This is a genomic window from Paenibacillus sp. N22P23 (assembly GCF_059383735.1).
The window spans coordinates 1-57,671 of record NZ_JBXENT010000015.1; the positions used below are offsets into that span (position 1 = coordinate 1).

56 protein-coding genes and 1 riboswitch (1 of these 57 running past the window's edge) are annotated in these 57,671 nt (G+C 51.2%); of the genes, 1 reads left to right on the top strand and 55 read right to left on the bottom strand.

Translation table 11 applies throughout. The annotated features are described in order from the left end of the window. Positions 1 to 372 precede the first annotated feature (372 nt). From lysS to pth, 49 genes are all read right to left on the bottom strand, one after another. Positions 373 to 1,881 carry a lysine--tRNA ligase gene (gene lysS, locus AC506A_RS29350; RefSeq protein WP_495464562.1) on the bottom strand — a complete coding sequence of 503 codons (1,509 nt, stop codon included), beginning with the start codon at positions 1,879 to 1,881 and terminating at the stop codon, positions 373 to 375. A gap of 137 nt (positions 1,882 to 2,018) precedes the next feature. Continuing rightward, positions 2,019 to 2,495, bottom strand: a complete 477-nt coding sequence (gene greA, locus AC506A_RS29355; protein WP_091225471.1) for a transcription elongation factor GreA — start codon at positions 2,493 to 2,495, stop codon at positions 2,019 to 2,021. Between the two features lie 253 nt (positions 2,496 to 2,748). Next, on the bottom strand, positions 2,749 to 3,786 hold the full coding sequence (gene dusB / locus AC506A_RS29360) for a tRNA dihydrouridine synthase DusB (protein ID WP_495464563.1): 1,038 nt from the start codon (positions 3,784 to 3,786) through the stop codon (positions 2,749 to 2,751). 55 nt (positions 3,787 to 3,841) lie between these two features. Then, the gene (locus AC506A_RS29365; RefSeq protein WP_495464564.1) at positions 3,842 to 4,051 is read right to left on the bottom strand and encodes a helix-turn-helix domain-containing protein; all 210 of its coding nucleotides are present in this window, start codon (positions 4,049 to 4,051) and stop codon (positions 3,842 to 3,844) included. After that, complete coding sequence (gene folK, locus AC506A_RS29370; RefSeq protein ID WP_495464565.1) at positions 4,003 to 4,584, bottom strand: 2-amino-4-hydroxy-6-hydroxymethyldihydropteridine diphosphokinase; 582 nt, start codon at positions 4,582 to 4,584, stop codon at positions 4,003 to 4,005. The genes AC506A_RS29365 and folK overlap by 49 nt, the downstream gene beginning before the upstream one ends. Beyond that, complete coding sequence (gene folB / locus AC506A_RS29375) at positions 4,556 to 4,948, bottom strand: dihydroneopterin aldolase (RefSeq protein ID WP_495464566.1); 393 nt, start codon at positions 4,946 to 4,948, stop codon at positions 4,556 to 4,558. The genes folK and folB overlap by 29 nt, the downstream gene beginning before the upstream one ends. A 43-nt stretch (positions 4,949 to 4,991) precedes the next feature. Further along, entirely contained in the window at positions 4,992 to 5,864 is an 873-nt protein-coding gene (folP, locus tag AC506A_RS29380; RefSeq protein WP_495464567.1) for a dihydropteroate synthase, read from the bottom strand. Then, on the bottom strand, positions 5,861 to 6,736 hold the full coding sequence (gene pabC / locus AC506A_RS29385) for an aminodeoxychorismate lyase (protein ID WP_495464568.1): 876 nt from the start codon (positions 6,734 to 6,736) through the stop codon (positions 5,861 to 5,863). The genes folP and pabC overlap by 4 nt, the downstream gene beginning before the upstream one ends. Continuing rightward, entirely contained in the window at positions 6,733 to 7,314 is a 582-nt protein-coding gene (pabA, locus tag AC506A_RS29390; RefSeq protein WP_495464569.1) for an aminodeoxychorismate/anthranilate synthase component II, read from the bottom strand. The genes pabC and pabA overlap by 4 nt, the downstream gene beginning before the upstream one ends. After that, positions 7,311 to 8,900, bottom strand: coding sequence for an anthranilate synthase component I family protein (locus AC506A_RS29395; protein ID WP_495464570.1), 1,590 nt, complete (start codon positions 8,898 to 8,900; stop codon positions 7,311 to 7,313). Before AC506A_RS29395 ends, pabA begins: the two co-directional genes overlap by 4 nt. Positions 8,901 to 9,040: 140 nt before the next feature. Continuing rightward, positions 9,041 to 10,117 carry a Ger(x)C family spore germination protein gene (locus AC506A_RS29400; RefSeq protein ID WP_495464571.1) on the bottom strand — a complete coding sequence of 359 codons (1,077 nt, stop codon included), beginning with the start codon at positions 10,115 to 10,117 and terminating at the stop codon, positions 9,041 to 9,043. Between the two features lie 5 nt (positions 10,118 to 10,122). Then, positions 10,123 to 11,235 (bottom strand): GerAB/ArcD/ProY family transporter, encoded by a 1,113-nt coding sequence (locus AC506A_RS29405; RefSeq protein WP_495464572.1) that lies wholly within the window; start codon positions 11,233 to 11,235, stop codon positions 10,123 to 10,125. Positions 11,236 to 11,242: 7 nt separating this feature from the next. Then, entirely contained in the window at positions 11,243 to 12,568 is a 1,326-nt protein-coding gene (locus tag AC506A_RS29410) for a spore germination protein (RefSeq protein ID WP_495464573.1), read from the bottom strand. Between the two features lie 118 nt (positions 12,569 to 12,686). Then, positions 12,687 to 13,625, bottom strand: a complete 939-nt coding sequence (gene cysK / locus AC506A_RS29415; RefSeq protein ID WP_495464574.1) for a cysteine synthase A — start codon at positions 13,623 to 13,625, stop codon at positions 12,687 to 12,689. Positions 13,626 to 13,749: 124 nt separating this feature from the next. Then, positions 13,750 to 14,703, bottom strand: coding sequence for a peptidylprolyl isomerase (locus tag AC506A_RS29420; RefSeq protein WP_495464575.1), 954 nt, complete (start codon positions 14,701 to 14,703; stop codon positions 13,750 to 13,752). Between the two features lie 16 nt (positions 14,704 to 14,719). Further along, a complete protein-coding gene (gene hslO / locus AC506A_RS29425; protein ID WP_495464576.1) occupies positions 14,720 to 15,619 on the bottom strand; it encodes an Hsp33 family molecular chaperone HslO in 900 nt (299 codons plus the stop codon). 17 nt (positions 15,620 to 15,636) lie between these two features. Then, positions 15,637 to 16,404, bottom strand: coding sequence for a type III pantothenate kinase (locus AC506A_RS29430; protein WP_495464577.1), 768 nt, complete (start codon positions 16,402 to 16,404; stop codon positions 15,637 to 15,639). Further along, positions 16,401 to 17,252 (bottom strand): carboxylating nicotinate-nucleotide diphosphorylase, encoded by an 852-nt coding sequence (gene nadC, locus AC506A_RS29435; RefSeq protein ID WP_495464624.1) that lies wholly within the window; start codon positions 17,250 to 17,252, stop codon positions 16,401 to 16,403. The genes AC506A_RS29430 and nadC overlap by 4 nt, the downstream gene beginning before the upstream one ends. A 40-nt stretch (positions 17,253 to 17,292) precedes the next feature. Continuing rightward, positions 17,293 to 18,909, bottom strand: coding sequence for an L-aspartate oxidase (gene nadB / locus AC506A_RS29440; RefSeq protein WP_495464578.1), 1,617 nt, complete (start codon positions 18,907 to 18,909; stop codon positions 17,293 to 17,295). A gap of 41 nt (positions 18,910 to 18,950) precedes the next feature. Continuing rightward, positions 18,951 to 19,889 (bottom strand): quinolinate synthase NadA, encoded by a 939-nt coding sequence (gene nadA, locus AC506A_RS29445; protein WP_495464579.1) that lies wholly within the window; start codon positions 19,887 to 19,889, stop codon positions 18,951 to 18,953. Positions 19,890 to 20,267: 378 nt separating this feature from the next. Next, the gene (ftsH, locus tag AC506A_RS29450; RefSeq protein ID WP_495464580.1) at positions 20,268 to 22,283 is read right to left on the bottom strand and encodes an ATP-dependent zinc metalloprotease FtsH; all 2,016 of its coding nucleotides are present in this window, start codon (positions 22,281 to 22,283) and stop codon (positions 20,268 to 20,270) included. Between the two features lie 105 nt (positions 22,284 to 22,388). After that, positions 22,389 to 22,928 (bottom strand): hypoxanthine phosphoribosyltransferase, encoded by a 540-nt coding sequence (hpt, locus tag AC506A_RS29455; protein ID WP_210664337.1) that lies wholly within the window; start codon positions 22,926 to 22,928, stop codon positions 22,389 to 22,391. A gap of 52 nt (positions 22,929 to 22,980) precedes the next feature. Continuing rightward, positions 22,981 to 24,429 (bottom strand): tRNA lysidine(34) synthetase TilS, encoded by a 1,449-nt coding sequence (gene tilS, locus AC506A_RS29460; protein ID WP_495464581.1) that lies wholly within the window; start codon positions 24,427 to 24,429, stop codon positions 22,981 to 22,983. Positions 24,430 to 24,463: 34 nt separating this feature from the next. After that, positions 24,464 to 25,402, bottom strand: a complete 939-nt coding sequence (locus AC506A_RS29465) for a protein kinase domain-containing protein (RefSeq protein ID WP_495464582.1) — start codon at positions 25,400 to 25,402, stop codon at positions 24,464 to 24,466. Continuing rightward, the gene (locus AC506A_RS29470) at positions 25,386 to 26,111 is read right to left on the bottom strand and encodes a vWA domain-containing protein (RefSeq protein ID WP_495464583.1); all 726 of its coding nucleotides are present in this window, start codon (positions 26,109 to 26,111) and stop codon (positions 25,386 to 25,388) included. Before AC506A_RS29470 ends, AC506A_RS29465 begins: the two co-directional genes overlap by 17 nt. Before the next feature lie 658 nt (positions 26,112 to 26,769). After that, the gene (spoIIE, locus tag AC506A_RS29475) at positions 26,770 to 29,268 is read right to left on the bottom strand and encodes a stage II sporulation protein E (RefSeq protein ID WP_495464584.1); all 2,499 of its coding nucleotides are present in this window, start codon (positions 29,266 to 29,268) and stop codon (positions 26,770 to 26,772) included. Positions 29,269 to 29,686: 418 nt separating this feature from the next. Beyond that, entirely contained in the window at positions 29,687 to 30,274 is a 588-nt protein-coding gene (locus AC506A_RS29480) for a S1 domain-containing RNA-binding protein (RefSeq protein WP_495464585.1), read from the bottom strand. Positions 30,275 to 30,595: 321 nt separating this feature from the next. Next, positions 30,596 to 30,925, bottom strand: coding sequence for an FtsB family cell division protein (locus AC506A_RS29485; RefSeq protein ID WP_495464586.1), 330 nt, complete (start codon positions 30,923 to 30,925; stop codon positions 30,596 to 30,598). Between the two features lie 23 nt (positions 30,926 to 30,948). Then, complete coding sequence (gene yabQ, locus AC506A_RS29490) at positions 30,949 to 31,590, bottom strand: spore cortex biosynthesis protein YabQ (protein WP_495464587.1); 642 nt, start codon at positions 31,588 to 31,590, stop codon at positions 30,949 to 30,951. Beyond that, on the bottom strand, positions 31,587 to 31,874 hold the full coding sequence (yabP, locus tag AC506A_RS29495) for a sporulation protein YabP (protein ID WP_495464588.1): 288 nt from the start codon (positions 31,872 to 31,874) through the stop codon (positions 31,587 to 31,589). The genes yabQ and yabP overlap by 4 nt, the downstream gene beginning before the upstream one ends. Before the next feature lie 395 nt (positions 31,875 to 32,269). Beyond that, positions 32,270 to 32,554 carry an RNA-binding S4 domain-containing protein gene (locus AC506A_RS29500; protein WP_090985876.1) on the bottom strand — a complete coding sequence of 95 codons (285 nt, stop codon included), beginning with the start codon at positions 32,552 to 32,554 and terminating at the stop codon, positions 32,270 to 32,272. Between the two features lie 2 nt (positions 32,555 to 32,556). Continuing rightward, complete coding sequence (locus tag AC506A_RS29505) at positions 32,557 to 32,829, bottom strand: HU family DNA-binding protein (RefSeq protein WP_090985878.1); 273 nt, start codon at positions 32,827 to 32,829, stop codon at positions 32,557 to 32,559. A 178-nt stretch (positions 32,830 to 33,007) separates the two neighbouring features. Further along, complete coding sequence (yabN, locus tag AC506A_RS29510; RefSeq protein WP_495464589.1) at positions 33,008 to 34,489, bottom strand: bifunctional methyltransferase/pyrophosphohydrolase YabN; 1,482 nt, start codon at positions 34,487 to 34,489, stop codon at positions 33,008 to 33,010. Positions 34,490 to 34,559: 70 nt separating this feature from the next. Continuing rightward, a complete protein-coding gene (locus AC506A_RS29515; protein WP_495464590.1) occupies positions 34,560 to 36,515 on the bottom strand; it encodes an oligosaccharide flippase family protein in 1,956 nt (651 codons plus the stop codon). A gap of 64 nt (positions 36,516 to 36,579) precedes the next feature. After that, positions 36,580 to 37,122 carry a stage V sporulation protein T gene (spoVT, locus tag AC506A_RS29520; protein WP_495464591.1) on the bottom strand — a complete coding sequence of 181 codons (543 nt, stop codon included), beginning with the start codon at positions 37,120 to 37,122 and terminating at the stop codon, positions 36,580 to 36,582. 242 nt (positions 37,123 to 37,364) lie between these two features. Then, complete coding sequence (locus AC506A_RS29525; RefSeq protein WP_495464592.1) at positions 37,365 to 37,520, bottom strand: hypothetical protein; 156 nt, start codon at positions 37,518 to 37,520, stop codon at positions 37,365 to 37,367. A 34-nt stretch (positions 37,521 to 37,554) separates the two neighbouring features. Continuing rightward, the gene (locus AC506A_RS29530; RefSeq protein WP_495464593.1) at positions 37,555 to 38,397 is read right to left on the bottom strand and encodes an ABC transporter ATP-binding protein; all 843 of its coding nucleotides are present in this window, start codon (positions 38,395 to 38,397) and stop codon (positions 37,555 to 37,557) included. A gap of 59 nt (positions 38,398 to 38,456) precedes the next feature. Further along, positions 38,457 to 39,272: an ABC transporter permease gene (locus AC506A_RS29535; protein WP_495464594.1), complete on the bottom strand. Its 816-nt coding sequence runs from the start codon at positions 39,270 to 39,272 to the stop codon at positions 38,457 to 38,459. A 5-nt stretch (positions 39,273 to 39,277) separates the two neighbouring features. After that, on the bottom strand, positions 39,278 to 40,288 hold the full coding sequence (locus AC506A_RS29540; RefSeq protein WP_495464595.1) for an ABC transporter substrate-binding protein: 1,011 nt from the start codon (positions 40,286 to 40,288) through the stop codon (positions 39,278 to 39,280). 52 nt (positions 40,289 to 40,340) lie between these two features. Continuing rightward, a riboswitch (guanidine-I (ykkC/yxkD leader) is annotated at positions 40,341 to 40,465 on the bottom strand. 118 nt (positions 40,466 to 40,583) lie between these two features. Further along, positions 40,584 to 41,279 (bottom strand): urea ABC transporter ATP-binding subunit UrtE, encoded by a 696-nt coding sequence (urtE, locus tag AC506A_RS29545; RefSeq protein ID WP_495464596.1) that lies wholly within the window; start codon positions 41,277 to 41,279, stop codon positions 40,584 to 40,586. Beyond that, positions 41,257 to 42,042, bottom strand: a complete 786-nt coding sequence (urtD, locus tag AC506A_RS29550; protein WP_495464597.1) for an urea ABC transporter ATP-binding protein UrtD — start codon at positions 42,040 to 42,042, stop codon at positions 41,257 to 41,259. The genes urtE and urtD overlap by 23 nt, the downstream gene beginning before the upstream one ends. Further along, positions 42,005 to 43,093, bottom strand: coding sequence for an urea ABC transporter permease subunit UrtC (gene urtC, locus AC506A_RS29555; protein WP_495464598.1), 1,089 nt, complete (start codon positions 43,091 to 43,093; stop codon positions 42,005 to 42,007). The genes urtD and urtC overlap by 38 nt, the downstream gene beginning before the upstream one ends. 35 nt (positions 43,094 to 43,128) lie before the next feature. Next, positions 43,129 to 44,037 carry an urea ABC transporter permease subunit UrtB gene (gene urtB / locus AC506A_RS29560; RefSeq protein WP_495464599.1) on the bottom strand — a complete coding sequence of 303 codons (909 nt, stop codon included), beginning with the start codon at positions 44,035 to 44,037 and terminating at the stop codon, positions 43,129 to 43,131. A gap of 119 nt (positions 44,038 to 44,156) precedes the next feature. After that, positions 44,157 to 45,401, bottom strand: coding sequence for an urea ABC transporter substrate-binding protein (gene urtA, locus AC506A_RS29565; protein ID WP_495464600.1), 1,245 nt, complete (start codon positions 45,399 to 45,401; stop codon positions 44,157 to 44,159). Between the two features lie 665 nt (positions 45,402 to 46,066). Continuing rightward, positions 46,067 to 47,116 (bottom strand): lactonase family protein, encoded by a 1,050-nt coding sequence (locus tag AC506A_RS29570; RefSeq protein WP_495464601.1) that lies wholly within the window; start codon positions 47,114 to 47,116, stop codon positions 46,067 to 46,069. A gap of 74 nt (positions 47,117 to 47,190) precedes the next feature. Next, on the bottom strand, positions 47,191 to 48,297 hold the full coding sequence (locus tag AC506A_RS29575; RefSeq protein ID WP_495464602.1) for a peptidylprolyl isomerase: 1,107 nt from the start codon (positions 48,295 to 48,297) through the stop codon (positions 47,191 to 47,193). Further along, positions 48,284 to 51,811 (bottom strand): transcription-repair coupling factor, encoded by a 3,528-nt coding sequence (mfd, locus tag AC506A_RS29580; protein WP_495464603.1) that lies wholly within the window; start codon positions 51,809 to 51,811, stop codon positions 48,284 to 48,286. Before mfd ends, AC506A_RS29575 begins: the two co-directional genes overlap by 14 nt. A gap of 161 nt (positions 51,812 to 51,972) precedes the next feature. Beyond that, positions 51,973 to 52,203, bottom strand: coding sequence for an anti-sigma-F factor Fin (fin, locus tag AC506A_RS29585; protein ID WP_495464604.1), 231 nt, complete (start codon positions 52,201 to 52,203; stop codon positions 51,973 to 51,975). 55 nt (positions 52,204 to 52,258) lie between these two features. Further along, positions 52,259 to 52,819 (bottom strand): aminoacyl-tRNA hydrolase, encoded by a 561-nt coding sequence (gene pth / locus AC506A_RS29590; RefSeq protein ID WP_495464605.1) that lies wholly within the window; start codon positions 52,817 to 52,819, stop codon positions 52,259 to 52,261. 129 nt (positions 52,820 to 52,948) lie between these two features. Here pth and AC506A_RS29595 point away from each other — a divergent pair, with 129 nt between their 5' ends. Next, positions 52,949 to 53,149 (top strand): hypothetical protein, encoded by a 201-nt coding sequence (locus AC506A_RS29595; protein ID WP_495464606.1) that lies wholly within the window; start codon positions 52,949 to 52,951, stop codon positions 53,147 to 53,149. Positions 53,150 to 53,194: 45 nt separating this feature from the next. Here the strand turns inward: AC506A_RS29595 and AC506A_RS29600 are convergent, their stop codons facing one another. The 6 genes from AC506A_RS29600 to ispE form a co-directional block, all read right to left on the bottom strand. Beyond that, positions 53,195 to 53,845, bottom strand: a complete 651-nt coding sequence (locus AC506A_RS29600) for a 50S ribosomal protein L25 (RefSeq protein WP_495464607.1) — start codon at positions 53,843 to 53,845, stop codon at positions 53,195 to 53,197. 83 nt (positions 53,846 to 53,928) lie between these two features. Then, positions 53,929 to 55,329: a bifunctional UDP-N-acetylglucosamine diphosphorylase/glucosamine-1-phosphate N-acetyltransferase GlmU gene (glmU, locus tag AC506A_RS29605; RefSeq protein WP_495464608.1), complete on the bottom strand. Its 1,401-nt coding sequence runs from the start codon at positions 55,327 to 55,329 to the stop codon at positions 53,929 to 53,931. 216 nt (positions 55,330 to 55,545) lie between these two features. Then, positions 55,546 to 55,833, bottom strand: a complete 288-nt coding sequence (gene spoVG, locus AC506A_RS29610; protein WP_091225515.1) for a septation regulator SpoVG — start codon at positions 55,831 to 55,833, stop codon at positions 55,546 to 55,548. Between the two features lie 129 nt (positions 55,834 to 55,962). Then, on the bottom strand, positions 55,963 to 56,355 hold the full coding sequence (locus AC506A_RS29615) for a RidA family protein (RefSeq protein ID WP_495464609.1): 393 nt from the start codon (positions 56,353 to 56,355) through the stop codon (positions 55,963 to 55,965). A gap of 27 nt (positions 56,356 to 56,382) precedes the next feature. Then, entirely contained in the window at positions 56,383 to 57,222 is an 840-nt protein-coding gene (purR, locus tag AC506A_RS29620; RefSeq protein WP_495464610.1) for a pur operon repressor, read from the bottom strand. A gap of 83 nt (positions 57,223 to 57,305) precedes the next feature. Continuing rightward, positions 57,306 to 57,671, bottom strand: partial view of a 4-(cytidine 5'-diphospho)-2-C-methyl-D-erythritol kinase gene (gene ispE, locus AC506A_RS29625; RefSeq protein ID WP_495464611.1) — the 3' portion only. Its footprint extends 489 nt past the window's final position; the window shows 366 of its 855 coding nt (coding positions 490-855); its start codon lies off the right edge, out of view — the gene reads right to left on this strand; the stop codon is at positions 57,306 to 57,308.

The following is a 57,671-nucleotide window of genomic DNA, read 5'->3' on the forward strand; positions in this document are numbered from 1 at the left end:
ATGTATTAGGCACGCCGCCAGCGTTCGTCCTGAGCCAGGATCAAACTCTCCATAAAAGTGGTCCGAAGACCGTTTATGAATTTGCTTGTTAGCTCATTCAAAAAACTAGCTTGCGAAACGTTAATTTCGCGATTTATGACCATTTGACTGGTCGCTCATTGTTCAGTTTTCAAGGAACAAATACTTCTTGTTTTTGTTGCTCATTCGCCCGTGTCTCAGCGGCGACTTGATTAATATATCATAGCCCACAACATGATTGCAACCCTTTTTTAAATCTTTTTTCATTTTCTTTTTAGAGCGCTGTTTTTCAATATGCAAAGCCATAAAGAAAACCGCCAAGGCTTAGTCCCCCGGCGGCTCCGTATGAATGGATTATTCGCCTGCACGCTCACGCATAAGCGGGAACAACAGTACGTCTCTAATAGATGGTGCATCTGTTAGCAGCATAACGAGACGGTCAATCCCGATACCAAGTCCGCCTGTTGGCGGCATGCCGTATTCAAGCGCACGGATGAAATCCTCATCCATTTCATGCGCCTCGTCATTGCCTTGCTCTTTCTCAACCAGTTGCGACTCGAAGCGTTGACGCTGATCGATTGGATCATTCAGCTCCGTAAAGGCATTCGCATGCTCACGCGCTACGATAAACAGTTCGAAACGATCTGTGAATCGTGGATCGGTAGCGTTCTTCTTGGCAAGCGGTGAGATTGCAACCGGATGACCGGTTACAAACGTCGGCTGAATCAATGTATGCTCGCAGAACTCTTCGAAGAATGCGTTAAGGATATGACCGAAAGTCATATGCGGCTCAACCTTCACATTGTGAGTTTTCGCGTGTGCATGCGCTTCTTCGTCTGTCATTTGCTGGCTGAAGTCGACACCTGTCACTTCTTTGACCAAATCAACCATGGATACACGACGCCAAGCCGGCGTCAGATCCACTTCTGTACCTTGATACATAATCTTCGTAGTACCAAGCACTTCTTGAGCGATATGTGCAATAACCGACTCGGTTAGAGCCATAATATCTTTATAATCGGCATAAGCCTCATACAGCTCGATCATTGTAAATTCAGGGTTATGACGTGTCGAGATGCCTTCGTTCCGATAAACGCGGCCGATTTCGTACACTTTCTCCATGCCGCCGACAATTAGACGCTTCAAATGAAGCTCAATTGCAATACGCATGTAAAGCTGCATGTCGAGTGCATTGTGGTGCGTAATAAACGGACGGGCCGCAGCTCCGCCAGCAATGGAATGCAACGTTGGTGTTTCCACTTCCAGATAGCCTTGCGCATCCAGGTAACGACGCATCGATTGAATAATACGGGAGCGCAAGATAAACGTTTGCTGTACTTCCGGGTTCACGATCAAATCTACATAACGCTGGCGGTAACGCAGCTCAACGTCTTTCAGACCGTGGTATTTCTCCGGTAGCGGCAGAAGCGATTTGGACAACACCGTGATTTCTTTGGCTTTAATAGAGGTTTCGCCTGTGTTTGTTTTGAAGACAACACCACGAACGCCAATAATATCGCCTAGATCCAGAAGATCGAAAGCTTGATATTGCGCTTCCTCCACGGTATCTTTACGTGCGTAAATTTGGATTTTGCCGCTTAAATCTTGAATATGAGCAAAGCTGGCTTTACCCATACCGCGTTTCTGCATGATCCGGCCTGCAACTGTAACCTCTACAGCCTGAGCTCCGAGATCTTCCTTGCTGACTTCTTCATACGTATCAACGATGTTCTTAGCATGATGAGTCCGTTCAAATTTGCCGCCGAAAGGGTCAATACCCAGTCCGCGGAGCTCGTCCAGCTTGTCTCTGCGAATTTGCAGAAGCTCGCTTAATTCTTGTTCTTGCGTTCCTTGCTCCACCACGATTCATCTCCTTGTTGGTCCAGAAAGGCAGGGCGGTACAGCCGCTGCCCTATTCACCTGCCACGCAGAGCAGATTCCTGCTCCACAATGTTGAAAAAAGCTTCCTCAAGGAAGCTTTCTCAAAAGGCATGCCTGGTTTATTTTTTGATATCAACGATTTTATATTGAATGATGCCGGCTGGTACGCTTACTTCCACGATCGTGCCTTTGTTCTTGCCAAGAATAGCTTTGCCAACCGGGCTTTCATTAGAGATTTTATTCTTAAGCGGATCCGACTCTGCCGAACCGACGATCGCATACTCCATCGTATCACCGAATTCCAAATCTTCAACCGTTACAATAGAACCGATGCTCACGGTTTCGATATTGATTTCATCGTTATTGATAATACGGGCATTACGAAGCATTTTCTCAAGTGTGATAACCCGTCCTTCGATAAACGCTTGTTCATTCTTAGCGTCCTCATACTCCGAGTTTTCACTAATATCGCCATAGCCGATAGCCACTTTGATCCGTTCAGCAACTTCACGACGTTTGACGGACTTCAAGTTTTCCAATTCATCTTCCAACTTCTTAAGTCCGTCTTGTGTAAGGATAATCTCTTTATCACTCATGTTACAATTCTCCTGTCGTGTGGCATTTTTTCATACCGTGTATGAATCACTGTTACTTAATATATTACGCATCATGCCCTTGATGACACCGCGCAGGAATGAGAATTACCAGTCCTAAACCAGGCGGACGGTTTGTTATTGGAAGATTATATTTCAACTTCCCCTATATGTCAACGAAAGCCAACCAGCAAATGTAATCGCTTAACTCCACGAAACGCAAAGGCGCTCGCTTGCGAGCTCCTTTGCGCTTTGATTAATGATATACGGCTTCTTCCGCCGAAGTGGAAGGTGTGATCGAGGCTGTTGGCTCTTCGCTCAGCTCGCCCAATGACTCGACATACTGGCCTAAAATCTGCACCATGTTGTCGCGTGTCGTTTCTTCCATGATGACGTCTTTGACGCGTGCCGCCCCTGGAATCCCTTTGAGATACCATGCCAAATGCTTGCGCATCTCGCGAACGGCCGTCGATTCGCCTTTCAACTTAACAAGACGATCCATATGCAAAATAGCGACATCCAGCTTCTCGCGCGGCGTTGGATCCGGGAGCAGCTCTCCCGATGTTAGATAGTGAATCGTACGGTAAAGCATCCACGGATTGCCGAGTGCTCCGCGGCCGATCATGACACCATCACAACCGGTGTGGTCAAGCAGTCTTCGCGCATCCTCTGGAGAGAACACATCGCCATTACCAATTACGGGAATGGATACGGATTGCTTAACATCCTTTATAATATCCCAATTGGCCTTACCGGTATACAATTGCTCCCGCGTACGGCCATGAACACTGACCGCTTTGCCGCCTGCACGCTCTACAGCACGCGCATTCTCAACGGCAAATACATGCTCGCTGTCCCAGCCGATTCGCATCTTGACCGTTACCGGTTTATCGACAGCGTCGACAACAGCCGACACCATTTCATAGATTTTGTTCGGATCGAGCAGCCATCTGGCACCTGCGTCGCATTTTGTGACTTTAGGCACAGGACAACCCATATTGATGTCGATAATATCTGCGTTCGTTTGCTTGTCGACGACTTTGGCAGCCTCCACTAACGATTCACGGTCACCGCCAAAAATTTGCAGGCTAAGCGGCTTCTCTCGCTCATCTACATACAACATTTCCAGCGTGCGTTTATTGCCGTGCAGGATGGCCTTGTCGCTGACCATTTCGGCGCAAACCAAGCCTGTGCCGAATTCTTTGGCTATCAGTCGAAAAGCCGGGTTGCACACACCTGCCATCGGCGCCAGCACGACTTGATTCTTCATCTCGATGTTTCCGATTTTAAGCATGGACGTCCAGACTCCCTTCTGAGTTAAAAATCAATTGTTAAACCAGTGATCAAGCTCATTTATAGTCGGCGGTTAGTTCGCTGTAGCTGATACCGAGTGTTTCCGAAATTCGCTCCAGCAGCTTAGGATCCGGTTTGCGCGTTCCCCGCTCAAGTGATCCCAACACAGCAACAGAAACGCTAAGCTTCGCAGCCAGTTCCTGCTGGGTATAGCCCTTTAACTTTCGGAATGCGCGGACGCGCCCGGCCAATTGATCGTATTCCATAGCGCGATTCCTTCCCCTCTGTCTTGTAGCGCTTGCTTTGCGATTTCTTTCACTTGCTTCTGCAGCGGATGTTCCTCTTCCAGCACATCACTAAGAGGGACCAACACAAACGCACGCTCCATCATCCGTGGATGCGGCAGTGTAAGCTCCTCTTCCGCAAGCGTAACACCTTCATATAAAAGCAAATCCAAATCAATGGTTCGTGGCCCCCAACGGATATCACGCTTTCTTCCAAGCTGCTGTTCCATCGCAAGCATCGCATGCAATAGATCATAGGGTTCAAGCGAGGTCCGTAGTGCGGCGGCCATATTAAGAAAAGCCGGCTGATCGGTATAGCCGACCGGATCGGTTTCGTAAAGTGCCGATGCACGCACAACCGTTATAGCAGGGTGGTTATCGAGCAGTTGAAGTGCGTCCTGGAGCTGCTGCTGGCGATCGCCGACATTTGCGCCAAGTGCAATATAAGCTACTACCCCATCGCCCTGTGCGGTGAGATTCAGATCATTAGTGCCTTGCGGGCCGTTCGGTTCCATTGTCATCCCGCTTTCTGCAAATTTCCACCGTCACGCCTTCGAAAAAGATTTCAAATGGCGGGTTCGGCTTCGTTACGGACACCGTCACTTCATTTACACTAGTATAAGCGTCGAGGACGGCCGATGCAACGTGACCCGCCAGTGCCTCAATGAGTTTAAACGGCGGCCCTTCTACAATAGACTTCACCCGGGCATGAATTTCGGCATAGTTAATCGTATGCTCCAGGTCGTCCGTTCTCGCAGCCTGCGACAAGTCCATCTGAAGCGACAGATCGACATAGAATTGCTGGCCAAGCTTATTTTCCTCTGGAAAAACACCGTGATAACCGAAGAACCGCATCCCTTTAAGGATCATTTTATCCATGATTCATTCCCCATTCTTCGACAAATTTCTTCCAAAATCGACTTCACTTATGCGGATATACAATAGCGTCGCTCATTAATGCGGTCTGCTTATTCTCACGAATGTCGTGTACACGGACGATTTGACAACCTTGCATAATGCCAAGCGCAGTCGTTGCCGCCGTTCCGAACTTGATCTCATTCGAATTTAATTGCAGCGCTTCGCGGATAAACTTCTTACGAGAGGTGCCAAGCAGAACGGGAAAACCTTCTGCCACCAATCGATCAAGCTTGCCCATTAGCGCAAGATTGTCCTCATAGGTCTTGGCAAAACCAATCCCCGGGTCGAGCCATATCGATTCTTCCGTTATGCCGGCATTCCGCGCTATTGTGATGCTTTCGCGTAAATCTGCTACGACGTCTGAGACCAAATCGGAATAGTCTCTTGCCTGCCGATTATGACTGAGAATAACGGGGCAGCGGTGCGCGGCAGCAACTTCGGCCATTCGCGGATCACCTTTAAGTCCCCATATGTCGTTGATGATGTGAGCTCCCGCTTGCAAAGCCTGATCTGCAGTCTCGGCTTTATAGGTATCAATAGAAAGCGCAATGTTCGGCAGCGCTGCTCGAATTGCCCGAATGACGGGGATGACCCGCTTCAGCTCTTCCTCTAAGGGTACCGGTTCGAATCCCGGACGTGTCGATTCCCCACCGATATCGATGATGTCTGCGCCTTCAGCAACCATTTGCTTGGCATGACGAACGGCTGCTTCCACTTCGTTATAGCGTCCACCGTCAGAGAAGGAGTCCGGTGTCATATTCAAAATGCCCATGATGAGCGTACGTGTTCCAAGCGTAAGTTGCACATCACCGGGAAGTACGTAGCTCCGCTCAAAGGGCCATTGTTTCACTTTATCTTCTGTTATGCATGCTTTCATGACTTGGTATCCTCCCGATAGGCAGCCAGCAGCTTTTGTGTAATCGAGCCGATTCCGCCGTTTCCGATCTCAGTGCGGAAGCCTTCTTCATCCCTTAAGACAGATACAGGTACAAGCTCTTGAATCGAGTTGGTTACCCATACCTCTTCCGCCTCCAGCAGCTCCGTCCAGGTGTAAAATCCTTCTTCGGCAGCTATTCCGGCTTCCCCAGCCAGCTCGATTACGCGCTGACGGGTAATGCCAGGCAGTATGCCTGTCTCAATGGCAGGCGTGAATACCTTACCAGCGCGGGCGAAGAAAAGATTGCTGACGATGCCTTCGGATAGCCAGCCTTCTCGTGTCAGCATGAGCCCTTCCGCTCCCGGCGCAGCACCGGCAGTCGCCGCCAATTCCCGCTTTGCAATAATATTATTCATATAATGGAGCGATTTCAAACGCACTTCACCCTCCGGCGTATTCCGCCGGGTTCGCAGCTGCACAAGTTCGCGGCCATCCCGGTAGAGCGCTTCGTTAGGAGCAGGCAGTGCTTTCACGAGCAGCAGCACGTTCGGCTCTTCATAATCGGCCGTCGGAAGTCCGAGCACTCCTTCGCCTGCAGTAACCGTCAGCCGAACATACGCTTCATCCAGAGCATTCGCTGCCATCAGGTCGCGAAGCCAGCTTCGCAGCTCATCCGGATCAAGTCTGCACTTGATGCCAAGTGACTGACATCCAGCCGACAAACGCTCCAAGTGTCGCTCCAGCAAATACGGCTCACCGCCATAAGTGCGAAAAGTCTCGAAGAGACCCATTCCATACAAAAAACCGTGATCGTAAACCGAGATCACGGCCTCTTCCTGTAACTTGATGCTGCCATTCCATCCAATCTTCATCGTACCGCGCCTGCCCGCATGTTCAGGAAATTGCGAAGCAGCTTCAGTCCGTTCTCGGTGATGATCGACTCCGGATGGAATTGAACGCCTTCAATGAGATATTCCTTATGACGAAGACCCATGATCTCGCCTTCTTCCGTCTCCGCGCTGATTTCCAGGCAATCAGGAAGTGTTTCCTTCTTCACAATCAAGGAGTGGTAACGCGTCGCCGTATACGGAGAAGGAATGCCTTCGAATATGGTGCGGCCGTCATGATGAATCTGTGAGGTTTTGCCGTGCATCAGCTTCTCCGCACGAACAACGTCGCCTCCGAAAGCTTGTCCGATCGCTTGATGGCCAAGACATACACCGAATATCGGAATGATTCCTTTGAATCGCTCAATTAGAGCAAGGCTGATACCCGCTTCATTCGGACTGCATGGCCCCGGCGAAATCAGAATATGATCCGGTGCTAGAGCCGCAATATCCTCCAGCCCAATTTCGTCATTTCGTTCAACGACGATCTCCTCGCCCAGCTCTCCCAAGTATTGAACCAAATTGTACGTAAATGAGTCGTAGTTATCGATGACCAATATCATTTGCGTTTCCCCCTTTGGATTACAGCCGCGCCCCGGCTTGCTTCTGCCCATTGCTCGCTGTACTCGATCGCCTTCCACAATGCTTTGGCCTTGCTCAGTGATTCGCGGTATTCACGCTCTGGATCGGAATCGATGACGATTCCCGCTCCGGCTTGAATGTGGACGACTTCATCCTTCACCGACATCGTTCTTATAATAATATTAAATTCCATATCTCCGTTGTAGTCAATCCATCCGAGCGATCCGGTGTAGGGTCCTCGCCGCGTAGGCTCCAGCTCCTCGATGATTTCCATCGTACGAATCTTAGGCGCACCCGTTATGGTCCCGCCAGGGAAAGTCGCTCCGATCACATCATACGCATCCTTGCCGGGAGCAATTCGGCCTTCAACTTGAGATACCAAATGCATGACATGGCTGTAATATTCGATCACCATGAGCTCAGCTACGTGAACCGAGCCATAGGCCGATATACGACCGAGATCATTGCGCTCCAGATCGACGAGCATAATATGCTCTGCCCGTTCTTTCTCGTTGCTCCGAAGCTCCTCGGCCATGTGGCGATCTTCTTCTTCACTGCGTCCACGACGACGAGTACCTGCAATCGGACGTGTCGCCAGCTTTCCATCCGAGAGCTCCACGAGCAGCTCCGGCGAAGCCGATACGAGCTGGAAATCCGGACAATTCAAGAATCCCATATACGGTGACGGGTTAAACAGTCTTAGCCATTCGTAGAGCTCTTCCGGGCTCGACTTAATTGCGCGGCTTTGACGCTGAGAGAGGTTAACCTGAAACACATCGCCTGCCGCGATGTAATCCCGGATTCGCTCCACCGCCGCTTTGAAGGCTTCCTTGGCAAAAGGGGACGTAATACCACTTAATGAGTCCAAGTCGATTTGAAGGGAACCGTCCTCCATAAAGCGAGTACGTGCGCTTCTCAGCGCCTCTGCCTCAGCAGCAACCTCTCCCCCGGCAAAAGCAGACCACTGTTCAGCCATACGATTCACTCGAGTGTCGGCCGCTTCGTATAAGGCTTCGAGCTGTTCCCTCGATTCATGTCCCGTAAGTGTTGTATGTACGGCGCAGTACAGCTGCTCCCCTTGATGATCCACGATCCACAGCTCATCCATCCGCATAAACAAGTAATCAGGCAAACCGAGATCATCTGCCGCCTGTTCGGGAAGCCGTTCAATCGAACGAATGACGTCATAGCTCCAGAAACCTGCGCAGCCGCCCGTCCACTTTGGCGCTCCAGGGACCCGCGGTGCCCTTCGGCCGCCCATCCAGCTGCGTACCGTTTCAAGCGGTTTCTCCCGATAAGCCGTTATTCGACCATCAACATGATCGACGGCCTCTGCTTCCAGCCCTTTTCCCCGTATAACGGATGCAGGGTTGAGACCGAGGTACGTATACCGGCCATCCTTGCCACTCTCCAGTACGAACGCATGCGGCGATGCCGTCTTCCACGCCGCTTCCCATGAGGCCGGACGCCCTTCCCCGCTATTCAGCTGGCGCTTCGTAAGCATTGGCAGCGAAGTATAACCCTCTTCCCGCCAGTTCAACCAATCCTTAAAGGCTGTACGTTCCATTATCGCAGCCCCTCACTTCCTATCCGATCGAAAGAGCCGCAGCAGCCACTGCCCGCTCTCTTTGTTTGCAAGCTAGTATACCGAAATTGTGGGAAAAAGAAAAGGAGGTTCGTAGTCCATTTGGTTCGTGGTGCCGATGCTTATCTGCGTTCCGAATCCAAATTCACCTTCACTGTTGTCTGAACCTTAAGCTGCGGATACATCGCATCCCACGCATCTGCCTTCCAATGCCGATCCTGGGATCTTGCGATTGCCCCTAAGCCGACCGGATCGATATTGCTGCGCTGCAATCGCTCTATCAGCTTACTTATCTGCTGCTCAATAGCTTGTTCGGCCTTCTTTTTTACCTGCTCAATTTCACTCTGTGAAGCCTTTTCCACCGGGGTTGTGAAGATCGGAAGAAGAGTCGCGTGAATCTTGATTCGCACCTTCATTAATTTACGGGATGCCGACCAAACATACTTAACACCTGAATGCTCGATTTGTATGCGAAGCGGCTTATCATGTTCATCCGTATCATAATAGCCATTGACCACCGAATGCTGCAGTATGGAGAACAGCAGCATGTTGCGATATCCTTTCAAGGAAATGACGAACCGATCGTCTTTAAACAAGGCAATCCCGACCAACTGAACACTTTCTCCTCCATCCTTACGTATAAGCGGTAGAAATGGATCTTGACCTTTGCTTGCGTACTGCCTGACGAAGGTCAATAAATTGGTTGTCGGTATGACGCCTTGCTTCTCATTCTTAGCAAGGAGATTGTTTATGCTGGTGCCAGGGTCAACTTCCTTCAATGGCATTTCAAGAAGACTGGAAGGCGAAGTCTCCGTCACAGTAAGCGACATATCTCCGGGCAAATTCAATCTGCTTGCATAGTAGGTTAATAATCGGCCGAAAACCCCTTTCTTCGCCAGTCCTTGATCAATAAGCAGCACCTGTGTCTTCTCATCAACAAACTTGCCTCCGGTTTTGAGGGCAGCCAGATTTCGTGTCTCGATCGTAGAATTTCCTTGCGTACGAACAATCTGGCTTTCCACCCCATCTTTCTTGTACAGCGGTATTAAATAAGTGGCCGAGATTTGATCCTTCTCCTCCTCGTTCGCCTCATAAGCAATACCGTATACAATACTTAATTTCTCGAGCAAATCTCCTTGACACCCGGGAAGCAGCAATATCATCAATAGCGTCATACCGATCAGTCCTTTGCGCGGCATGGCCACTAGCCCCCTTCTTTAACTGACATTGCTTTTCCGGTCGCATTGGCTTTACGGCTGAGCAGCCCATATAGGGGGAAATAGGCCCCCACCATAAACAGCGTTAAGAGCGGCTGCCAATTTTGTAAGAGCTGCGTATACCGCAAATACCAGAGGGTCATCGCCGTTGCAAGAAAAAGCAGCGCGGACAAGCACAGATGAACCATTTCCGGCCATTTGCACAGGACTGTTTTCCGCAGCAAAAATGAAACAATCCAGAGCAGCAGGGATAGAATAGGGAGCAGACGAAACAGCTGAAAGCTTACCCCCGCTTGGTCGATGCTCTCGAAGAACGGGAAGGACATGATTTTATATAGATCAACGGTTGTAATGGTGCCCGCTGAAACAATCTCAATGCCAAACACACCAAGCAACAGCCACAATGCCAGGAGCGTAAAAGCACTATGCACGCCAATGGCCGCCCATAAAGCGTTACGTATCGCGGAAGCCTTGAGACCGCTCGTATAGAGCTTAAGAAACACCAGCAGTTCGATCCCGCTAAACAAAGCTGTCCCGCTTCCGGCTGCCCCTCCCAGCTGCTGCGGTTGCCCGCTCCATAGAGGCAAGATGGATCGCATTTCAAAATAAGGCAGCGACCCCAGTATGATCAGCACATATTCCAGGACACGCACACAAAGAGCAACGAAGAAGAGCCCTGCAAAGACGCGCACACCGCCTTTAGCCGCCACAACCGCACAGATCATGAAGAGCACGATCACCCAATAGGACTGGAAGTTAGGCGTCTGATAGCGGTCAAGAAGCAGAACCATCTGATTAAGCATGATCCCTCCAACCAGAAGCAAAGCCGCAAAAAACAGAATCAACAGCAAAATGCCAGTCGGTTTGCCAAACGCAGCGAGATGGCTCGCAACGAAATCTTTGTTACCGCCCCCCGTCATCGCCTTTCCTAGAGGCATACATAATATGCCGATGGCGATGGCGATCGCAACCATATATATAAAGCTCGACGTGCCTACAAAACCGGAAAGTTTGCTGGTTACGATATAATAATTTGCAGCTCCCTGAAGCCCACAAGCCATATAGAAGAACTGCCATGCCGTTATACGGTCCTGCCCCAATGCCCGTTCACCCCTTCCCCTTTAAATAACGAGATAACGGTTGAACACCGAAAAGTGCCATTGGCTTGTCCAGCGAACGAACGGCAAACAGCCGGGACAGCAGCAGAAACCAGAACATGCAGATGCCCGGAAGCCCCAGCATCACCGCCAGCATCAAGGACGGTACTTTAAGAAAAAACAGCATGCCGCGCAGTTGAACCGTTGCGGAAGCCAGTGTCAGCAAGGATGAAATGGACACCAGGACAAGCATTACATTGCTCACGATGCCCGCTTCCACAGCTGCTGTTCCAAGTACAATACCTGCCACAATCCCAGCGCTTTGCGAGAGCTTGTTTGGAAGACGCGTAACGGCTTCCAGTTGAATAAGGACAAGAATTTCCATAAATAGCGCTTCTACGAATGGGGAAAAAGGCACGCGGTAACGCGAAACTAACAAGGTTTCAATGATCTTACTCGGAAACATCTGAAAGTTATACGTGGATACCGCAACATAGAGCGGCGTCAGCATTAAGGCCAGAATAAAGCATGTCACCCGGATAATTCGAATGAGAACGACGTAATAGCGAGGTGAAAACAAATCGGAAGCGGTCGTAAACGAATCCTCGAATGAGGTCGGCGCAATCAACGCTTTACGCGAGCCTTCCATGAGCATAATGACTTTCCCAGACTCCAACGCATGTGCCGTACGTAAAGGCAGCTCTGCAAAATCATACGGCGGGAAGAAGGTACGCATGCCGTTCGGAAGCAGCATAGCAAAGCAAGATATATCGAGCAGCGCTTTCGGATGATCGATCGATGCTTGTTCTACTTGGTAGGTTAAACGATCTGCTTCCATGACATTGTCAGCCATATATAGGATGGAGACGGGCAGCTTACCGGAACCAAGAATGAGATTGCGTACATGAAGCTGTTCGGACACCAGACGTCTGCGGATCAGGTTCAAATTCACTTCAAGCGATTCTGTAAAGGCTTCCATCGGCCCGGATTCCGCAAACTCCTCCAGAGGTACCTCAATACTCCGATAATTGCTTTTCTTACATGGAAAATAGAGAACATCCGGATGAGCGACACCGGCTGTTTCGATTGTTACGCTGATGTACCCTTGCAGCAAATGATGATGCATATCCGCGCGCGTTCCGATTTCAATATTTTCGATCGGCAGGATTAGTTTCATCTCTTCGCTGGAATGAGGTTTATGCAATTGGAGCATGGGTAAGAAGCGTTCCCGCATGATTTGCTGGTCGGCCATCGATGACAGCCATTCGATTCGGTAGGTACGCTCTTGGAGTGCAAGATGATAGGTATTCCAATCGTCAGTCTTCGGGGTAGTCACTGCTGTAACACCTCTCTTCAGCCAAGGATTTACTTATCTTTTCCTTGAAAGGGGTGTTTTATCAAAAAGAGGGCCCCCTTGGAAGGGGACCCTCTGTACGCGAGCATCATGCTTACGATTAGTTCTCGAAGTTGAATAGTGGTGTAGACAGGTAACGTTCGCCGTTCGAAGGAATAATGGCAACGACACGTTTGCCTTTACCGAGCTCTTTAGCAACCTTCAAAGCTGCGAAGATCGCTGCACCGGAGGAAATACCGCAAAGAATACCTTCTTCTTTGGCTGCGCGGCGAGCGGTTTCGAATGCTTCGTCATTCTCAATCGTGATGACTTGGTCGTAAATCTCACGGTTCAGAATTTCAGGGATGAAGTTTGCGCCGATTCCTTGAATCTTGTGGCCGCCAGGGCTGCCGCCGGAGAGAAGCGGAGAAGCTGCAGGCTCAACAGCTACTACTTTGATGCCTGGGAAGTTCTTCTTCAATACTTCGCCTGCACCAGAAATCGTACCGCCTGTACCGATACCTGCAACGAATGCATCCAGTTTGCCGTCAAGCGAATTGATCGCTTCAACGATTTCCGGACCTGTTGTTTCGCGGTGAACTTTCACGTTCGCTTGGTTCTTGAATTGTTGCGGAATAAAGTAAGAAGGATTCTCGGCTTGCAGCTCTTCAGCACGGCGAACCGCTCCGTTCATGCCTTCCGATCCCGGTGTAAGCACAAGCTCAGCACCATAAGCGCGAAGCAGGTTGCGACGCTCAACACTCATTGTTTCAGGCATAACAAGAATAGCTTTATAGCCTTTAGCGGCAGCTACCATTGCCAGGCCGATCCCCGTGTTACCGCTCGTTGGTTCAACGATTGTATCACCTGGTTTAAGGATACCTTGCTGTTCAGCTACTTCGATCATGCTGATTGCAATACGGTCCTTAACGCTTGCACCCGGATTCTGATACTCCAGTTTCACGTAAATTTCAGCGCTGTCCTCCGGTACCAAACGGTTCAAACGAACAAGCGGTGTATCCCCAATAAGATCGGTCACGCTTTGTACAATTCTAGCCATGAATAGTGCTCCTCCTTATTCCGACTAAATTAGTTGGTTTTACTTACATATTATCAATGAAACCCAGTAGTTGTCAATAGCTAGTTTTCGAACGAAAGGCCTATAGCTCTGCCTTTAGAACGAATTAGGGCAGTACGACCGCGTTATACTTCTGCAGCAGTGAATCCTCAACCTCACGCATTCCGTTCAGCTTGGATAAAGCAAGCTCCCGCTTCACTTGATTGCGTATCCGGCTCTCGCTGAGCACTTCTTCCGTATGCGTTTCGAGCAACTGAATGACGGCTTGCCCCTGCTCTACTTCGATCGGTCCGGTTACCTCACCAACGGACAGCTGATTTGCCGCTTCCAGAATGGCATCATCCGTAAAGGGATCGTCAGCTTCAATAAACCCCAGATCCCCGCCGCTGTCCGCCGTATCGGCATCGAGCGAATAGGTTTTCGCCATCAAAGCAAAATCTTCTCCTGCCTCAAGCTGCTGCAGCAGATCATCGGCTTCCTGCTCCGCTGCAAGCACAATCCAGGCCAGATGCAGCTGCTTTCGGGGGGCGAACTGCTCTTTGTTGTCTGCTATGTAGGCATCAATCTCCGATTCGGTCACTTCTACAGACCGAACGGCGATTTTCTCAAGCAGCAGCCGGTACTTCGTATCTTCCTGAATGCCCTCAGGCGTCAAGCCAAGCTGCTCTTTCATCGATGCGTAATATTGTTCCTTATTCTCATAGCCCATCATCATGGATTCGAGCTCGTCGTTCATTTCGGTGTCCGAGATGCTCAGGCCGTAAGCCTCCGCTTCTTGCCGGGTTGCGGCACGCACCATCAGAGTCCGCAGCAACTGATCACCATACTGCAGGCGCAGCTCGTCACGGAGCTGCTTTACCGTAATCTGCTCATTGCCGACCTTGGCAGCAAGCGGCTCCTCCGCAGATGCGGTGCCTTCTTGGTCCTGTGAGTTGTCGACAGCCGCTTGCGGATCTGCCTTTGGCGGGAGCAGTACCCGGAACACCACCACGAGAGCTAAAATAATCATACAGATAGCCTGAATCAGCACAACGCTCTTCAGCACCCGGTCGTTCTTCATTATCGCTTGCCTCCGATTATTGAATCGGTTTCGGCTTAGCCTGATCGAGCAGCATCTCAAGCTGCTGGCGGTCAAATGCGTAGTTCTCGTTGCAGAAATGGCACACGACTTCAGCTTGTCCGTCTTCATCAATTAACTGTTTCAACTCATGCTCACCCATGCTGATGAGCGTACGTTCTACACGTTCCATGGAGCATTGGCATTTAAAGACGACATCGACATTGTCCATCAACTGGATTTCTTCACCAACGACAAAGCGCAGCAGACTCTCCGGTGTTTCTCCTTGTTCAAACAGAGATGAAATCGGCGGCAGTGCCGCAATGGCCTGCTCCAGCTTCGTAATGTTCTCTTCGGTGATGCCTGGGAGCACTTGTACGATGAACCCTCCGGCATTCATGACCGTGCCATATTCGTCAACAAGCACACTGAGACCTACAACAGACGGTGTTTGCTCAGAAGTAGCGAAGTAGTAAGTAAAGTCTTCTGCGAGCTCGCCTGATACGATCGGAATGCTGCCCCGGTACGGCTCTTTCAGCCCAAGATCCTTAATAATGTGGATGTAACCTGTACGCCCGACTGCACCTGCTACATCAAGCTTCCCAAGCGCATTGCTAGGCAGCTGTATATCCGGATTATCTACGTAACCACGTACTTCGCCATTTGCATTAGCGTCAACGACGATTTGGCCGACTGGTCCATCACCTTTGACTTGGATCGTCAGCTTCTCATTGCCCTTCAACATCGCGCCCATCATCGCGCCTGCTGTTGCCGTGCGTCCAAGCGCTGCCGTCGTAGTCGGCATTGTATGATGCCGCTTGCGCAGCTCTTCTACGAGCCCAGTTGTCTTTACGGCAAATACGCGAAGCTGTCCGTTCCATGTTGTACCGCGTACCAAATAATCTTTTGCTTCAGTCATGTCTATGATTACCTCGTTTATTCTTGATTTCGTTCGTAAATGATGCGTAAGCCCTCAAGGGTCAACAGCGGGTCCACTTCTTCAATCGTTTCCGATTCGGCCGCAATTAAATCCGCCAATCCGCCTGTTGCGATAACACGCGGAGTTACGCTGAATTCTTTGCGAATGCGATTCACGATTCCATCCACTTGGCCGGCATAGCCGAAAATAATACCTGCTTGCATCGACGTAACCGGGTTGCGCCCGATAACACTCTTTGGTTTGACCAGTTCAATACGAGGCAGCTTAGCGGCACGTTGATACAGCGCCTCTGTTGAAATGCCGATACCCGGTACGATCGCACCGCCCAAATAGTTGCTTCCTGCGTCAATATAATCAAATGTCGTAGCGGTGCCGAAATCGACAACGATCAGCGGCGCGCCATATTTCTCGATGCCTGCAATAGAGTTAACGATTCGGTCTGCGCCGACCTCACGCGGATTCTCATACCGAATGTTAAGTCCGGTCTTGATGCCGGGCCCAACAATTAGCGGAGATTGGCGTAAATATTTCTGGCAAAGCTGTTCCAAAGTACGCATCAGCGGCGGAACAACGGAGGATATGATAACACCCTCGATCTGGTCCAATTTCACCCCAGCGATTTGAAACAAATTGTGAATCATAATGCCATATTCATCCACGGTTGCCGATCGATTGGTGCTCAGGCGCCAATGGTATAGCAGCTTACGGGCTTGATAGATACCCAGCACAATGTTCGTATTGCCTACGTCCACAACAACGATCATGCTGCCGGGCCTCCTTTCTTCCCATTCAAATCCAGACTAATGTCGAGGGATTGGAACGAATACGTAAGCCCGCCAACGGAAATGACGTCGACGCCGGTTTCGGCAATGCTGCGAATGGTCGTCAAATTGACACCGCCGGACGCCTCAACAATAACATGAGGCGAGCTCGACTTGATGCGTACCACAGCCTCACGCATGAGGTCATTGGACATATTGTCGAGCATGATAATATCACTGCCGCATGCGAGTGCTTCCTCCACTTGAGCAAGTGACTCCGTCTCAACTTCGATTTTCATCGTATGAGGAATCACATGGCGAGCGGCCCGAACAGCACCTGTTATTCCACCGGAGCCCTTGATGTGATTATCTTTGATCATAACAGCATCGTATAAGCCGAAACGATGGTTGAATCCGCCGCCTACGCGCACGGCATACTTCTCAAGGAGCCGATGACCTGGTGTTGTTTTGCGCGTATCAACCAGACGTGTAGGAAGTCCTTCGATGGCTTGGACAAATGAACGGGTTTTGGTTGCAATGCCGGACAAACGCTGCATGAGATTCAGTGCCAGGCGCTCACCAGTCAGAATACTGTGCGTGCTGCCTTCGACTTCAGCCAATATAGTGCCCTTAGTCACGGCATCACCATCCGCAGCGAGTGGACGAAATTCCAGCGATGGGTCAACTACCTCGAAAACAAGCCCGGCAATCGGCACACCTGCCAGTATTCCATCCTCCTTCACATGAATAACAGCCTTTGAACGGGTTCCCGCAGGAATCGTCGCCCAGCTAGTAATATCGCCTGTTCCAATATCTTCAGCAAGCCACGCCTTTATTTGAGCCCGCAGCATATCAGTCGCACTGCTCCCAAACGACGCTGCAAATTGTACGTCATACATCTTCAATTCGCTCCTCTGTTATCCCGTACTCCCGGTGGAGGACGGTATGCTTGCGCCAGAGCACATCATTTCGCTCCGGAAAATCTTCACGACTATGCGCGCCGCGGCTTTCTTCCCGTGTCAGGGCAGACTCTGCCGTGAGTATCGCGCATGTCAGCAGATTCGCAAACTCGTATTCTTCACGTTTCGTAATGACGGATTGAAAAATGGATCGCAGCCGCTTCAACTCCTCGAGCCCTTTGTTCAGCCCACTGGCATCACGATTCAACCCAACGTAGCGAACCATCGTCTTCTGCAGCTTCAACCGCTTCTCGACTACCGCCTGAATTGGCGATTCGCTCCGCTTCAGCGATGTCATGCGGATATCGGTATGGCCTTCAAGCGGAGGCAGCGCATTAATACGTTCCACGATTCGCCGTCCAAATACGATCGCTTCGGACAATGAATTGCTCGCCAAGCGATTCGCACCGTGAACGCCGGTCGATGAGCATTCGCCGCAGGCAAACAGCCGCCGTAAATTCGTCTCGCCGCTCAAGTCGGTTTTTACGCCGCCCATCATATAATGCGCCGCAGGGGCAACGGGAATCCAATCCGACGTCAAATCAAGTCCGAAATTCAAACAGAACTCATAAATATTCGGAAACCGGTGTCTCACCATATCCGCTGATTCATGTGTCACATCAATATAAACAAAGGTGGACTTGGTCGCTTCCATCTCGCTCACAATCGCTCGGGCAACGACATCGCGCGGAGCCAGCTCAAGCTGCTCATGGTATTTCTCCATAAACCGCTCACCGCGAATGTTCCGAAGCACCGCACCCTCGCCGCGAACCGCTTCCGAAATCAGAAAACGAGGCGCGCCCGGGTAACAGAGCGATGTTGGATGAAATTGAATAAACTCCACATCTTGTATGTATGCACCTGCACGATAAGCCATTGCAATTCCGTCTCCGGTAGCCACTTCAGGATTCGTCGTATAACGATATAGCTGCCCTGCTCCGCCAGAGCAGAGAATGGTTGCTTTGCCGCGCACGAACAATCGCTGTCCATCCGGCTTCTGCACCAGTGCGCCCACGCAAACACCGTCATCCGTAATCAGATCGATGACAAAATGATCATCCCAGACTTCAATGCGCGGATTCGCAATCGCTTTCTCCGACAATGCACGAACGATTTCGAAGCCGGTTGCATCTCCATTGGCATGCAAAATACGGCGCTGACTGTGCGCACCTTCCTTGGTGAGCGCAAACTCGCCGTTCTCTTGGTCAAACTGTGTGCCCATGCGGACCAAATCCTCTACGCCTTTCGTGCCTTCATGCACGAGTACATCGACGGCTTCATGCGAACAAAGTCCGGCACCGGCAATAAGCGTATCCTGACGATGATAGGCCGGGGAGTCATCCTCGGAAATAACGGCCGCAATGCCGCCTTGCGCATAACGCGTATTGCTGTCCATAAGCGACTTCTTCGTAATCATGAGCACATCATTCGTCTCACTGGCTTTAATCGCGGTAAAAAGACCGGCAATGCCGGCCCCGATAACAATGACATCTTTATGAATGACTGGCAGCCCTTCGAGTTCAACATCAACGAGATAACGTGGAATCATAAGTGCAACTTTCCTTTCTCATGGAAAGAGAGTAGCGCATGCTACTTCACTTGTAACATGCGCTCCAGGGATAGACGGGCTTGATTGGCAACCTGCTCTGGCACGTAAATTTGCGGCTGCATTGTTTCCAGACATTTAACGAGCTTCTTTAGGTTGTTTACTTTCATGTTCGGACAAACCAAGTACTTCGTTGCAAAGTGGAAGGTTTTGTTCGGGCTGTCCAGACGAAGCTGATACCCTGTTCCATCTTCTGTTCCGACGATAAATTCTTGGCAATCCGATTCTTTACAATATTTTATAATGGCGGTTGTACTGCCAACGAAATCGCCAAGCTCTACCACTTCAGGACGGCATTCAGGATGAACGACGAACTGTGCGTTTGGATATTTCGCTTTCATTTCTTCAACATCTTTGACGGTCAGCATGTCATGCGTGTTGCAGTAGCCTTCCCAGATGATCATTTTTTTGTCCGTCTTCTGCTGCACATAATGACCAAGGTTCTTGTCCGGCACCCAAATAATTTCGTCTGAATCGACCGAATTCACGACACGCACGGCATTAGCAGAGGTACAGCAAATATCGGTTTCCGCTTTGATTTCGGCGGAAGAGTTGATATAGGTGACGACTTTCGCATTCGGATGCTGTGCTTTCAGCTTCCGCAAGCCATCGACGTTTACCATGTCAGCCATTGGACAGCCGGCACGCTCATCGGGAATGATAACGGTCTTGTTCGGCGCCAGAATTTTAGCGCTTTCGCCCATAAAATGAACACCGCAAAACACGATTACATCTGCATCCGTTTCCGCTGCCTTCTGCGCAAGCAGGAAGGAGTCTCCACGGAAATCGGCCACTTCTTGAATTTCATCACGCTGATAATAATGCGCAAGTATAATGGCGTTACGCTCTTTCTTCAATTGCAACAATCGTTCCCGTAGTTCACGGTTTTGTTCCGCTTTCCTTTCGAGAGCCAATGCTTCCATAGCTAAATTCCCCTCTTTTCACTAACTTTGTGAACTGATGCACAAACTTGGCTGTTCGTTCACCATGATTTATCGAAAATGCTGTTATTCCGCTGTGTATTTCATAATCCTTATCATGCCCACGTCGCAAGCTGCTTGATTCGCAAGAGCCTTTACAAGGGATTAACCTTAAATTTACACAAGGTCGTGTAAGCTGTCAACAGACAAAAGAGGCCGTTTTAACCGATCTACGGAAGGTTTACGCATGTAAGGAAGTTACCAAGCCCGCAGGCTTACTCGTCCTCCCTCTATAGCGCTAAAGCGTCATTTTCGCAAAAAAGGCTGCCCGTGCAGTTGCCTGCGACCGGACAGCCTTTGAGGACTATCAACTTCTATTCATTAGGACTTCGGTGTACCGTCGTCGTCTTCGTTACCGCTGTCTGGATCAATTGGAGGTGTCAATTCGCCTGGCTCCTTCGAACCGATACGAACCTTCACGCCGCCAATCGTATCGATAATCGGCTCTGCTTTTGGCTCGGAGGAAACTACTGTACTGCTTTCGCCCTCGCCATCTACTGCAGATCCGCCTTCGATCAGACGCTTGATTTGCTCAATCTCCAACGTTTCTTCGGTAAGGAGCGTTTGTGCAATGAGATGCATTTCTTTGCTCTTCTCCGTAAGAAGCTGTTTCGCACGAGCATAGCAGTCTTGAATGAAGCTCTGCATCTCTTGGTCAATTTCATAAGCGATGGCATCGGAGTAGTTCTGCTCATGTCCAATGTCACGGCCCAAGAAAACTTGGCTTTGCGAGCTGCTGCCGAATTGCATCGGTCCGAGCTTGTCGCTCATCCCGTATTCCATAATCATCGCACGAACAATGCTCGTCGCTGATTTGAAATCACTGTATGCGCCAGTGCCGATTTCGCCGATGTAGATCTCTTCGGCTACGCGGCCGGCAAGCAATCCCGTTACTTTATCGAGCAATTCCTGCTTCGTTGTCAGCATGCGGTCGCCATCTTTTGGAAGCATGATGACATAGCCGCCTGCGCGTCCGCGCGGGATAATCGTTACTTTGTGAACCTGATCCGCATGCTCGAGGAAATAGCCTGCAATCGTATGGCCCGCTTCATGATAGGCAACGATCCGCTTCTCACGGTCACTGATGACGCGGCTGCGTTTCTCTGTACCGACGATAACGCGGTCAATCGCTTCGTCCACTTCGGACATTGCGATTTCTTTCTTGTTGCGGCGAGCGGCCAGAAGCGCTGCTTCGTTAAGCAGGTTCTCTAGATCCGCACCGGTAAAGCCTGTTGTGCGCTTCGCGATAACATCGAGTTTGACGTCTTTGTTAAGCGGCTTATTGCGCGCATGCACTTTCAGTACTGCTTCACGGCCTTTCACATCCGGACGGTCAACCGTAATTTGACGGTCAAAACGACCTGGACGAAGAAGGGCAGGGTCAAGAATATCCGGACGGTTGGTTGCCGCCACGATAATGATGCCTTCGTTAGCTCCGAAGCCGTCCATTTCAACGAGGAGCTGATTGAGCGTTTGTTCGCGCTCATCATGCCCGCCGCCGAGACCGGCACCGCGCTGACGTCCAACGGCATCGATTTCATCGATAAAGATAATACATGGTGCATTCTTCTTCGCATTCTCGAACAAGTCACGAACACGGGAAGCACCGACACCGACGAACATTTCAACGAAGTCCGAACCGGATATGCTGAAGAACGGTACGCCTGCTTCGCCTGCAACTGCGCGAGCAAGCAACGTTTTACCAGTACCCGGAGGGCCGACGAGCAGTACCCCTTTCGGAATACGAGCGCCTACGGCTGCGAATTTGCGCGGATCCTTCAAGAATTCGACAACCTCGACAAGTTCTTGTTTCTCCTCGTCGGCGCCTGCCACATCCTCGAATGTTACGCGCTTCTTCTCTTCGTTATACAATCTGGCACGGCTCTTGCCAAAGTTCATCACTTTGCCGCCGCCGCCTTGCGCCTGATTGATCAGGAAGAAGAACAAAATAAAGATGATCACGAATGGAATGATGGAGGTCAAGAAGGTGAGCCAAATGCTCTGTCCTTCCATCGGCTTAACTTCCATTGCGAATTTGTTTTTTAGCTGCGCGTCGTTAATTTCTTTAACGACAAACTCCTCAACGCTGGCATGAGTGTAGAATTGGGCTGAATCCGAACTTTCCGGTTTGTTCTTGTACTCACCGGTAATCAAGTAAGAGTAGCCGTCGAACTGAAGCTCAATTTGCTTCACGTTGTCACTGCCCAGCTCCTGCCTAAATTGATCGTAACGGATTTCAGTGGTGGAGTCATTTTGGCTGCTGATAAATTGGAAGATCCCGACGGTCACCAAAAAAATAATCAAATAAAAGCCAGTATTACGGATGATCCGATTCATCCCCTACCTCCTCTCAAGACGCAAAAAATAAGATGACCTTGCACGATAAGCCCCCGTGATCGGGAGCCTTCGATACATGGCTGATTGCATGGACTGTCTCAAACCTTACTTCTCGTAAACTTCAGGCTTCAAAATGCCGATAATCGGCAAGTTGCGGTATTTCTCCGCATAATCAAGCCCATACCCAACGACAAAAGCGTCCGGCAGTACAAATCCTTTATAGTCCGCTTCCAACTCCACCTTGCGGCCTGTCGGCTTATCAAACAGCGTAACAAGCGTGATGGACTTGGCGTTGCGGCGCTCCAGCACATCGATGAGGTAGCTGAGCGTAAGTCCACTGTCGATGATATCTTCAACAATGAGTACGTCTCGGCCTTGCACCGACGTGTCAAGGTCCTTGATAATTTTCACTACACCGCTTGTTTTGGTCGATTGTCCATAGCTGGACACCGCCATAAAGTCGAGTTCGACCGGGATCGTGATGGTCTTAACCAAGTCAGCCATAAAAATAAAAGCGCCTTTAAGTACGCAGATGACGAGCGGATTTCGCCCCTCGAATTCGCGGCTAATGGTATCGCCTAGCTCTTTCACTTTCTGCTGAATTTGGTCTGCGTCGTAAAGTACTTCTTGAATGTCGTTCAGCAACACGGGCCCTCCTAAATGGTTCTTGCCTATACTATGAATGGATCAGTGCATCTTATTCAAGTTGGTTCAGTGCGGAAGCGTCGAGGTTTACCCGCATCATCATGCTGATAACACGGCTCGTCGAATCCATCACCTGAGCATGTCTTGATCTTCGAATGCCCGGGATCCAAAGCACGGTTCCGTTGGCGTCGACAACGATCGGCAGCACCTCACGACGTGAGGGTGCGACACGTTCATCAACGAACATATCTTGTACCTTTTTGGTACCATTTAAACCAAGCACTTGCATTCGGTCACCGGGACGGCGATTTCGAACCGTGAGCGGGAATATGAGCGAGTCGGCATCAAACAGTGCTTCATGTCGATTATTCGGTCTGGGCGCATCAATCTCGGCCCATTCCTTAAGCGACAATTCCGCTTCCGCCTCCGGCAAAGCCAGGCGTGCCGTATCTCGGGCTACAACATAAGCATATCCGCTGCGCCCTTGAGCCATTCTCCCCTTATTCGCACGGGTGAACACTAAATTGTCGTACTCACGCAGAAATCGAACACCGTTGCCAACATCGAAGCTCCACGTTGTAGCTGCGCCGTCAGAGGCCGCAAACCTTATCGTTTCTATGCTTTCAAATGAAGTGGTTTCCGTTTCCAAGCCAATATAACTCAATATTAGTTTAATCAATCTCCTTTGTAAAGCGACATGCAGGCCAAGCAGCGCTTTGCGGGTCAATTGGCATCCTTCGCTGTGAGGCGCGATATGGCGCTCGAAAATTGCCTTAGTTTCTTGCTCCAGCCAATCGTCTTCCGCCGATGCAAGCTCCGCCAATCGGACAAGCGACTGAGAAAACTGCGGGTTAAACGAAGCCAAGTAAGGCAGAACGTCCAAGCGGACCACGTTGCGAAAATAATACTTCTGCCCATTGCTGCTATCTTGGCTGAACGGGATCGCCCACTGTTCACAGTAACGCAGGATGTCTGCCTTGTATGTACGCAAAAGCGGCCGAATAAGTTCCACGTTTTTTTCTTTTCGCCGAATTGCAATTCCTGCGAGCCCTCCGGGTCCTGTTCCGCGAACCACTCGCATCAGCACCGTTTCGGCTTGATCATCGGCATGATGGGCGAGCGCAATGCGCGCAGCACCGTATGTATGGGCGACTTGATGCAGGAATGCATAGCGTTTCTCGCGGGCCGCCGCCTGAGCATTCATTCTAGTTTCTTCTATATAAGCAGGCAAATTAAAAAGCGCCGTTTCGCAAGGGATGCCGAGCAGCGCTGCGTATTGTCTCACGGATTCTGCTTCCCGCGCCGATTCCTCGCCGCGAAAGCCATGGTCCACGTGAGCGGCAACCAAAGTAAGCCGCTCTTGTCCGGACAGCCGGTGAAGCAGATGGAGTAAAGCCATGGAATCCGGTCCGCCCGATACGGCTACGACGACCGTCTCCCCCGGCAGCCACAGCTGCTCTTCCAGGGCCAGTCCGGACAGCTCGCTTAGCCAATCATCCACTTCCCTCATCCTCTCTATGTTGTTCATGCCATTCTTACGATGCGCCGCGCAGCAGCCAATAGATTGTGGTTGCCAGAACAGCCGCAGAAGCGGCGAACAGCCCCTTCATCCAGCGAGGTGCCGGCGCAGACACGGACTTGGCTGCACCTGAGCGGTGCATCCACTGCTGCCAAGCAGCAGCTGCTTCGCGGGCGCTGGCAAACTCGCCGTAGAGCGCCTTGCGCAGCCAGCCGCTGAGCGGCTTCAACACTGCGCTTGTCGCAGCGAGCTTCGCCAGCTCATCCGGTGTTCGCGTTTGTGGCAGCAGTCCGGCAGAAAGCTGCGCAAGCCGGCGACTTTCATGCAGCTGAATGCAAAGCACTGCAAACGAGAACAAGTCATATCGCGCATCCGCCGTACGAGTGCCCGCATTCCAATAGCCCCGGTCATAAATCTCCGTAAACTGCCTGACGCCTTTGCCGAAAGCGGTAGCACCACCATAGTCCACGAGCTCTGGCCGGCCGTAATCGCCGACAAGGATGTTCTCTACCTTCAAGTCCCCAAACGTCCAGCCCGCTTCATTCAGCTCCGCTAATTTGCCAAGCAGGTTGAAGGCAACTACAGGAAACCATTCCTTCCCCTGTTTACCCAAATAATCGGCGAGCGTCATACCTTTAATGTATCGCATGACATAGAACGGATGCTCCTTGCCATCTACTCCGCGGAAATCATCGACATCCACAAGGAAGAGACCTCCCTTGGCGCCGCGCTTCTGTTTCTGCTTCGCGATCGTTTGCAAGACATTAACTTCCGATTGCAAATCTACGGTATTCGAACCGATCTTAAGCGCGAACAGCTCACGCTGTCGCTCGACCAGAAATACTTTGCCATTGGCTCCTTCGCCGAGCAGCCGTTCCACACGATAGTTGCCCTGCTTCCACTTGCCGCGAATGACTGTACCGCGCGGAAGCGTCCATTCAAACGACGTAGTCACTCATCATCCCGTCCGTTTCATCATTCTTCCTATTACCATAATCGGCTTTCTGATAAAAATCAATGACTTGCACGATCGCAGGGCCGGTTGGCGTCGTCCCCCGCATCTGCAGCCGCGGGAATAAAGAATGGACGCCGCTTATATTGCTCGTCCAGTCGAGATCAAGTTTGCAGTCCTCTCCATAAGCGGAGCCTGGAAAATGAAACACTGCAAGCTCGCTGCCTCCCTGTCTGGACTGCAAGCTGATGGCCAGGTCGCGAATCGCTTCTTCCACCGCGTGCAGCTTCGGCTTCATGCTCGCGCTGGCATCAATTAATAGCGCAACGCGCAGCTTGCTCGTCTCGCTCAGCTCGTCAATGACGCGCACAACTTCGCCGCGCTTCTCCGGCGGAAGCTCCTCAATGGACGACGTACCGAGCACCTGCTTCAACTCCCGTTGAACGGCTTGTTGAATCGTCTGCACAACGGTCTTGCGCGTCAGCATTTGAACGGTTTGCGAGAGCTGTCGCGTATGCGACAACCGGCTCAGACCGCCGCCCGCCCGCGCAATTTCTTCAATCTCAGTCGTACCGAATTCAGCGAGATCGCCTTGATCCACAACACCGACAACATTAACTGTAATCCCTACTGCATGCGCCTGCGCAGCCGCAATAACCGGGCTCACACCAACATTGGAGCAGCCATCGGTTACTAATAGAATCTGTCTCATCGTTCATTCCCCCAAAACCTTGGAATCTGAATCTACTGCTAGTACTAGCTCTATCAGCATTGCCAATTATGAGAGGGGATAACCCTGAATGGTTGAGGTGCGGGGTTGAGTGGGCGGTGTGGAGCACGCGAATACAGGGGAGTGCAATTGAGGAGAGTCGGATGGGAGTTTACGAGAGAGCAGGAGACGAGAAGAGGTTGGTGCGGTGGTAAGCAAGGCGGCGTGTATCTAATGTATGAATAGGAATGTTAGAACGCAAAAAAAGCCTGCCGGCCGGACAGGCTTCCAATGCTTCTATTCCTCTATCTATAGCTATGGATCTTTAATAATCGCCGGTGCACGCTTATGCTGCCTCAATGTCTGTACTCGCTCCTGCCGTTGCCGCCCTTGGGTAAACTGTCCGTTTCGTATGCTGCTCATCAAATCGGCTCACCGTCCCTAAGTTGCTCAACCTGGCCATACCAGATTGGCGGAGTGCAGCCCGCTCGGGCTGATTTATGTCTATTCTAGTGATGACAACCTTATAAAGTCTTCCATTCCACTTATTGATCATTCAAAATCGCCGGTGCACGCTTCAATGATGAAGGAAGCCGAATTCGTTTCCGCTGCTTACGCCTTTGGAGTTGGAGTAGTTGCTTGATCCATTTACTGTACATGGTTAGCTCACCGTCCTTGGTCGCTCGACCTTGGTCACCCCAGGCCAGCGGAATGTAGCCCACTCGGGCTGATGTTTGTCTACTCTCGCGACGACAACCGTCATATCATCCACAATGTCGCCTTTGTGGTACCGCACGACTGTTTCCAGCAGTCCATCGGCAATTTCCTGTGGATCGTCGGATCGAATTTCCTGAATGATCCGTTTCATCCACATTTCCTTATTCACGGCATGTCCCGGCGCGTCATAGATGCCGTCGGTCATCATAATGAGCGTATCTCCGGGTTGCAGCTGCACGCGGATAAGATCTATGTCAATGTCCTGCAAAATCCCTACCGGCAAATTGTTGGCCGTAATCGGAATCACTTCGTTCCCGCGCTTTATGAAGCTGGGCGTTGATCCGATTTTCATAAAAGTCGTCTTCGCAGAGTACATGTCGATGAGTGCGACATCGACGGTTGCAAATATCTCATCCGAAGAACGCAGCAGCAGGATGGAGTTAACCGACTTGATCGCAAGCTTCTCATCCATACCGGATTGCAGAAGCTGCTGCAAAATCGTCAAAGCAGTGCTGCTCTCCTGCTTTGCACGCTCCCCGTTACCCATACCATCGCTGATCGCGACAGCAAACTTGCCATTGCTAAGCTCCACCGTACTAAAGCTGTCTCCCGACAGCAGATCGCCTCCCTTGGCCAGTCCGGCGACACCTGTTTCAATCTCATACGCTTTGGCCGTCCCGAAAACAACCTGCGCAGCACTTCCCTTCTTCTCCGGATAAGTCTCCGACATAACGGCAATAGGCTCGCCTAGAATATCGGATAACAGCGGCGCGATAATTTTGCGGCATTCGTCATAACCGCGGCCAAACGTATGGTACACCTCAATTTCAACGTTTCCCTCCTCCAAATTAATAATTTCAATGCCTTGTATCGATAAACCGAGCCCTTCCAGCGCCTCCCGGATTTGTTCTTCCTGTAAGTGCAGCTGCTGCCCTTCCCGCTGGATTTCGCGCGCCAAGTCTTCCATGACTTGAGAAACGCCGGACAGCTGTTCTGCGACAAGCTGCCGAGAATCGTTCAGCTGCTTTCGCCAATGCCGATCATGCTGATAGAGCTCATGCTGCTGCTGCATGACGTTAAGCACTTGATGCGGCTTCACACAATGCACGCTCCATTCTCTCGGCACCTCCTTCGGCCCCAAACGGCGCCCTTCCTCTACGGTCGTCATCATACTTGTCATCATCTTGTACGTATCATAGAATCGCCCCTCCCAGCAAAGATCCCGCTTGTGACAGGAATTGCATGTTTTCTCTGCAGCCGCATTCATGAAATGGCCTGCAGCTTCCTCTCGCCGCTCTTTCTCCGTAACCTCATTGCCGAGCTGCCCAAAGCTGCGGGAAAGCTGGCGAAACACTTCGGAGAACTGGGTTACGCGCTGTGCCGTGACATCTCGGACGCGCTTTGCATATTCATGCTGCGATTTCACATGTTCCTGCGTGCCGGGCACATATTTAGAAATGATTCTTACAATCGATTTTGGTGTAAACATAAGCATGGTAGCTGCGATGACTGACTCCCACGTCGAGGCCATCACATCTGCCTGATTACCGACATAAATGGATAGAATTGAAGAGCCTAGCAGCATCCCGAAGGCTACCGCCATTTTGCCCCCTTCACGAAGCAGTCCGGCAAGCAAACCGGCAAAAGCAAGCAAGCTCATCTGCACAATCGCATTGGTATCTGCCAAACTAAGAATGAGACCGGCGACAACACCCACGGAAGCGCCAAGGGGTGCGCCGCCTACAAGCGCAAAGAGCAGCAGCATAAACCGCGACATGATGTGCTCAACGGACAAGCCGTATATTGTCCAGCCGACAGCCCCAGTCATAATGGATGCAAGCATGATCATCAGACAAATGATTTCCTCGTTCTTCAGTGCCGATGATTTCTTGGTCAGCGTCAGCACCGGTATCGCTTGGACGAATACCAGCGTCAGGACGAAAGCTAAAGATGCTTCCACGCCAACCATCATCAGCTCATACCAGCTCAGCGTGTCCGTCGTCACAACGCCGAACAATCGAACCAGCATCGTAGCGATGAACACTAGCAGCGGTGCGTACGATAGTTCCGCTCGTTCATAAGCCTCTAAGCCCCTCAGCAATAAGTAAACAACTGCCAGCTCCATAGCAATCCACATCGGTTCCGGCGCGATCGCGAGCCAGCTGCCTGCTACAATGGAAGCCGCAACCGGAAGCAGCAGATCTCGACGCAGAAAGAAGATGACTGTAAAGTAAGCAACTGCAAACGGAGTCAGTGACTCCAAGATGACAGCTCGTCCGAGCAGAAACCCGACAGCCATCAGCGCAAACGTCCATTTTCGTGAGGTCAGCATCCCTGCTATGCGAAGCAACCCTGCTCGTTCCATTCCTTTCCTAAGGGTTGATTGGACGAAGCTTGTTTTCTGTACACCTGGGAACATGACAACTTTAGGTTTGTCCACCATGCCTGATGACACCGCCTTATTCCGAATTTGTATCCCCATTATAGGATTACGAATTGAGAAAGTTTGTCAGAAAGCGTTGTCATGGCAAAAGTTTTTTCCGACATTTTCACGCGTGGTGGGCGACCCCTTGTCGGGATTGCGGCATCCTAGCGCTATCAAGGTGTCGACATACATATGCGACTCCCCGTCACCCACCGTTTCAACAAAAAATGTTCCTTCCGCCAAACCTGCGCGTGGCGAATCGCCGTCCGAACCTGTCGGGTTTGCGTGAGAACAAGAGAAAAGTTTTTGAAGTGGGCGGGTATATTTCGTATATTTGCTGCATAACATGCCGTTGACAGCTGCTTCGCACCGAAAAAAGGCAGCAAAAAAGGCAGCGCCTCTAGGGGCACTGCCTTCTTCTCCTACTACTATGCTATTAATCGCGCTTAGCACCACGGCCACCGCGTTTGGATTCCGTGTTTTTCTTCAACGAAGACATACGCTCTTCGCTATCTTTCAGGAAACGAGACATTTTGTCCTCGAAGGACGGTTTGCCGTAAGCAGGTTTGCCGCCGCCAGCTTTATTGAATGGACGTCCGCCACCTCCGCCGCCGCCTTGACGATTAAAACCGCCTCCGCCACCGCTTGGTCCGCGATCTCCACCGCCACCTGGTCCGCCTGTACGATTGAAGCCTCCACCGCCTCCGCCGGCACCTGTCCGGTTGAAGCCGCCGCCTGGTCCGCGATCTCCACTGCGTTCACGCTGAGGAGGTGCTGAGCCTTCTGGCCGGTCGATTGCTTGCTTAATGGATAGCCCGATTTTCCCGTCTTTATCTACATTAATGACCTTCACTGTAACGACATCTTCCAGTTTCAAATGGTCTTTAACATCCTTGACGTAGTTATCGGCAATCTCTGAGATGTGAACTAGCCCTGTGACACCTCCCGACAAATCGACGAATGCTCCGAAATGCGTAATGCCTGTCACCTTGCCCTCTAACTTGGCGCCCACTTCAATTGCCATAGGTAAAAATGTTCCTCCCTAACCGTTATGCGAAGCCTTTAGCTTCGAGTTCTCTCAGCCTGAGGCTGCGAGCATAAAAATAAAATATGACTACGGTAAGCCGTTTAAAAATATGGTTACTAAGCTGATTATACCCCAATGGGAGAAGCAAGGCAACAGGACGGATACCCGTTGTTATGCCCATCTATATGAATGCTGTGGCGACCAGAGGTCGCTCCAAGCCAATCATATTAGATAAATGCTGAGTCAACCATAGGTTGCCTCAAACCAATTATCGTAGATGAATGCTGTAACGACCAGAGGTCGCTCCAAACCAATCATCTAGGGCTGATTAACAACCTCAATCCTCTTCTCACCTTTGCCAACCATGCCTTGGTCCTTCGCTGCCAGCTGTCCGATGTACTCCTTGTCACTCAATCGCGCGACCGCAAGCTTCAGCTCTTCGACCTGCTTGGCTGCTTCATCGATTTTCTGGGAGGCATTGGCCAGTTTGATCTCCGCTTGTCCTTGCCGATCAAGCTGAGAAATCAGCGTATATAGCGCCCAGCCCATGAAAAGAACGATAAATACAAACCAGATCTTCAACCGGCGTTTCGTTCCTGCATACTGCGCCGCAGCGGATGATTGAGAACTTGTTGTAGTTGTCGCCATATCACGGACCTCCTGACGTTAGATTAATCGTCTCTCTTCTCTTGCTTCCGATTCTTCCAGCGCTGCCATAGCTTGTTCAATCCGGTACGAAGTTTAGTCACTCGTTCCGGAATTCGCCACTTGGCTATAATTGGATTTACCCAACGTTTCCAAGAACGAAGCAGCGGCTTCCAAATCGGTTTGGTCATCCATCTAGCCAATAACCAAAATGGACGTACCAATTGTACCACAATTTTGAAAAGGAAAATAGCAAATGCTCTCAAAAACGCGAAGAGCAGCTTCCCAATTCGATAGAGCAGCAGCAGAGGACGAATAATCATGATATCAAAAGCTCGGATGATAAACTTTATAATAGCGCGGACGGTGCGTATCAGAATATGTACAAGCTTCATCGTGATTTTGCTAAACAGCCAGTAATAACAGCCGATGCCCAGCAGCAGCCCGATGAACACATACGCCCGCACTTCGCCTTCATTGCTTGCAGAGAGCACCTGAAAGACAACCAATGTAGCTGCAATCCAGTAGAGTAGGTCAAAGATCGGAATCCATAACCGGCTGATCCGCAGCTCGTCCGATACGACACGATATCCATCGAAAACGATGCCCATCCCGATCCCTGAGAGCAGCATCGTTATCATCGTCCACCACTGAACGGTCAGACTCACTTGAATATCTTCCCGAACAAGCCCTTCGACGACTTGTTGCCCGTATTGCCATCCAGGTAAGTGAGCGAATGAACCAGCCCTTCAATGGCAACCAGCCCCTGCTCCAGACTAAGATGCTTCATATGCAGGTTCTGCCCGCGGATCGCCAGAAAGCCCAGCTCCGTCTCCAGCAGAAACTCTTCACTATCGAAGCTCTCCACATTCATAACGCCGGTAATCTCAAGGATCTTGCGGTTAAGCATTTTGATTTCCTGGCGTTTCTGTCCTTTGGCTTGCTCGATCATTGCCCGTCCCCCTCCTCCAGCATATCTATCACTGAGACTAGCCTATGGGGAAGGGACAGGTTTTAGAACTGCGAGATTGGGACTCTACGATTTTCGCGGGATCATAGATTTGATGACTTGTACGAGCAAGGCAAACGCATAGAAGAATACGGATATCGCGCCGCTCGCGCTAATGATTCGAATAGCCGTTCGGATGAATAGGTAGGAATCGTGAGGGCCTTATTGTGTGAAAATGGAGCGGATATGGACTGTTTAACACGAAATAGCTTCTGTAGGATTCGTTAGCGTTTCAAAGCGGGTCATTTTGCTGAAATAAGCCCTCTACGATTCGTTAGAGCAAAAGAAAAACAGCCGCCACCAGGTATTATCCCGGTTGAGGCTGTTACATAAGCTGCTTATGCTTGCCAGTCGAGCTTGTTCTCTTGCTGGCGCGCTTCTTCTTTCAACAAAGTATACATACCGCTAGCCTCGTCCTTCTTGGTCGTCTCCAAGATCCGCTCGACGCGGACGGTGACGATCTTCTGGCCGTATTGAATTTTGAGCTCGTCGCCGGCTTTGACGGTGCTGCTCGCTTTGGCTTCACGATCGTTAATCCAGACGCGGCCTTGTTCGGACACGTCCTTTGCGACAGTACGCCGCTTGATTAAACGCGATACTTTGAGGAACTTATCCAGACGCATTATTACTTGATCGCGTCTTTCAATTTATTGCCGGCTTTAAACGCTGGAACTTTGGATTCTGCAATCGTGATCGGGTTGCCCGTTTGCGGGTTGCGACCTGTACGGCCGGAACGCTTACGCGTTTCGAATGTACCGAAGCCGATCAATTGTACTTTGTCTCCGCCTGCCAGAGCATCTGTTACCTCGCCCAGAAAGCCGTTCAATACGGATTCTACATCACGCTTAGTCAAACCGCTTTTTGCCGAGATGTTGTTGATCAAATCTGTTTTGTTCATTGTTAATGGCCTCCTAAAAGTTCAAATATACTTGTAGGCAGTGTTTAGACTGCCGCATAGCTTAGTTTCCTCAGCTACTACTTCTGCCTATTAGCAAATAAATCCTGCTGATTGGAAAATTATTTTCACGTTTTGTGAGGAAATAAGCCGAATTTTGACGAATCTACAATCCTTTTTACTAGGGAAGCTTCTTCGCATCCTCCCAGTAACGATCCATCTCTGTTAAATCAGTTTGGTCAAAGGATCGCCCGCTTATACGAAGCTGCTCCTCAATATATGAAAATCGTTTCTTAAATTTATGATTGGTGCGAGAAAGCGCCTCTTCCGGATCCGCATGGATGAAACGAGCTACGTTGACTGCCGCGAACAACAAATCTCCGAGCTCGCCTGCCTGCTCCTCGGCGTCCTTGGATTGAATGGCTTCGCGCAGCTCGCTCAGCTCCTCGCCAACTTTGTCGAGAGCCGGGCCGATATGATCCCAGTCGAAGCCGACTTTGGCCGCTTTCTTCTGAATCTTGTAAGCTTTCATCAGTGCAGGCAAATCAGGCGGAATGCCATCCAATTGCGAGACTGTGGTCGGATCGATGCCTTTGCGGCGCTTCTCCTCGGCTTTCATCTGCTCCCAATTGCGCAGCGCCTCTTCTGAATTACCGGCACTCGTATCGCCGAACACATGCGGATGACGGAACAGCAGCTTCTCGTTAAGCGATTGGATGACATCATAGACGGAGAATGTGCCAACCTCTTCTTCCATCTGACTGTGCAGCATCACTTGCAAAATAACATCACCAAACTCTTCGCGCATGCCATCCGGATCATCGTTATCGAGCGCTTCGATCGCCTCATAGGTTTCTTCGATGAAATTCTTGCGAATCGATTGATGGGTTTGCTCCCGATCCCACGGACAGCCTTCGGGGCTTCGCAATATCGCAACGATTTCATGCAGGCGCTCGAAGGATCGGTTTCGCAGCATATCGTCCGTGGAACGCGGCAGCCAAATCAGCGAGAGGTTGCCGTAGCCCGGTGTCCGATCCAGCTCATAGAGCGGCACGGTGATGATTTGTTCTTCGCCGGGTACGCCGAGCGCATGGCCGATCGTAATCGGATAATCATCGGGCAGCAGCTCCATAAGCGTCAGCTTCACATCAGATGCGGTGAATTCGTCATAGACCTGGCCGATCACGGTATGCAGCTCCGTGCGGACCAGGGACGCCTTCAGTTCCGCTGCATCAAGCAGCTGGAAGCCTTCAATCGGGTCGAATCCGAGCCGTGTAAAAGCTTGATCGAGGAAGCTCTCACCGCCAAGAATGTGCAGTTCCGTGTCGTGCTCCGGGCAGCGCTCGCGCAGCAGCTGCACTGTCCTCTCAGCAACCATCGGATGGCCCGGAACAGCGAATATTAAGCTGCCTTTCGTACGGGCATTTGCGATGAGCTGCTCGGCGATGGCTTCGTATACATCCGGGAATGAGTCCATTTGCTCGTATAGAAAGTCGAAGGACTCGTATGCTAATTGATGATCGCTGAATAACTTCATCATCGGGTGCTTGTCCGTACGCACATAGCGATTGGACGCCTCTTGCAGTCTGCGCCAGACACCTAGTGTAAGCTGATCTTCATCGCCGGAGCCCAGTCCGACTACGGTTATCGTTGGTTTTTGCATGTATGTATGTTCCTCCTTTGGAATGCAATCGTCGGCGAGGTGTTCCGCCGAGGCCGTGATTAGTTGGCGATTAGTTGGCGCTTGGCAGCAGCCGCCAACGCTGTAATCGGGCGGCAAGCGCATCGCCGCCCGGGAGCGCGCGCAGCTCGCGCGCGGTGACGCCGCCGAAGCGCAGCGCGGCGGCTGTGAAGAGCGCTCCGCCGAGGGCGGTTCCCCCGAGCGCGAGCGCGCAAGCTGCCGCCCTCGGCGGCAGCGCAAGGTCGAGCAGCGGGGCACCGCCGCGCTCGACCAGGACGAGCACCGCGGCCATGACCGCGAGTGCGAGTCCGATGCCCGCGGCGCGCCGCGCGGGCATCGCCGCGCCGGCGGCGCGGCGGACGGCGCCCGTGCCGAGCAGGGCGGCCGCCGCGAGCGCAGCGATGCCGGCGCAGGCTGCGCCGGCCGTGCCGTACGCCGGCACAAGGGCGGCGTTGAACGCCGCCTTCAGCGCGGCCGCGGCCAGCATGAACAGCGCCGGGGCACGGACGGCCCCCAGCCCCTGCAGCGTTGCAGCCGCGATTGCGCTAACGGTGCCCGCGAGCGCCGTGCACCCGACAAGGGCAAACGTACGCGATCCGGCATCATCCGCGTACAGCATCACGTTAACGGGCTCAGCTAGCAGCGCGAGCCCTAAAGCCGCGGCTGCGCCGATGCCCCACGCAGCCCGCATTACAAGAGCAGCCTGCTGACGCACGGCAGCTTCATCGCCGCGCACGCGTGCGGCCGCAAGCGCGGGAACTAGCGCGGCTCCCATCGCGCCCGCAACCATAACGACCAGCTGCACAAGCGGCTGGCCCCGGCTGTACAGGCCGAAGAGCGACATCGCATCGGCCGGCGACACGCCTGTTCCGCGAAGCAGCCGCGGAACCGTGAATGCATCTACAACGCCAAGCGCAGGCACGGCAAGCGCCCCGAGCGTGACCGGAATCGCAAGCAGAGCCAGCTTACGCATCAGCGTCACTATTCTTTCTTTACCCAATTCCTGCGAGAAGTTTCGCTCATCCGCACCGCTTCTCTCCCGATTCTCTTCCCGCCCTTGCTCTCGCCCTTGCTCTCGCTCTTGCTCTTGCTCTTGCTCATGCTCCCGCTTCTTCCCCTGCTCCTGCCATTCCCGCTCCCGCAGCCAGAAAGCCGCGATCACCGCAAGCCCCGCCGCTCCGCCAATAGCTGAACCGGCAGTTGCGCCAGCAGCAAGCTTAGCATCAGACCAATTATAGTGCCAACCGATAGCGAGCAGAATCAACATACCCGCCACGCGGACGGTCTGTTCCGACAGCTGGGACACTGCCGAAGGCAGCATTTGTCCCCGTCCTTGATAATAGCCGCGTAGCGCTGCCATTACAGGCGCGAACCATAGTGCGAGTGATGCGGTTCGCACCGCTGGAGCGGTTGCCTCATCGCCCATCCAAACCGCGATTCGCTCGGCGCCAAGCCACAGCCATACAAATCCAACTGCACCGCTCACAAACAATAACCAAGCGCTTGCGCTCAGCACTCGCCTTGCACCGCCTGAATCCCCGCGTGCTTCGCGCTCCGCTACGAGCAGGGATACCGCGACGGGAAATCCCGCCGTTACCATCACAAGCAGCAACTGATACAGGGGATATACCGCGTTATAAATCCCGAATACGCGATCACCGGCTATATTTTGCAGCGGAATTTTCTGCATCGTGCCAAGCGTCTTGCTTATTAACATGGCCACGCCCATCAGAGCCGCGCCGCGAAGCAGTAAAGGCCTTTTCCCTAAGCTTTTGTTATCGCCTTTGTTCCCGCTGTTGTTCCCGCTTCTGTTCTCGCCTTTGTTATCGCTTTTGTTCCCGATATTCCCTACGTTCTTCCCCGCGCCTTGCCCTCGGTCAGTTCCTCGTTCCGCTCGCTGTCCATCGACTTCCGTAGTCACAGCATGCTCTTCTTGCCCTATTTTCAAAACCTGTGCACCTGCCCTGCTCTCTTCTCCTGCTCCCATTATACCCCAAACTTCTGACACGGAATGAACCTCTACAGAAAAAAGCTCCCATGAAGACATGCTCTTCAAGGAAGCTTCTAAGCTGTTATTGCTCCATTTGCTTGGCGAGGAACCCTGCTGCGGTTTCTGCCATTTTGGTCTCCATTTGCGCCATTTTGACGCTCTCTTCTTTACTCAGCAGCACAACGGTACCGATAGGATCGCCGCCGGCTACAATTGGAGCCGCCACGAAAGAACTGAATGCCTCTCCAATATCTTTGACGACCTCGTAAGAGCCGCCGCCGGATTCCAAAAGGGTTTTGCGGTTCTCCATGCAGCTCTCCAGCATAGCTCCGATCTGCTTCTCCAAATAATCTTTCTTGGATGCTCCCGCGACCGCAATAATATTGTCCCTATCCGTGATCAACGTAATATGGCCCGTACTTTCAGCTAAAGACTCCGCATATTCCTTGGCAAAATCGCCAAGCTCACCAATAGGGGAATACTTCTTCAAAATAACTTCGCCGTCGCGATCAACGAATATTTCCAGCGGGTCGCCCTCGCGTATGCGCAGTGTTCGGCGGATTTCCTTAGGGATAACGACCCGGCCGAGATCATCGATACGACGGACAATTCCAGTTGCTTTCATGTTCTAGTTGCCCCACTTTCCTTGAAGGTTTTGAATTGGACTGGACGCAAACTGCAAATTGCAAATTTTCTATCGTTCAAGAGGAGAGGATCCTTGAATAAGGTGATTTTCGATCTGACCATAGTATTCATCTGCTCCCATTTTCTTATGCACGTGGAAAAGGGACAAAAGCCTTGAATCACCGCTGTTGGAGGTATCTTCCACCTTACACCCTGCAACAGAAAAAAAAGCACCCCTCAGCTCTAACGAAGAGCTTCAGGATGCCGAAAGAACATCATTCTAACGATAAAACCAAATGCGGCCAGCAGCCTTCTGTTGAAGCGCTTGGCACCAGCACCGCTTGTACGTTCCACCTTGCCGTTTTCCGCGGGAGGCTCATTCGAATCACGCGTCACCATGCTGGATCACTCCTCGTCCATGATTGCCTTGCTTCTAGTGCTTCAGCAGCTGTCCAAGCTCCCGCTTGAGCGCCAGAAATTCCGGCAGCTCGCGTACCTCAGGTGTCCGTTTATCCGGCAGCCCCACATCGAATGTTTTCAGAATGCGTCCCGGACCGGCACCCATCACAACAAGGCGCTGAGATAGGAAAATCGCCTCGTCGATATCATGGGTGATGAAGAGAACGGTCGTTTTCTCCTTCTCCCATACTTCAAGCAGCATCTCTTGCATCTCCAGCTTGGTCTGTGCATCGAGTGCTCCAAACGGTTCATCCATGAGCAGCACCTTCGGCCGGTTCGCAAGTGCCCTTGCAATTGCTACCCGCTGCTTCATCCCGCCGGAGAGCTGCTTCGGATATGCGCCCGCGAATGCTTCGAGCTTGATGACTTTCAGAAAATGATTGCTGATCGCGCGGCGCTCCAGCGTGGAAATCCCTTTCAACTTCGGGCCGTATTCGATATTCTCACGCACGGTTAGCCACGGAAACAGCGTATAGCCCTGGAAGACCATGCCCCGCTCCGCTCCGGGTCCGATAACTTCTTCCCCGTCCAGCGTGACCGATCCTTCTGTCAGCTCATCGAGCCCAGCAACGATGCGAAGCAGCGTCGATTTACCGCAGCCGGAGGGGCCAACAATCGTGACAAACTCGTTAGTCCCGATACTCAGATCAATATTTTTGAGTGCTTCGAACTGGCTTTTCTTCGTTTCGTAGACCTTCTGCAGGCCGCGGATCACGATCTCACCGCGCGGCGCTACCGCCAAGTCTTTGACACGAGTATTTCCTTTCGCGCTTGCCGATTGCTCTTCATAGTTAGTTTCACGTTTAACGGCTTCCATCGCGATCACTCCCCGTACTGATTTCTTTGCACCTGCTTACTGCGGACCTACCGACCTCATCACGCCCAAGGGAATAACCTGCGGTTCAAGAAAGCGAAGATCCGGTCGCTAATGAGCCCAAGAAGACCGATGACGATAATGCCGACAAAGATTTGATCCGTATTCAGGAACCGCTGTGCCTTCATAATGGCGTAACCCAGACCGCTGTTGACCGCTACGAGCTCGGCAACGACGAGATACGTCCATGCCCAGCCGAGAATAAGACGAAGCGTGTTCATCAATTGCGGCTGAATGGCCGGAATGAGCACCGTCTCAATCGCCTTCCAGCGGCCTGCCCCAAGCGTGAAGGACGCTTGAAGCAGGTCATGGGAGACGCGGCGCGTGTTGTCCGCTACCATTAAGACAAGCTGGAAGAAGCAGCCGAGGAAGATCAGCAGGATTTTGGCCCATTCTCCGATACCGGCCCACACCATGATGAGTGGAATAAAGGCAACTGCCGGCATGTAACGGATGAATTCCATTGGCGGTTCTACGAAAGCTTCGCCGTACTTGAATGTACCTGCGAAGATGCCGAGTGGAATGCCGACGATGCAAGCAAGCAGAAACCCTGCCGATACACGGAACACGCTGATCCCGATATGATGCCAGTACTCTCCTGTACCAAGCATCTTGAACATCTCGACAAATACTTTATCCGGCGTTGGCAGGAAGACCGGATTAACCGATTCCGTGTAACTCAGTGCCGACCAGACGATGAACAAGAGTGCAAAGGAGAATCCTGCGGTGAAGGCAAACGGCCTCCCGCCGATCTCCTTGAAGATTTGAAACCGATTCGGCCGACTCTTACGCCCTGGGTTAAGATCGCTTGCCTTCATAGCCATCACTCCTTAGCTGCTTTTTCTACAAACCGTGAGTCGAAGAGGACATCGAAATCTTTAATTTCATCCACCATATCAAGTTTCTTCAGGAAGTCCGCTGTCTTCTCAGCCGTATAAGGCAATGACGTGTAATCATCGCGTTTTCCGAACGCTTTAACGTTATCTGACGGTGTGAAGAGTTTAATGCTGTCAAGACCTAGCTTAAAGTCCTCCGGCGTCGTTTCCGCCTTCTCGGCCATCAGCGCGATCGCTTCATCTTGGTGGGATTTGAAATAATTCAGTGCATCGAACCAAGCGTCAACGATCTTCTGAATATCATCCGGACGGTTCTTCACAACATCATCGCGGAAGACAAGCAAATCGGGAATGAGGCCAGGTGTATCTTTGGAAGAGAAGAGTATTTTACCCTTGCCTTCTTTAACGGCTTTTGTTTGGAACGGCTCCCACAATACGGAAGCGTCTGTTTTGCCCGAGATGAATGCCGGCCCGGCATCGTTGACTGTCATGTTGACATAATTGACATCCTTCTCGGTCAGTCCGTTCTGATCAAGTGCAGTCAGCAGCAGCAGATGATCGACGGTTCCGAGCTCCGTTGCTACGGTTTTCCCTTTCAGTTCGGCAATGGAGCCAATGTTCGACTTGCTGACGATCGCATCGCCGCCGAAGGAGTTGTCATTGACAAGAACGGCTTTCAAGCCGATCCCTTTGGATGCGGGAGCGAGTGTATCGCTGAGCGTTTGGCTGTTTGCATCCACTTTGCCCGTAGAGAGTGCTTGAAGAGAATCGCTGTAAACCGGGAACCATTTCAGATCGACTTTCACGTCATGTTTCTCGAAGAAGCCCTTCTCGTCGACGAGGTACCAGAAGAACCAGCCCGGCCACGGACTAAGTGCAATCGTAATCGGTGAACCATCTGCACCCGATGATGCTTCCTTGGAACCCCCGCAGCCGGTCAGCGCCGTCAGCATTGCAGCAAGCAGTAACAATGTAATCGTCCGTTTCGTTCTCTTCATTTCTCCCCACTCCCATCAATTCTCTATAAGAATAGAAAAAGCCTCAGGAGAGATCTCCCAGGCTTTTGTCCTTCCGTGTTATACGGAGATCGCGGCCCAAGTCATGTGAGCCATTCTCCATACGCCGCCTCTCGGACCAGCTGGTTGTGACACCACGGAACCCTAGACAGCTTTTTCGTTCCCGTGAATTGCCGAGAACTGATATTCTATTGTTAACCAACCTTACATTTATCTGTATTGTAAGAGGGAAATAGCCTAAGTGTCAATGTCTATGTTAGGTTTTATTACATGAATGCTAAACAGTCAGATAATGGCGGATAACTTCGTCGTTCAAATCGGACAGGCCGCCTTCCCATGCGATCGAGCCTTTCTCGAGGATATAGAAGTAATCTCCGACACTCTTCACAAACTCCAGACTTTGCTCTGCCAGCAGAATAGCGGTCTCGCCTCCTGCCTTGATCGACCGAATCACATCGCGGATATCATCGACAATGGACGGCTGAATGCCTTCACACGGTTCATCGAGCAGCAGCAGCTCCGGCTCGGAGGCAAGCGCCCTGGCGAACGCGAGCTGCTGCTGCTGCCCGCCGCTCAAATCACCGCCTCTACGTCCATACATTGAAGGCAAGACAGGGAATTTGGCAATCGCCGACTCCGGAATGGCGCGTTTTTTCTCTTTACACGCTTCCAATCCGAGCAGGACATTCTCAAATACAGTAAGCTGCGGGAAGATTTCGCGCCCTTGCGGCACGTACCCGATCCCCTTCTTCGCACGCTCGCCCGGTGAACGCTTCGTCAGATCGGTTCCTTTGTAGGTCACCGTACCTTTTCGCGCCTTCAGTACCCCCATAATGCTCTTCATCAGCGTCGTCTTGCCGACTCCATTACGCCCTAGCAGGCAGACGACCTGCCCCGGCCGTACCTGAAGCGTAACCTTCCGCAAAATTACGCTCTCTCCATAACCCGCTTCAAGCTGTTGAACGGCTAGCATCGACATCCCGCCTTTTCCCCAGATACACTTCCGCTACGCGGTCATCGCGCTGCACTTCTTCCATGGAGCCTTCCTTCAGCAGCTTGCCTTCATGCATAACCGTCACCTTGCTCGCGAAGCTGCGCACAAACTCCATATCATGCTCCACGACGACAATCGACTGCGTCTTGCGAATATGCTGCAGCAGCTCACCGGTTTTCTCGGTCTCGCCATCGGTCATCCCGGCAACAGGCTCATCCAGCAACAAAATCTCCGGCTCCTGCAGCAGCATCATCCCGATTTCGAGCCACTGCTTCTCCCCATGTGAGAGGCCGCCTGCTCGCCAATTCGCTTTCCCCGAGAGCCCTACCAGCTCCAGCTGAGCGTTGATCCGCTCCCGATCCTCCGCTCGCATCTTCGCTCTCATCACCGCAAATACACTGCGATTCTGCTTCATCGCAATTTCAAAGTTCTCCATCACCGTCAGGGAAGGAAAAATAGATGGTGTTTGAAACTTACGGCCGATACCGAGCTCTGCGATCTGATGTTCCTTCTTACGCGTAATGTCCACGTTGCCGCTGAACAGCACCTTCCCATCAGCCGGCTTCACTTTGCCGCAGATGACATCAAGCATCGTTGTTTTACCCGCTCCGTTAGGGCCGATCAGAAACCGCAGTTCCCCCCGGGTGAGTGAGAAATTCATCCCCTGTACCGCTTTAAATCCATCAAAGTCGACGGTTACCTCGTCACACTGCAGGATTACGAACTCCTTCTGCTCCTTCATCAGCAGCCTTCCTCCTTCCAAACCGCTTGAATGGCCCAACCAGTCCCGCCGCCCCCTTCGGTAAGAAGACCACGACAACGACGAACAATGCACCCATGAACAAAATCCAAATATCCGGGTAAGATTCACTGAACGCACTCTTAGCGGAATTCAGCAAGATTGCGCCAAGCACCGCACCAGCCAGTGTTCCTCGGCCGCCGATTGCAACCCAGAGCACCATCTCAATAGAAGGTACGATACCCATCATGGAGGGAGATATAATGCCGACATGAAGCACGAACAGCATGCCCGCAAGGCCTGCAAGCCCTGCCGAGATACTAAAGGCAATCATCTGATAGACAGCAGGGTTATAACCGATGAACCGTACCCGGTTCTCGCCATCCCTTATCGCACGCAGCACCTTGCCAAAGCGGCTTTTCACCAGGAAACGGCAGAGCAGATATGCGCCAATAAGCACTACAACCGTTATCCAGTACAGGAAGCGTTTCGTGTCTGGTGATGCCAGCGCGAAGCCGAGCAGCTTGCTATAGCCGGTCACTCCGTTCGTGCCGCCTGTATACGCCTGCTGCCCAATGAACAGCGTGACGGTAATGATGACGAGCGCCTGCGTCAGGATTGTAAAATACACGCCGCGAATTCGATTGCGGAACGTAAAGTATCCGAGTATCAAAGCCAGCAGCGCCGGTATTAATATACCGGCCATTACGGCAAAGGGCAGCGATCCGAACGGTTTCCAGAACCAAGGAAGCGCCGTAAGGCCGCTCCAATCCATAAAGTCGGGAAGCTTCCCGCCATTTGCATCGAGCTTCAGGTACATTGCCATCGCATAACCGCCTAAGCCGAAGAACACGCCGTGTCCTAAGCTGAGAATACCGGTATACCCCCATATCAAATCAAGCCCCAGCGCTACTATGGCATAGGCCAGAAACTTCGCCAGCAAGTTTAGCCGAAAATCACTCAATACAAGCGGTGCACAAAATAACGCAGCAGCGGCAACCGCATATCCCGCCAAAAGCCATATTCGCTCAGGCGTCATCGTTCGAAGCTGCATCAAGACTCCACCTTTCAAGGGCAACTCTATCCCATCTAGTTATCAAGCGAACGCGAACGCATTGCCACAAGCCCCATCGGCTTCCACTGAAGGAAAGCAACGATACATAGGAACACCAGCACTTTGCCAAGCGAAGCCGTCGTCCAATATTCAAAAATTGTATTCGACAGCCCGATGCCAAGCGCACCGAACACCGTGCCGACCAGTTTACCTACACCGCCGAGTACAACAACCATAAAAGCATCCACGATATAGTACGTACCAATCGAAGGTCCAATTGGTCCAATAAGCGTAAGTGCGCAGCCTGCGATACCCGCAATGCCTGAGCCGATCGCGAAGGTCATCGCATCTACTCGGCGTGTAGAAATACCCAGACAGGCGGCCATTTCACGATTTTGCATAACAGCCCGCATCCTGCGCCCGGAATGACTCCGATAGATGTACAGATACATGACGAGCAGACAAACCAGCACTAGACCAATGATAAACAGCCGCTTGTACGGGAATACCACGCCTCCCAGCGCAGTCACACCGCCATTGAGCCACTCGGGGCTTGTGACGCCGACATTCGGGGCACCGAAGATGCTTCGAGCGATCTGCTGCAGCATGAGACCGACACCCCAGGTGGCAAGCAGACTGTCGAGCGGCCGCCCGTAGAGAAATCGGATGAGGGTCATCTCCAGCACCATGCCGAACGCGAAGGCAACGCAGAAGCTTACCGGTATTGCAAGCGCAAAGTACCAGCCGAATGCCGATTCAGGCATATAGGAGGTAAAGAGATTTTGCACGACATATGCGGTGTAGGCGCCGATCATAATGAGCTCACCATGCGCCATATTAATAACTTTCATCAGGCCGAAAGTAATTGCCAGCCCCAGCGCGATAAGCAGCAGAATCGAGCTTACGCTGATCCCGTTAAACAACTGCAGCACGATAACATCCATCGATTGCGTTCACCCCTTATGCAAACTGCGCCGTCCAAAACACAACAACCTCAGCCCGATTGCTCGGCTTGTTGTGTTAGGCGGCGGCGCAGTTCGCGTTAGTACCGACTATTTAGTTGTTATTTACTTTCGCTCAAGCTTGCGGCCCATGTGTAGCCTTTAAGGTAAGGATCAGGCTTAACCGGATCGCCGGAGTTCCACACTTCTTTGAACTGTCCGTCGGTTTGCACCTCGCCGATTCGAACGGTTTTGTACAGATGCTGTGTCTCACCGTCGATTTTCACTTTGCCTTCCGGCGCATCCCACTCCAGCTCTTTGGCCGCCTCTTTTACTTTATCTACGTCTGCTGAGCCTGCTTTCTCAACTGCTGCCGCCCAGAGGTAAACAGCATCATAGCCTGCTTCAATCGGATCGGCCGTAACACGGTCTTCGCCGTATTTTTTCTTATAGTTTTCAACGAAGGTCTTGTTCGCCGGGGTGTCTGTTGTTTGGTAGTAGTTCCAAGCGGCATATGTACCAGACAGCACATCGACGCCGATACCGCGAATTTCTTCTTCAGCTACAGATACGGATAAGGTCGTCAGGTCTTTCGAGGAGATGCCTGCATCCTTCAATTGTTTGAAGAAAGCTACGTTACTGTCGCCGTTAAGTGTATTGAACACCACGTCTGGCTTCGCTTCTTTGATTTTGGAAATTACTGTTGCATAGTCGGTATGTCCAAGAGGGGTGTATTCTTCACCAACGAGCTCGCCGCCTTCAACTTTCAGCTGTTCTTTGATGATTTTATTAGCGGTGCGTGGGAATACGTAGTCAGATCCAAGGAGGAAGAATTTCTTGCCGTGGTTTTCAAGCAGCCAAGTTACGGCCGGCACGATTTGTTGGTTGGTTGTTGCACCGGTGTACATGATGTTCGGGGATTGCTCTAAGCCTTCGTATTGAACCGGATACCAGAGGAGGCCGTTAAGTTCTTCGAACACCGGAAGCATCGCTTTACGACTGGAAGACGTCCATCCTCCGAATACGGTCGCAACCTGATCCTCGGAAATCAGCTTCCGTGCTTTCTCCGCAAATGTCGGCCAATCGGACGCGCCGTCCTCGACGACAGGAACGATTTTCTTCCCTAATACACCACCCTTAGCGTTGATTTCATCGATCGCCATCATTTCCGAATCTTTAACCGAAACTTCGCTGATGGCCATGGTGCCGCTAAGAGAATGAAGAATGCCGACTTTGATTTCACTGTCGCTGCCAGACCCGGCTGCATTCGTCGATGCGGCCTTATTGTCGTTCTTACTGCAACCTGCCAGCACCAAACAACAGGCAAACAGGATGAAAACCCCACTTTTCCAAACGTTCTTCCTCATTCTCCCACTCCCTATCCAATTTTTATCTCTATTCCGAACGTTTAACTGGATTGATCTTCCATCGTTCGTGGTTTCATTATAAGATCAGCCCAAGTTTTGTGTCAACAAAGTTTACATAAATGATGGAAATATTTATATGGCAGCGTATACACTCTGGAAAAGATCGTTTTTGTGTTATATTTACTCACTCTTATGATTGAAAAATGCAATGTAGTCGGTTTTAAGTGCCACATATATTACATATATATAACATATGTGGCCTTCAACCCGCCTTGCCATCTCCTGCGATTTCACGCACGCCCCCCTTCAAGCCGCCTGCCATCTACCGCGAAATTCTAACAAATCGTAGGAGCCTTATTTGACCGAATTTCTCCGTTTAGAAATTCTAACGAATTGTAGGAGTCTTATTTGGGCGAAATGGGCTCTCTAATCCCGCTAATCCATCAAATAAGACCTCCACGATTCGTTAGAATATTTCCAGTGCTATTTTCGTACAAATAAGACCTGTACGATTCGTTAGCGCATTTCGCAACCCGTATCTCGCACGTACGGTTCGTTAGCGCGCCTTCTGCCACTCGTTTCCCTCCACCTCTCCATCAGAGTCATCAAACAACAAAAAAAAGCCGGACAGGCACTAGGCCCATCCGACTTTCCGCCACTACTAATTATGCAAACGAAATACAAACTGGTTTATTCAATTCAATGACGTTGCCCGTAGGCGTCAGCCCGCCTGTTGCTTCATCGATTCGGAAGGTCACGATGTTATCCGAATCTTGGTTAGCCGCCAGCAGGTACTGTCCGTCCGGTGAAATTGCAAAGTTACGCGGTGTACTGCCGCCGCTTGGCGTAATCTCGACAAGCTCCAGCTTCCCTTCGGCAACAATACGGTAAACTGCAATACTATCATGTCCTCTGTTCGAGGCATACAGGAAGCGGCCATCAGCCGTTACATGAATGTCGGCACATGTCGTCGCTCCGTCGTATCCTTCCGGTAGTGTCGATACAATTTGCTTCAGCGTTAACTGAGACTGTTCCGCCTCATAGCTGTACACGCCTACTGTACTGTCGAGCTCATTGATGACATATAGGACATGCGACTGCGGGTGAAATGCCATATGACGCGGACCTGCACCGGCCGGTATCGCTGTTTCATGTTTTCTTACAAGCTTCTGTGCTTCGTGATCAATCGTATAATGTACAATTTGATCAATACCGAGGTCGGCAATCAATACATAACGATTGGCCGGATCGATAATGGAGGAATGCGGATGCGGTGCTTCTTGTCGATCCTTCTGCGGCCCGCTTCCCTCATGTGCAGCGAAATCTGTCAGCACGAGGGCCCCATCCTCACTCTCTATTCCATAGACAGCAAAATTGCCGCCTGTATAGTTCGTCACTACAAGCAGCTTGCCCGCTGCATCAAATTCAATATGGCAAGGCGAACCGCCTTGAGTCGTTACTTCATTGATTGCCTTCAATTCACCGTTATCGGCATGGATTGCAAAGCTGTGAACGCTGCCTGGTTCTGCCCCTGTCTCACTTACCACATAGAGTCTTGTGCCTGCTTCATTGCTTCTTAGAAAGGATGGATTAAGAATGCCCGCTTGCCCTGAAAGCTTAGTAATTGCGCCGTCCTCCGTATGTAAGACCATAGCAGAGATGCCTTCTTGCTCTTTCGCTGAATATGATCCCACAAAAAATAGCTGCTGTCCCATTGAAACGCCTCCCATTTTTCGCTGATATGTTCAAAACAAGCCCAGCCATGGGGCTGAGCTTGTTGTGTTGCCTCTTACTTCTTGTCGGTTGTCGTATCGTTTGTAGCTTTGTCGTCTGTTGCTTTGTCCGTGTTATCTGCTTTGGAGTCGTCTGTTTTAGAATCATCTGTCTTGGAATCATCCGCTGCAGGCGTTTCTGTTTTAGGCAGGTCAATCTTCGTAATCATCTTCGGAAGCTCGTCCGTCATAAATTTATTCAGGTTTGCCGAGGCAACAGCTTGCTTCAGCATCGTTTTGTCTTCTGCAGTCAAATTATCGAATGCTGTAGCTGTGCGCTTCTCAACCTTCATGACATGGTAACCGAATTGGGATTTAACCGGTTCGCCGACTTTGCCGATTTCTTGCTTGTTGGCAGCGTCTTTAAATTCCGCAACCCAGCCTTTAGCCTGCTGATCTTCGTACAGACCTCCGTTTTCTTTGGAGCCTGTGTCATCGGAGAACTCTTTCGCAAGAGCCTTCCAGTCGCCGCCTGCATCCAGCTTCGCTTTTACTTCTTTAGCAATTTTTAGCGCTTCTTCGTCTTTACGCTTCTCAGCGCCTGTTGTTGGATCTACAGTGCCAACCAGAATGTGACGAACGCTGATCATGTTATAATCGTCTTTTGTCGTATCGAATTCTTTCTTCACTTGATCGTCTGTTACTTTCTTCTCTTGATCCTTCATGATGGAAGAAATCATGGAGTAGAAGTATTTGATATCGTCTTCAGTCAAACCAGCGTCATCGGCTTTCTTCTTGATTTCCGGTGTGCCGTCGATTTGCTGCTTCATTTGCGTATAGAAATTGTCGACTTCTTTCTTCGTTGCATCATCTTGCTTCACGTCGCCTAAACGCTTGTACAATACTTTGTAGCCGATATATTCACGCAGAAATTGTTCCTGCAGCTGTGGAATGCTGAGGTACATCTCTGTTTGAGGCTGTACGATGCCAAAGAATGTCGAATACTTCGTAAATTCTTTATCCGTTACTGTGCCGTCTGTATACGTAGCGATCGTCTTGCCTTCGCCCGTACCCGGAGCCGCGCCCTCCTCTTTCTTCTTGCCGCAGCCTGCTGCCAATACAACAACCAGCACAGCAGCCAGTGCGAGCAGAGTCGCTTTTCTCCAATAGTTAGTGCGTAACATTCTGTAGTTCCCCTTTCGATTGAATGGTGTCTTTATAGTGCATCAAAAAACGTTCCAGCATCTCAAGCTTCTGCTCCACCGACAACCCTTTGCCCCTTAATTGCATAAGCGGATAAGGCTCTTGTCCGGTCGAACGCTTAAACCGGTTTTCCAACTGCAGGCATAACATGTCAACCTTCTTCGTGTCGAACCGCTGCTTCTCACGTTCCGCGAAACGCAAGGCGATATCCTCGCCTTTGCCGCCGATTTGCTCAATGCCGCAGATCGTGCCGTACACCTTCAAACGAGCTACAGAAAGCAGGTTGTCGACCGCTTGAGGCAGATCGCCAAACCGGTCAATCAGCTCCTCGCGCAGATCTTCCACTTCCTCGAAGGTACGTACGGAGGCCACTTTCTTATAAATCTCTATCTTCTGTATGCTATCGTAAATATAGGAAGACGGCAAGTAGGCATCAATGCTCATATCGATGATTGTGCTGACTTCCTTCACAGGCTCTTCGACTTCGCCGCCCATCTCTGCTTTCCGTTTCTTAATCTCATCGGCCAACATTTGCGAATACAGATCAAACCCAACAGAAGCAATGAACCCATGCTGCTCCGCGCCAAGCAGGTTTCCGGCTCCGCGGATCGACAAGTCGCGCATCGCAATCTTGAATCCGGAGCCGAGCTCCGTAAATTCTTTGATGGACTGCAGCCGCTTCTCAGCCACTTCCGTCAGCACTTTGTCCCTTTGATACGTGAAGTAGGCATAAGCGATTCGGTTCGATCGTCCAACCCTTCCGCGCAGCTGATACAACTGGGATAGTCCCATCTTGTCCGCGTCGTGCACGATAAGTGTATTTACGTTCGGAATATCAACGCCTGTCTCAATGATACTGGTACTGACAAGCACATCGGATTCCCCGTCAAGGAAGTCCAGAATTGTCTTCTCAAGCTCCTGCTCTGACATTTGCCCATGACCGACCGCCACCCTTGCATCCGGCACAAGCGCATGGATTTGCTCCGCCATCTGGTGGATTCCTTGTACACGGTTATACAAATAGTACACCTGACCGCCGCGCGCAAGCTCCCGCTCGATAGACTCCCGTACTAGTGAAGGACTATATTCCACCACATAGGTTTGAACCGGGAACCGGTTCTCCGGCGGCGTTTCGATGACGGACAAGTCCCGTACACCGAGCATCGACATATGAAGCGTGCGCGGAATCGGCGTTGCCGTCAGCGTCAGCACGTCGACGTTCGTTTTCAGCCGCTTCAGCTTTTCTTTATGCGAAACACCAAAGCGCTGCTCCTCATCCACGATAAGCAGTCCCAGGTCTTTGAAAATAATATCCTGCGAAAGCAGACGGTGTGTACCTATGACAACATCGACCGTACCCGCCTTCAGCCCTTTCATCGTCGCCGTCTGATCCTTCTTCGAACGGAAGCGGCTCAGCACCTGCACATTGAATGGGAAGCCCGAGAAACGCTCGCGGAATGTCTCATAGTGCTGCTGTGCCAGAATCGTTGTAGGGACCAGAATAGCGACCTGCTTGCCCTCAATAGCAGACTTGAAGGCTGCCCTTACCGCTACCTCGGTTTTGCCGTAGCCAACGTCGCCGCAGAGCAGACGATCCATCGGACGTGCGATTTGCATATCCTTCTTGATCTCGGCAATTGCCCGCAGCTGGTCGACTGTCTCGTCATAAGGGAACATCGCCTCGAAATCCTGTTGATACGAGGTATCTGCACCGAATGCGAATCCGGTCGTGGACTGCCGCTCGGCATACAGCTTAATAAGCTCATCGGCAATGTCTTTGACCGACGATTGCGCCTTGCTCTTCACCCGCGTCCATTCACTGCCGCCAAGTTTATAGACCTTCGGCTCTTTCTCTTCGGAGCCAACATATTTCTGAATCAGATCAATCTGTTCAATCGGTACAGACAGCTTGTCGCCGCCTGCGTACATGATATGCATGTAGTCCTTATGAATCCCGGCAATTTCAAGCGTACCGATCCCCATATATTTGCCGATGCCGTGATTCTGATGGACGACGTAATCGCCGACCTTCAGCTCCGTATAGCTCTTAATCCGCTCCGCATTGTCCATCTTCTTATCGAGGCGGCGTGCCTTACGCTGCTTCTGGGAGAACATCTCGCCTTCAGTAATAACAATCAGATGAATCGAAGGCAGTTCGAAGCCCGTCTGCAGATTGCCTTCCATGATGACAGGCGGTTCAATCCCGTAGTCATGAAGCACGCGGCGCATGCGGTCCATCCGCTCTGCGTTTCCGGCTAGCATCATTACAGTGGCGCCTGTTTTGCGCCAACGTTCCATCTCTGTTTTCAGCACGTTCATTTGACCGTGGAAGTTCTGCATCGAGCGGCAGACCACGTTCAGAATATTTTGCGGCTGTGTATGCGGAATTTGCCTTAAGAACAGGGACAGAAACAGCGTCGGGAACGGCCGTTGGAAGAGCACGTCATCAGATGGACGCGCAAGCGCAAGCGAAGGCAGCGCTTTGCCGTTCGTTAAGAGATGCAGCGCCCACTCCGACTCATCCCGCTCCAGCTGGCGGCCTGTTTCAATCAGCCTTGTCGGCTCGTCATAAATAAGCAGCGTATCCTTAGGTACATAGTCAAATAACGTATGCCGCTCCGGATAGAGCAGCGCTATATATTTATAAATTTCCGGAAAATACACATGCTCCCGCAGCTTCTCAATCTCCAAGCCGATCTCCGAACGCAGACGATCCTTCGCTGTACGGTCGGTCATCTTCGACAGCTGCTGCTCCAACAGCTCTGCGGCATGCTGAGCCGCGTTCTCAAACCTTCTTGCATCGGCCAGAATTTCCTGACACGGCGGTACGATATACGTCTCCAGCTTCTCAATCGAACGTTGATCGGCCTGGTCAAAGGAACGAATCGAATCGATCTCGTCGTCAAACCATTCCACCCGGTACGGGTGCGCTGAAGTAAGCGGGAAAAGGTCGACAATTCCGCCCCTCACGCTCATTTCGCCTTTGCCCTCTACCTTATCGACGCGTACGTAGCCAAGCTCTACCATTTGGCGTAAAAACGCTTCCAACGATAGTGTCTCGCCTACACGCAGCTCGATCCGAGCGCCGGCCATCACACTGCTTATCGGCTGGAATCGCCGAACGCCGGAGAACGGCACGACAACAATCCCGCGAAACCCTTGCGACAGTCGGATAAGCACATCCATCCGTTGCGCCAGCGTTTCCGGGCTCGATATCGCTGCTTCTGCAGCGACTAATTCATTGGCAGGATACAGTAACACTTCGTTCTCGGACAGACACTCCACCAGATCCTCCGCGATCTTCTGCGCGGCGAACATATTGTGAGTGACCACGAGCATCGGCCTGTCAAACTCCCGCTTCAGTGCAGCGATCATAACCTGCCTTGAAGAACCGGCGAGACCTGATATCAGCTGCTCCTGCATCCCTTTCTTGATTCCGGATACGATAGATTGAAAATCCGTATCCGCTGCATAAGCTTCCAGTAATGCTTTCAACGTTAGCGGCACCTCGTTTCTTTCCACACCAGACAACACTCTATAAGAATCGGCACCTGCCGTCCTCTAGCAAAGGATATAATCCCGTTTTCCATTCATGATCACTACAAAAAGAAGCCTCAGCCGTACGCCAAGGCTCTTCATTCATTTCTTGCGCTCGCTTACTGCAGCGGGTTCGATACAAGCAGCAGCTCTGGGTTGCTGTCGATCGCCTCGCGGCAATAGTCGCAAACCACATTAACCGTTACGTCGCCGTTCGGATTATACGCTATTATATCGCTGCGCTCCTCGGGGGTCAAGAAATGGAAACCGAGCTGTGTTTCTGAGATTTGGGCGTTGTCGATCGTCCCAATCTGCGATTTGCAGTGCCGGCAAATATAATTTACAGCCATATGTATGCCTCCTGAGTAGTCGTTATACCCTCAGTATGCCCGCATCGACTGAAATTTAACGGTTATATTTGGCCATCGTGCGTTCAAATGGATTCGTCAGCGCGAACTCGACCGCGTCGCAGCTCTCTTCCACCATCACTTTCAGCAGATCCTGCTCGCTCTTCGGAAAATTCGAGAGCACATAGTCAGAAATGCTCATGCCCGGCTGTGGACGAGAGATTCCAAGCCTGATCCGATCGAACGTCTGTGTCCCTGTATGCTGAATGATGGACTTAATCCCGTTGTGGCCGCCGGCGCTGCCTTGATAACGCAAACGGATCTTGCCCGTTTCCGTATCCAAATCATCATAAACGATGATGGCATCTTCCAAATTCGCTTTAAAATAATCCATGAAGCCTCTTACTGTTTCACCGGATAAATTCATAAAGGTCATCGGTTTAATGAGTGCAACTTTCGTTCCCGCCACATTGCCTTCGCCAAGGAGCGCCTTGCATTTACTCTGCGTCACGCTTATTCCCCATCGCTTGGCCAGTGCATCCACGACCATAAAGCCCACATTATGCCGCGTCCCTTGATACGCGGTGCCGGGGTTGCCTAATCCGACTATCCATTTCATGCTGAACTCTCAACTCCTGCTACAACAAAATTTCTTTTTTCTTTATGCAACGAATCTTCGCCTTCAATTGTCATACATATAGATTCGGCAGAAAAGCCGAACTTCGTTCATAAAGGAGCGTATTTTTCGATGTATGTAAACGGTCAGCATATCTTCGACGATTATCATTTCCAGGATCACCATGAGCATCAAGTTCCTGTCCAAGTCTATTGGGGCAAAGAACATCATGATATTGGCTACGTCGAATATTACAGCCCATCGTACATCAAGATGAATAATATTTTCTACAGCCGCAAGCAATTTACCTTTGTTTCCAGACCCGGCTATTGAAAAAAAGTAAAGGGCTGCCTCTTGCTCGCAGCCCTGATCGTACGTTTATTCGAAGTTTACCGCATGCATCTCCGCTTCATGTGCACGCTGCTCCGCTTCCTTCGTTTCTACCGCAGCATCTTCTGCTTCTTCTGCCGTCAGATCCTTCTGAGGTGCCAGAATCGTCACAATGACTTGGTCTGAATCAACCTTGGTCGTTACACCGGATGGCAGCTGCAAATCACTGACTAACAGGTTCTCTCCGATACCCAGAGAGGACACATTAACCTCAATAACCTCCGGTATACGATCCGGCAAGCAATGCACCTCAAGCTCATGCAGCATCGCCTGCAGAATTCCGCCTTCGCGCACCCCCGTAGAATCACCGACCATCTCCAGCCGAACCGGCGTTTTGATGGATTCATTCATGTTCACCTGGTGGAAATCAATATGAAGCAGTTCGCGTGTCAGCGGCTCTCGCTGTACCTCGGTCAGCATAACAGGCTGTTTACCCGCTCCCGGAATGTCGAGTTCCAGCAATGCATGGGGATGGGAGCGAAGCAGATGCGCCAGTTCCTTCTCATTAACCGAGATCGAAATAGGCTTGCTTAGCTGTGTTCCGTATACGACGCCGGGTATGTTGCCCTGCTGTCTCATTTGTCTCAATTGGCCTTGCGTGGCTGTCGTCCGTGCTTCTGCTCGAAATGGTATCGCCATAGTCGGAAACCTCCTGAGAGTGTAGTGATTTCCATATATTCATACCCATTCCGGCCCAGAAATAAACGAACAACTTCTCGCAATCAGCCTTTCGCCTTACTATCCTTCTTCGCTTTTGCACGCCCGCGCAGCTTCTCCGCATAGCCCGGTTTGTTGACCTGGCGCTCGCGAGCAATGGCTACATCATTGTCCGGAACATCCTGCGTAATGGTCGAACCTGCCACGACATAAGCACCGTCACCGATCTTAACCGGCGCAATTAAATTCACGTTGCTGCCTACGAATGCACGGTCGCCGATTTCAGTAAGCGATTTGTTGTACCCATCATAATTGACGGTAATCGCGCCGCAGCCGATATTCACGTCTTTACCTACTTTAGCGTCCCCGACATAGCTCAAGTGAGACACCTTTGTACCTTCACCGAGCTCGGCGTTCTTGATCTCGACGAAGTCACCGATTTTGCAGCCCGCACCAAGCTTAGCACCCGGACGCAAATAGGCATACGGTCCTACTGCACAATCGTCGCCTATGACCGATTCAACAGCATTGGAATGCTTCACCGTTACACGATTGCCGATCTCCGTATCCGTAATATCCGCATGAGGACCAATCACGCAATCCTCGCCAATGACAGTATTACCGCGTAATACCGTGCCCGGATAAATAACGGTGTCCGAGCCGATAACCACATCTGCTTCAATGTAGGTCGCAGCCGGGTCAATAATCGTGACGCCGTTAATTTGATGCTTCCGGTTAATCCGAGCACGCATCAGCACCTCTGCTTCACCAAGGCCGACACGGTCGTTTACGCCGATGCCCTCTGCATAGTCCGGTGTGCAATAAGCACCTACTGTCTCGCCTGCATTCTTCAATATTTCCATCACGTCTGTGAGGTAGAACTCACCTTGTGCATTGTTGTTCGTTACCTTCTTAAGCGCTTGGAACAGCTTCTTATTGTCGAAGCAATACATCCCTGTATTGATTTCTGTAATCGCCGCTTGCTCAGGCGTGCAGTCCTTCTGTTCTACGATCCGCAACACATTGCCGGCCTCATCGCGGATAATACGTCCAAGTCCTTGCGGGTTTGGTACAATGGCCGTCAGCACCGTAGCCGCTGATTCTGTCTTCGTATGAAGCGCCAGCAGCGCCGCAATCGTCTCCGAAGTCACCAGCGGCGTATCTCCGTACAGAATCACTGTCGTGCCCGCTTCTTCGCCAAGCAGCGGTTCTGCTTGCTGCACGGCATGGCCTGTGCCGAGCTGCTGCTCCTGCAGTACAAACTCCACGCCATCTCCGAGGTACGTGCGGACCGTCTCCGCGCCATGGCCAAGAACAACAACTGTGCGCTCACAAGCCGCATCTTGTACCGTCTGCAGCACATGCGCTACCATTGGCTTCCCACAGACGGGATGCAATACTTTATATAGTTTGGACTTCATTCGTTTTCCTTGTCCTGCTGCCAATACGATTGCCATTACTTTCAAAGGATGTCCCTCCTAGCTTCTATATCCTACGATATTCAAAATATAAACCTAAGACACGGCTTATATTTCTCCGGAATGAACCAAGCTGCACCGCCTACTAGGACAGCCGCACCGGTTCACCTTGCGTAAATGCTCTACTGAATATAGCGTATCTGTAGGCAAAAGAAAAGAGAGCCCAGGCGGGCTCTCTTTCACTAGACGTCTTAATACCTTGATTTAGGCGCCTTCTTCGATTACTACATCTTCTTCCGTCGCTGCACGTTCGTATTCTGCTAAGACGGCAGCTTGGATTTTCTCCCGTGTCGTCGAAGAAATAGGGTGTGCGATATCGCGGAATTCTCCATCAGGAGTACGCTTGCTTGGCATTGCCACAAACATTCCATTGTTACCGTCAATCACGCGAATATCGTGAACGACAAACTCATTGTCAATGGTAATTGAGGCGATTGCCTTCATCCGGCCTTCGGAATTTACTCGGCGGAGTCTAACATCGGTAATTTGCATCTGTGTTCACCACCTTTGCCTATCAAGGACTTGGTGTATACTTCCACGTTTTAATGCGAATTCCTTCATCATTCTGGAAAATAACTGTATAGTTTGAAAATATTTTTTTAATCTGCATATTATCCTATTTTATTCGACTTCAATCGCCACGATCAGCTCAATTTCGACAAGGACGTCCTTAGGCAGCCGCGCAACCTCAACTGTGGAGCGAGCCGGCTTATGGTCACCGAAATAAGAAGCATAGATTGTATTCAACGCTGCAAACTGATTCATATCTTTAATGAACACAGTCGCCTTCGCCACGTCAGCTAATGTTGCGCCTGCTTCAGCTAATACAGCCTGTAAATTGCGGAATACTTGGTGAGTCTGCTCTTCGATTCCGCCTTCAACAAGAACGCCTTCCGCCGTCAGTGGAATTTGGCCGGAGGTAAACAGCAGGTTGCCCAGCTTAATAGCTTGTGAATAAGGTCCAATTGCAGCAGGCGCTTGCGTAGTCGCCACGATTTGAGGTTGTGCTTTCATGAACAAGTAATCCTCCTCGGTTGTATGCTAAACAGTAGCCCGGGGTGTGAAATAGTTGCCCGGTACAACGGTTGTGTGTTTGGTCTTCATATCTACAGCCGTCAGCTTAGCTAACGACACATAATCCTCTAGCAGTCGTTCCTCGTTCTCCAATTCACCGGATTCAACGAAGACGCCTACACCGGCTACCTTTGCGTTAAATTCGAACAGCAAATCCATCATGCCTTGGATCGTTCCGCCAGCCTTCATGAAATCGTCAATGATCAACACGCGCGCGTGTTCCTTCAGTGCACGACGTGCAAGTGACATCGTTTGAATACGCTTATTGGAGCCTGATACATAATTGATGCTCACTGCAGAGCCTTCCGTCACTTTATTGTCGCGACGCACGATGACAACAGGCAGATTCATACAAGCCGCCGTTGCATAAGCAAGGGGAATCCCTTTGGTCTCAACCGTCATGATGACATCGATATCCGAAGCTGCGAATGCGGTTGCAAACATTCGTCCAACATCTGCGAGCAGTCCTGGCTGTCCCAGCATATCCGTCATATACAAATAGCCTCCGGCTAATACCCGCTCCGATTGCTCTAACTGACGACAAATGCCGTTCATGATGCCAAGTGCCTCGGTCTGACCCATCTTCGGCGTATATTTCACGCCTCCAGCGGCTCCTGCCAAGGTATGCAGCTCACCGAGTCCTTCTTCTTCGAAAACCTCTTTAATAATCGCCAGATCCTCACTAATGGACGACTTGGCAGATTGATAGCGATCAGCAAATGCTGTCAGAGAAATTAACGTATGGGGGCGTGTAAGTAAGTACTGCGTCATTTCTACTAACCTTGCACTCCGTTTTAACTTCTTCAACGTGTACTCCCCCCAGCCAAATCCGAATATTATAATGACATAATACCATTTTCATACGGATTTAATCAAGACGCACGTAGGGTTCATGTCAGCATTCTTACCACATAGACTTCTTTGCAAAATCCACGGAGTCCGTTATAGATGCGCGAAACCTTGGCTTCCTTGCTTACAAGTCCGAAAACCGTCGGCCCGCTTCCTGACATCAGCACGCCATCTGCGCCTAGACGCTGCATAATTTCCTTGAGCTGCAGCACCTCGGGGTGAAGCTGTAGTGTCACCGATTCCAGCACATTGCCCAGATACGTGCATACGCCTCCAAATGAGCCGCTAGAGATTGCGGACAGCATGTCCGATGTGGACGGATGCTGCTTTAGCTCAGAGGCGCGCAGCTTCCCGTACACGTCTGCCGTTGAAACGTTAATCGGCGGCTTCGCCAGAATGACCCAACA

What these genes read in the sequence shown, in the direction of transcription:
- nadC (WP_495464624.1), bottom strand. Translation starts at nt 17,252, where the DNA reads ATGCTGCGGGCTCAAATAAAGGCGTGGCTTGCTGAAGATATTGGAACA.
- urtA (WP_495464600.1), bottom strand. Translation starts at nt 45,401, where the DNA reads ATGAGGAAGAACGTTTGGAAAAGTGGGGTTTTCATCCTGTTTGCCTGT.
- AC506A_RS29420 (WP_495464575.1), bottom strand. Translation starts at nt 14,703, where the DNA reads ATGAAGAACGACCGGGTGCTGAAGAGCGTTGTGCTGATTCAGGCTATC.
- AC506A_RS29480 (WP_495464585.1), bottom strand. Translation starts at nt 30,274, where the DNA reads ATGGCAATTGAAGTGGGCGCCAAGTTAGAGGGCAAGGTGACAGGCATT.
- AC506A_RS29570 (WP_495464601.1), bottom strand. Translation starts at nt 47,116, where the DNA reads ATGGGACAGCAGCTATTTTTTGTGGGATCATATTCAGCGAAAGAGCAA.
- hslO (WP_495464576.1), bottom strand. Translation starts at nt 15,619, where the DNA reads ATGACTGAAGCAAAAGATTATTTGGTACGCGGTACAACATGGAACGGA.
- urtD (WP_495464597.1), bottom strand. Translation starts at nt 42,042, where the DNA reads ATGAAGGAGCAGAAGGAGTTCGTAATCCTGCAGTGTGACGAGGTAACC.
- urtB (WP_495464599.1), bottom strand. Translation starts at nt 44,037, where the DNA reads ATGGATGTTATCGTGCTGCAGTTGTTTAACGGGATCAGCGTAAGCTCG.
- AC506A_RS29540 (WP_495464595.1), bottom strand. Translation starts at nt 40,288, where the DNA reads ATGAAGAGAACGAAACGGACGATTACATTGTTACTGCTTGCTGCAATG.
- spoVG (WP_091225515.1), bottom strand. Translation starts at nt 55,833, where the DNA reads ATGCAAATTACCGATGTTAGACTCCGCCGAGTAAATTCCGAAGGCCGG.
- nadB (WP_495464578.1), bottom strand. Translation starts at nt 18,909, where the DNA reads ATGATTCCACGTTATCTCGTTGATGTTGAACTCGAAGGGCTGCCAGTC.
- AC506A_RS29485 (WP_495464586.1), bottom strand. Translation starts at nt 30,925, where the DNA reads ATGGCGACAACTACAACAAGTTCTCAATCATCCGCTGCGGCGCAGTAT.
- pabA (WP_495464569.1), bottom strand. Translation starts at nt 7,314, where the DNA reads ATGATATTGGTCATCGATAACTACGACTCATTTACGTACAATTTGGTT.
- urtC (WP_495464598.1), bottom strand. Translation starts at nt 43,093, where the DNA reads ATGCAGCTTCGAACGATGACGCCTGAGCGAATATGGCTTTTGGCGGGA.
- pabC (WP_495464568.1), bottom strand. Translation starts at nt 6,736, where the DNA reads ATGAAGATTGGATGGAATGGCAGCATCAAGTTACAGGAAGAGGCCGTG.
- urtE (WP_495464596.1), bottom strand. Translation starts at nt 41,279, where the DNA reads ATGCTAGCCGTTCAACAGCTTGAAGCGGGTTATGGAGAGAGCGTAATT.
- AC506A_RS29365 (WP_495464564.1), bottom strand. Translation starts at nt 4,051, where the DNA reads ATGGAATACGATCAATTGGCCGGGCGCGTCCGCGCATTCCGAAAGTTA.
- AC506A_RS29430 (WP_495464577.1), bottom strand. Translation starts at nt 16,404, where the DNA reads ATGATCGTTGTTGTGGACGTAGGCAATACGAACATTGTGCTGGGTATC.
- fin (WP_495464604.1), bottom strand. Translation starts at nt 52,203, where the DNA reads ATGGCTGTAAATTATATTTGCCGGCACTGCAAATCGCAGATTGGGACG.
- AC506A_RS29575 (WP_495464602.1), bottom strand. Translation starts at nt 48,297, where the DNA reads ATGTTACGCACTAACTATTGGAGAAAAGCGACTCTGCTCGCACTGGCT.
- folB (WP_495464566.1), bottom strand. Translation starts at nt 4,948, where the DNA reads ATGGATAAAATGATCCTTAAAGGGATGCGGTTCTTCGGTTATCACGGT.
- dusB (WP_495464563.1), bottom strand. Translation starts at nt 3,786, where the DNA reads ATGCTTAAAATCGGAAACATCGAGATGAAGAATCAAGTCGTGCTGGCG.
- AC506A_RS29500 (WP_090985876.1), bottom strand. Translation starts at nt 32,554, where the DNA reads ATGCGTCTGGATAAGTTCCTCAAAGTATCGCGTTTAATCAAGCGGCGT.
- pth (WP_495464605.1), bottom strand. Translation starts at nt 52,819, where the DNA reads ATGAAATGGATAGTCGGATTAGGCAACCCCGGCACCGCGTATCAAGGG.
- cysK (WP_495464574.1), bottom strand. Translation starts at nt 13,625, where the DNA reads ATGGCTAGAATTGTACAAAGCGTGACCGATCTTATTGGGGATACACCG.
- ftsH (WP_495464580.1), bottom strand. Translation starts at nt 22,283, where the DNA reads ATGAATCGGATCATCCGTAATACTGGCTTTTATTTGATTATTTTTTTG.
- AC506A_RS29535 (WP_495464594.1), bottom strand. Translation starts at nt 39,272, where the DNA reads ATGAAGGCAAGCGATCTTAACCCAGGGCGTAAGAGTCGGCCGAATCGG.
- AC506A_RS29615 (WP_495464609.1), bottom strand. Translation starts at nt 56,355, where the DNA reads ATGAAAGCACAACCTCAAATCGTGGCGACTACGCAAGCGCCTGCTGCA.
- AC506A_RS29395 (WP_495464570.1), bottom strand. Translation starts at nt 8,900, where the DNA reads ATGGAACGTACAGCCTTTAAGGATTGGTTGAACTGGCGGGAAGAGGGT.
- greA (WP_091225471.1), bottom strand. Translation starts at nt 2,495, where the DNA reads ATGAGTGATAAAGAGATTATCCTTACACAAGACGGACTTAAGAAGTTG.
- AC506A_RS29400 (WP_495464571.1), bottom strand. Translation starts at nt 10,117, where the DNA reads ATGCCGCGCAAAGGACTGATCGGTATGACGCTATTGATGATATTGCTG.
- folK (WP_495464565.1), bottom strand. Translation starts at nt 4,584, where the DNA reads ATGGAACCGAACGGCCCGCAAGGCACTAATGATCTGAATCTCACCGCA.
- AC506A_RS29525 (WP_495464592.1), bottom strand. Translation starts at nt 37,520, where the DNA reads ATGGTGACGCGTGATTCGAATGAGCCTCCCGCGGAAAACGGCAAGGTG.
- yabN (WP_495464589.1), bottom strand. Translation starts at nt 34,489, where the DNA reads ATGCAAAAACCAACGATAACCGTAGTCGGACTGGGCTCCGGCGATGAA.
- AC506A_RS29595 (WP_495464606.1), top strand. Translation starts at nt 52,949, where the DNA reads ATGTATGTAAACGGTCAGCATATCTTCGACGATTATCATTTCCAGGAT.
- AC506A_RS29505 (WP_090985878.1), bottom strand. Translation starts at nt 32,829, where the DNA reads ATGAACAAAACAGATTTGATCAACAACATCTCGGCAAAAAGCGGTTTG.
- spoIIE (WP_495464584.1), bottom strand. Translation starts at nt 29,268, where the DNA reads ATGGTGGACAAACCTAAAGTTGTCATGTTCCCAGGTGTACAGAAAACA.
- yabP (WP_495464588.1), bottom strand. Translation starts at nt 31,874, where the DNA reads ATGATCGAGCAAGCCAAAGGACAGAAACGCCAGGAAATCAAAATGCTT.
- spoVT (WP_495464591.1), bottom strand. Translation starts at nt 37,122, where the DNA reads ATGAAAGCAACTGGAATTGTCCGTCGTATCGATGATCTCGGCCGGGTC.
- AC506A_RS29530 (WP_495464593.1), bottom strand. Translation starts at nt 38,397, where the DNA reads ATGGAAGCCGTTAAACGTGAAACTAACTATGAAGAGCAATCGGCAAGC.
- AC506A_RS29470 (WP_495464583.1), bottom strand. Translation starts at nt 26,111, where the DNA reads ATGAGACAGATTCTATTAGTAACCGATGGCTGCTCCAATGTTGGTGTG.
- folP (WP_495464567.1), bottom strand. Translation starts at nt 5,864, where the DNA reads ATGAAAGCATGCATAACAGAAGATAAAGTGAAACAATGGCCCTTTGAG.
- AC506A_RS29600 (WP_495464607.1), bottom strand. Translation starts at nt 53,845, where the DNA reads ATGGCGATACCATTTCGAGCAGAAGCACGGACGACAGCCACGCAAGGC.
- nadA (WP_495464579.1), bottom strand. Translation starts at nt 19,889, where the DNA reads ATGGAAGCATTGGCTCTCGAAAGGAAAGCGGAACAAAACCGTGAACTA.